This window comes from Streptomyces sp. NPDC050842 (assembly GCF_044456565.1).
Lineage (GTDB): Bacteria > Actinomycetota > Actinomycetes > Streptomycetales > Streptomycetaceae > Streptomyces.
Genome location: NZ_JBITGA010000001.1, coordinates 55,389 through 111,699, shown reverse-complemented (window position 1 = coordinate 111,699; position 56,311 = coordinate 55,389). Strand labels below are relative to the sequence as shown.

Below are 56,311 nucleotides of genomic sequence, written 5' to 3'. Positions count from 1 at the left end.
CCTCCGGCCGGCGCAGGGCCGCCGCGCGGAAGTGCCCGTCGAGGGCGCGCCGGTCGGCCGCCGGGAGCCCGGCGAGCGTGTGCCCCGTGCCCTCCAGCCACTTCACCGCCGTGTCGGGGTCCAGGACGTCGTCGTCACTGGTCTCGACGGCCGTCACCAGCTCGGCCAGGGCCTCCGCCAGTGTGCTCAGCAGCGCGTCGCTCATCGGGTCTTCCCCTCCCGGGTTCTCCACGGCATCCCGCGCATACCGCGCGGTATGATCTCTCCGCCATGGAGATCAATGCCACCTACACCAGTCTCGTCGCCCTCGGCGACAGCTTCACCGAGGGTATGTCGGACCTGAAGCCCGACGGCTCGTACCGGGGCTGGGCCGACGTCCTCGCGGGCCGGCTCGCCGCCCGCACGCCCGACTTCCGCTACGCGAACCTCGCCGTGCGCGGAAAGCTCATCGGCCAGATCGTCGACGAGCAAGTCGACCTGGCCGCAGGCATGAAGGCCGATGTGGTGACCCTCGTCGGCGGGCTCAACGACACCCTCCGACCCAAGGTCGACATGGTCCGGGTGCGGGACCTCCTCACCGAGGCAGTGGAACGCCTCACACCCGCCTGCCGGCAGCTGGTCCTGATGCGCAGCCCCGGCCGCGAAGGGCCGGTCATGGAGCGCTTCCGCCCCCGCATGGAGGAGCTCTTCGTCCACCTCGACGAGCTCGCCTCCCGGCACGGCGCCCTCGTCGTCGACCTGTACGGGGCGCCGGCGCTCGGCGATCCCCGGCTGTGGGACGTGGACCGGCTCCATCTGACCGCCGACGGGCACCGGCGGGTGGCCGAGGCGGTGTGGCAGACGCTGGGCCTCCCTCCCGAGGACGACTGGCGGACTCCGCTGCCCCCGGCCGGTCGCACCGGCTGGGCGAGCCGGCGGATCGCGGACGCCCGTTTCGCCAGGGAGCACCTGGGCCCGTGGATCGGACGGCGGCTCACGGGCCGCTCCTCCGGGGACGGGCGCACACCCAAGCGCCCGGAACTCCTGGCGTACGAGACGTCGTACGAGACGCCGCACGAGGCACCTCGCGAGGCCCCGGCCGGCCCGTGAGCCGGACCCGAGGGGCGGACACCCCCTTCGTGACCTGCGTCTCGTAGCAAGCTCCACATCCCTCCGTGGCGCTGGCCTGCACAAACCGCCAGTAGAATCTCTCCACGTGACTGCTGTGACTGCGAAGCCCCGTATCCCCAACGTTCTGGCCGGCCGCTACGCCTCCGCGGAGCTCGCCGTCCTCTGGTCCCCCGAGCAGAAGGTGAAGCTGGAGCGTCAGCTGTGGCTCGCCGTGCTGCGTGCGCAGAAGGACCTCGGGATCGAGGTTCCGGACGCCGCCCTCGCCGACTACGAGCGCGTTCTCGACCAGGTCGACCTCGGTTCCATCGCCGAGCGCGAGAAGGTCACCCGGCACGACGTGAAGGCCCGCATCGAGGAGTTCAACGCCCTCGCCGGCCACGAGCACGTCCACAAGGGCATGACCTCGCGCGACCTCACCGAGAACGTCGAGCAGCTCCAGATCCGCCTCTCCCTGGAGCTGATGCGGGACCGTACGGTCGCCGTCCTCGGCCGCCTCGGCAAGCTCTCCGCCGAGTACGCGGAGCTGGTCATGGCGGGCCGCTCGCACAACGTCGCCGCCCAGGCGACCACCCTCGGCAAGCGCTTCGCGACCGCCGCGGACGAGCTGCTCGTGGCGTACGCGCGCCTGGAGGAGCTCCTCGGCCGCTACCCGCTGCGCGGCATCAAGGGCCCGGTCGGCACCGCGCAGGACATGCTGGACCTGCTCGGCGGCGACGCGGGCAAGCTGGCGGACCTGGAGCAGCGGATCGCCGGGCACCTCGGCTTCGCCAACGCCTTCACCTCGGTCGGCCAGGTCTACCCGCGCTCGCTCGACTACGACGTGGTCACCTCGCTCGTGCAGCTGGCCGCCGCGCCGTCGTCGATCGCCAAGACGATCCGTCTGATGGCGGGCCACGAGCTGGTCACGGAGGGCTTCAAGCCCGGCCAGGTCGGCTCCTCGGCGATGCCGCACAAGATGAACACCCGCTCCTGCGAGCGTGTCAACGGCCTGATGGTCATCCTGCGCGGCTACGCGTCGATGACCGGCGAGCTCGCCGGTGACCAGTGGAACGAGGGCGACGTGTCCTGCTCCGTGGTCCGCCGTGTCGCCCTGCCGGACGCCTTCTTCGCGCTCGACGGCCTCCTGGAGACCTTCCTGACCGTGCTCGACGAGTTCGGCGCCTTCCCGGCCGTCGTCGCCCGCGAGCTCGACCGGTACCTGCCGTTCCTGGCGACCACCAAGGTCCTCATGGGCGCCGTGCGCGCCGGGGTCGGCCGCGAGGTCGCCCACGAGGCCATCAAGGAGAACGCCGTCGCCTCCGCCCTCGCCATGCGCGAGCAGGGCGCCGAGCGCAACGAGCTCCTCGACAAGCTGGCCGCCGACGACCGGATCCCGCTGGACCGGGCGCAGCTCGACGAGCTGATGGCGGACAAGCTGTCCTTCACGGGCGCCGCCGCCGACCAGGTCGCCTCCGTGGTCTCCCGTATCGAGGAGATCCTGAAGCAGCACCCGGAGGCCGCCGCCTACGCCCCCGGCGCGATCCTCTGACCGGGACCCCCCGGTTCACCAAGGCAGAGCTGGAGGCCGCTCGCGACCGCGTCGTTCCCGACGTGGTCGCGGGCGGCCTTTCCGTGCTCTTCTGCGGGATCAACCCGGGTCTCATGACGGCGGCGACAGGCCACCACTTCGCCCGGCCGGGCAATCGGTTCTGGCCGGTGCTCCACCTGTCCGGGTTCACCCCGCGGCAGTTGCGGCCGGACGAGCAGGACGAGCTCCTGTCGTACGGGCTCGGCATCACGAACGTGGCGGCGCGGGCCACCGCGCGGGCCGACGAGCTGAGCCGGGAGGAGTACCGCGAGGGCGGGCGGATCCTGGTCGAGAAGGTGGAGCGGCTGGCGCCGCGGTGGCTCGCGGTCGTCGGGGTCACCGCGTACCGGACGGCGTTCGGCGAGCCGAGGGCGGCGATCGGGCCGCAGGAACGCGTGATCGGTTCCACCCGGGTCTGGGCGCTGCCCAACCCGAGCGGCCTCAACGCCCACTGGACGGCGGCGACGATGGCCGAGGAGTACGCGAGGCTCCGGGAGGCCGTCCCCTACGACTGAGGTGGGCGCACCGCTGTCACCAGCGCGAGGAGCTGGAGCGGCAGTTCCTTGTCCCACTGGGAGATCCCCAGGGCGATCCACTGCCCGCCGTCCCACCACAGGCGCAGTTCCGCGGTGTGGTTCGCGAGGGTGGACCAGGGCTCCGGTAAGGACTCGCCGGCCAGGCTCCGCTCCAGGACCGGCCAGAGGTCCAGCTCCGTCGGCGGGCCCCAGCGGACGGTGAGCAGGGCGGCCAGCCCGTCCCGTTCCGCTTCGTACTGTTCCTCGGCGAGCTCCCGGCGGGTGCCGTCGTCGTCCCGGAAGTCCTCGCTCGTCGCGAGCTCCGCCAGGTGGAAGTCGGGACCGCCGTCGGGACCGCCGGTGAGGCGCGCGCGGAACTCGTCGATCGTCGCCAGGTGGCGTGCCATGGTCATGGGGCCAGTAAAGCGGCCGCCACTGACAGTTGGCGGCGCGTCAGGCGGGCCGGCGAGGGGCCCGGGTCCGCACGGGCCCGGGGGCGGCACTCGCCGCGCCCCGGCCCATTGAGTACCATCCGCCGAAGAGGTGCACGAGCTGGGAGGACACACTGTGGGGCGGCTGACCGGCGGGGATCCGTCTCTGCTGCGGCGGATCAACTCCGCGGTGGTACTTCATGCGCTGCGGGGCGCCGACGCGCCCACGCTCACGGACCTGACCCGGATCACGGGTCTGTCCCGGCCGACGGTCGAAGGTGTCGTCGAGGGACTCATGGAGGGCGGGCTCGTCGTCGAGTCGGCGCCCGAGGAGGGCGAGGCCCGGCGCCAGGGGCGTCCGGCGCGGAGGTTCCGCTTCCGTGCGGAGGCCGGTCATCTCCTCGGCATCGAGATCGGCCCGCACCGCGTGGCCGCCCTGCTCTCCGGTCTGGACGGCCGGATCATCGGCGCCGGGTCCCGCGAGGTGGCGGAGACGGCCCCCGAGGACGAGCGTCTGGACAAGGTGCGGGCGGTCGTCGCGGACGTGCTGCGCAGGGCCGGGGTCGCCCGGTCCAATCTGCGGGCCGTCGGCGTCGGGACGCCCGGCATCGTGGAGGCCGACGGCACGGTACGCCTCGGCACGGCGCTGCCCGGCTGGACGGGCCTCGCGCTCGGCGAGCGCCTGCGGCGCTCCTTCAAATGCCCGGTGATCGTCGAGAACGACGCGAACGCGGCGGCGGTCGCCGAGCACTGGAAGGGTGCCGCGACCGACTCCGACGACATCGTCTTCGTCCTGGCGGGGCTGAGCCCGGGCGCCGGTTCGCTGATCGGCGGCCGGCTCCACCGCGGTTACGGCGGGGCGGCCGGGGAGATCGGCGCCCTGCACCTGCTGGGCCGCGGGGTCACCCCCGAGCATCTCCTGTCGACCACCGACGAACCGCTGCACCCGCTGGACGAGCAGGCGGTCGCCGAGGTCTTCGCGCTGGCCCGGAAGGGCGACGCCCGGGCGGAGGCGGCGGTGGACCGGTTCATCCAGCGGCTCGTGCACGACGTGGCGGCGCTGGTGCTCGCGATCGACCCCGAGCTGGTGGTCGTCGGCGGCTGGGCCGCCGGGCTCGACGGTGTGCTCCCGCCGCTCCGCGAGGAGCTGGCGCGCTTCTGCCTGCGGCCGCCACGCGTGGTGCTCTCGCTCCTGGGCGAGGCCGCCGTGGGCACGGGCGCGCTGCGGCTCGCCCTCGACCATGTCGAGGAGCAGCTCTTCGCGGTCGACGGAACGGTGACGGCCCGCCGCTGAACCGCCGGAGTGGCGGTCCCTCGACGGGCCGGTGCGTGCGGTGTGGCGAGTGCCTAGGAGGCCATCACCAGGTCGACCGAGTCACCGAAGGTGAGGCGGCAGGTGTCGGCACGGTACGTGGCCACCGAGACGGCGGCGGTGCGCCCCTCGGAGAGGTAACGGGTCGTCACGACGAGGACGGGCGCGCCGGGCAGCCGGTCGAGCTCCTTGGCGTCGTCGGCGCGGGCCGAACCGAGCTCCACGGAGCGGTCCTGGCCGTCGAGGGCGAGGTGCTGGAGCTCGCGCAGCACCGTGCGGGCGCTGGCGGGTCCGGCGGGGGTGTCGATGGCGCTGAGCCCCGGCACCGATGCGGCGGGCACGTACAGCAGCTCGGCGGCGACCGACTGGCCCTGGGTGACGCGGATGCGGCGCACGATGTGCACCCGCTCGTCCGGGGCGGTCTCCAGGACGCGCGCGACGACGGCCGGGGCCACGTCGCTCACCGAGTCCTGGGGCTGCCAGGTCTCGTCGCCGACGCCGGGCCAGGCGTGCTGGGCGGTGGAGACGTCCACGCCGACGCGCGGCGGGGCGACCGTGGTGCCGACGCCGCGGCGGCGCTGGAGGCGGCCTTCCAGCTCCAGCTGCTCCAGGGCCTGGCGGAGCGTGGCACGGGCGACGCCGAAGCGCGCCGCGAGCTCCCGCTCGTTGGGCAGGATCTCTCCGACGGCGAAGTCCGAGTCGAGCGCTTCGCCGATCACTGTCTTGAGGTGCTGGTACTTCGGCTCCGGTACCGATTCCAGCTGCGTGGTCCCCACCCTGATCCTCCGCAAATTCGCCGTGTCCCGCGGCGTTTTTCCGCGCCCTTGTTTATTAAAGGTTCCTGCACTAACTCTGCGACCATAAGGCGAGCCACCCCCTTGGTCAAGACCAATCCTCCGTCAAACGACCCCGAATGTGACCCTCTGACCTAGATCGTTCACAGGACGTTCGCGCCCCCGTGTGCCCGACGCAGCAAACGGCCCCGCCTCCCGGGGCGGGAGACGGGGCCGGAGGCAGGGTCAGGGCGGGGTCGGAGGCTGGGTCGGGGCAGGACTTCAGAGGTCGGCGAGGCCCTGGAGCTTGTCGGGGTTGCGGATGATGTAGACGCACTGGACGCGCCCGTCGCGTACCTCGATCTGGAAGACCGAGTCCGGCCGGCCGTCCACGAAGGCGATCACGGCGGGGGCGCCGTTGAGCTCGGCGAAGCGGTAGTCGTACGTCGTGCCCGTCCCCGTCGCCACACCACGGAAGAAGCGGCCGATCTTGTCGGCGCCGTCGATGATCCGCAGCGGGGCCTTGGACTTGCCTCCGCTGTCGCCGACGAGGCGCGCGTCCGGCGCGAGCAGGGTGACGAGCTCGCCGAGGTCGCCGCCGGCCGCGGCGGTGAGGAAGCGCTCGGTGAGGTCACGGCGCTCGGCCGGGTCGACGTCGTACCGCGGCTTGCCCTCGTCGACGTGCCGCCTGGCCCGGCCGGCGAGCTGGCGCACGGCCGCCTCGGAGCGGTCGAGCGCGGTGGCGATCTCCCCGAAGGGGAAACCGAAGGCCTCGCGCAGCACGAAGACGGCCCGCTCCAGGGGGGAGAGGGATTCCAGGACGACGAGGACGGCCAGGGAGACGGAGTCGGCGAGCAGGGCGCGCTCGGCAGTGTCGGGGGCGGTCGCCCCGAAGTCGGTGACGACGGGTTCGGGCAGCCAGGGGCCGACGTAGGACTCGCGGCGCGCCTGGGCCTGTCGCAGCCGGTCGATGGCGAGTCTGGTGGTGATCCGTACGAGGAAGGCGCGCGGCTCGCGGACGGAGGCGCGGTCCTCGGCGGTCCAGCGGAGCCAGGCCTCCTGGACGACGTCCTCGGCGTCGGCGGCACGCCCGAGCATCCGGTAGGCGACACCGAGGAGCATCCGGCGGTGCTCCTCGAAGAGGTCGGTCAGGGTGTCGGTCGGCGTGGTCGGGATATCGGTGGGCACCCTGCCATCCCAGCCGACCGCTGCCGCGCTGTCCAGTTCCGACTCCCGGTCTTGAACTACTGGCTACCGAACGGTAATTCTTGCTGACGAGTCGTCTAAGGAACTTCAGGGGAGCCGGAATGCCCACACGGATCGCGTTCTCGATCGGGACCCCGTCGGGTCCCCGCACGACGTCCCTCGCGTACGAACGGAGGGGCTCGGGTGAACCCCTGCTGCTGCTCCACGGCATCGGGCACCACTGGCAGGCCTGGGAGCCGGTGCTCGACATCCTCGCCACCGAGCGCGAGGTGATCGCCGTCGACCTGCCCGGCTTCGGCGCCTCGGACGCCCTTCCGGAGGGCTGCCCCTACGGCCTCCCCACCGTCGTCCCGGTGCTCGGCGCCTTCTGCGAGGCCGTCGGCTTCGCCCGGCCGCACGTCGCGGGGAACTCCCTGGGCGGGCTGCTCGCGCTGGAGCTCGGCCGGGAGAAGCTGGTGCGCTCGGTGACCGCCCTCTCCCCCGCGGGCTTCTGGTCGGAGAGCGAGCGGCGGTACGCCTTCGGGACCCTGCGGGCCATGCGGGGCGCGGCCCTGTCGCTGCCCGTGCCGCTGATCGAGCGGCTCTCCCGTACCCCCGTCGGGCGGACCGTGCTCACCAGCACCATCTACGCGCGCCCCGGCCGGCGTTCAGCCGAGGCGGTCGTCGCCGAGACCCTCGCCCTGCGCACGGCCTCCGGCTTCCACCAGACCCTGGTCGCCGGCCGGAACGCGCCCACCCCCGGGGACGTGCCCGGCATCCCGGTCACCGTCGCCTGGGGCACCAAGGACCGGCTGCTCCTGCGCCGCCAGGGCGTCCGCGCCAAGCACGCCCTGCCCGGCGCCCGGCTCGTGCGGCTGCCCGGCTGCGGCCATGTGCCCATGCACGACGACCCGGCTCTCGTCGCCCGCGTGATCCTGGACGGCAGCCGCTGACCTCTTACGGCTGAACAGGCCGGTGCCCAGCGCGGCCCCGGCTCCCACGAGGAGGCCGCCGGCCGCCTGCGGGAGCCCGAAGGCGGCACCCGCGACGAGGGCGGCGCTCAGTGCGGCGGCGACCGGGATCGCCCCGGTGTAGAGGGTGGCCCGCTCCATGCCGATCCGCTGGACGCCCATATAGAAGAGGACGAATCCGACGACCGTGGCCAGGGCCGCCTGCCAGACCAGGGCGCCCGTCTCCACGGCCGTCGGAATCCGGACGAAGTCGGCCCCGTCGACGGCGAGGCCGACGAGCGTCGCCTCGACCGCGCCGATCCCGCACACGGCGGCGGTCAGCAGCTTCGGCCCGAGCAGGCGCAGCACCGGTACGGCGAGCACGGTGAACCCGACCTCGCCCACGAGCGCCGCCACCGACCAGCCGATCCCCGCCAGGTCCGTCCGCCCCCAGCCCTGCACGGTGAAGGCACCGGCGGCGACGAGCAGAGCCCCGTACAGGACGGCGGGGGCGGGCCTGCGGCCCTCGGTCAGCGGGACGAGGACGGCGACGACGACCGGGGCGCAGCCGACCAGGACACCGGGAACGGCCGGTTCCGCCGTCCGTTCGGCGGCGAGCACCGCGAGGTTGAAGCCGACCATGCCGACGGCCGCGACGGCGGCGAGCCGCATCCAGTGGCGGAGCGTCAGGGCCCGGAGCGGGGCGAGTCCGCCGCGGCCGAGCAGCGGGAGCAGGAGCAGACAGGCCGCGGCGTACCGCAGGGCCTGCCCGCCCGCGTACGGATAGGCACCGAGGAGGCTGTTGGCGGTGAAGGAGGCGCCCACGAGGGCGTAGGCGAGGGTCACGAGGAGGACGCCGCGCAGGGAGTTCGCGTTCATGGTCCCGACGCTAGGAAGCGGCGCGGTCCTGGTTAAGGTCCACTTTCCCGGCGCCATCGGGGACCACTTCCGTCCCTGGGCCGTTCCTGGGCCATTCCTGGGCCCATTCCTGGGCCGTTCCTGGGCCGGGCGGACGGCGTGTCACCCTTGGTCTCCGTGCGTCAGGAACTCGTCAAGGCGCGGAGGGCAGGGGCGGGAGGGGCCGTGACGGAGAGGGAGCCGATCGAGGGGTACATGGAGGGGTACGCCGAGATCCTGACCGGCGTGTGCGCGGAGGGCCGCAGACTCACCCGTGACGAGCGCGATGCCCTGCGTTCCCGGGGGGAGCGGGCCGCGGAGGTCGGCATCGGCCTGCGGGTCCTCGTCCGCGCCCATCTCTCGGCCGCGCAGCGGGTCCTCCCCGACGTGCCGCACTCCGCCGTCGGTCACCTCCTGAGCGCCATGGAGCAGGCCGTCGACGCCTTCGCCGAGGGACACGAGCGGGCGCAGCGGCTCGCGATCCGTCAGGAGGAGGCCGCGCGACGGGAGTTCGTCGACGACCTGCTGTACGGGCGCAGCGACCTGGGGAGGCTCGCCGAGCGTGCGGTGCGCTTCGGGCTGCTCCTGTCGCACGCCCATGCCGTGGCCGTGGCACGGGGCCCGGAGCCGTACGACGACGGCTGCGCGGTCACCCGGGCCGTCGAGTCGTCGCTCTTCGCCCGCTTCGGCGACCGGCGGATCCTGCTCACGACGAAGGACGGCCGGCTGATCTGCGTAGCGCCCGCCGACGAGCCCGAGGTGCTCACCCACTTCGCCAAGCAGGCGTACGCGGCGACCGGCGGCGGCCAGGTCGCGGTCGGCCGCGGGCACCCGGGCGCCGGCGGTGTCGTCCACTCGTACGAGGAAGCCCTCAACGCCCTCGACCTCGCCGCCCGCATGGACCTGGACGACCCGGTCCTGTACGCCGCGGACCTCCTCGTCTACCCGGTGCTCGCCCGCGACCGGCAGGCGATGGCCGATCTCGTCCACACCGTGCTGGGCCCGCTCCAGCAGGCGCGCGGGGGCCCGAAGCCCCTGCTCGACACCCTCACCGCGTACTTCGACACCGGTTGCGTCACCGCGCAGGCGGCCCGCCGCCTCAGCCTCAGCGTGCGGGCGATGACGTACCGCCTCGATCGCATCCACCGGCTGACGGGCTCGGATCCCGGCGATCCGGTCCAGCGCTACACACTCCAGACGGCCGTCGTCGGGGCGCGGCTCCTCGGCTGGCCCGACCAGCCGTTGTGAATCCGGAGCGCCCGCCTCGTCCCTGACGGCATCAAGAGCGCGTAAAGATTGCCGGGATACGGCAATGACCATCCGTGCTGTTCCGTGGAAGCATCCTCGTGGGGGCGGAACAGGGTCGCCCGGAACGGGGTGGCGCGCATGGGGTGGTTTCTGGGTCTCGGCAGTGCGGGTCTCGTCCTGCTGGCCCTCTCGCTCGTCTTCGACGGCATCCTCGAAGGGTTCTTCGAGTCGATCGGAGGCGGACTCAGCGGACTCGACGGGGTCCTGTCGCTGCCGGTGATCGCCGGTTTCGTGTCGGCCCTCGGGTTCAGCGGGGCCATCGCGACGGGCGCCGCGGGTGCCGGGGCCGTGGCCTCGACCCTCACGGGCATCGCCGTGGGCGCCGTCGTGGCCTGGCTCACCTGGCGGTTCAGCCGGGCGCTGCTCCGGGACGGCGCGGCGCCCGCGCCTCGGGGCGAGGACCTCACGGGTACGTCGGGTGCGGTGGTCACGGCCATTCCCGCCGACGGCTATGGCGAGGTGCTGCTGTATCTGGGCGGGCAGCCGGTGAAGTACGCGGCGAAGGCCGCGGAGCCGGTGGCGCGGGGCACCGAGGTGTGGGTGGAGTCCGTGCCGTCGCCGACGTCGGTGACCGTCCGCCCCGTCGAGCATTGACCCCGCCCTCTCCCACTCACTTCCATCCAAGGGGAATTCACCATGAGTCCTGTCCTGGCCGCCGTCGTGGGCATCGTCGTCCTCGTCGTGCTCCTCGGCCTGGCCGTCGTCACCCGCTACAAGGTCGCCGGGCCTAGCGAGGCGTTCATCATCACGGGCCGCCGCGGCAAGCAGGCGACCGATCCCGCGACCGGGCGGGTGTTCACCGACAACAGCGGCCAGAAGGTCGTGGTCGGCGGCGGAGTGTTCGTCGTGCCGTTCGTGCAGCAGAAGTTCACCCTCGACCTGTCGAGCCGGCACATCCCCGTCGCGGTACGCGGCGCGGTCACCCTGCGCGGGGTGAAGGCCAACCTGGAGGGCGTCGCGATCGTCAAGGTCGGCGGCACCGAGGACTCGATCCGGGCGGCCGCGCAGCGGTTCCTCATGCAGCAGGACGGCATCGTCGGCTTCACGCAGGAAGTGCTGTCCGGCGCGCTCCGGTCCATCGTCGGCCGCATGTCGGTCGAGGACATCATCCGGGACCGCGCCGCCTTCGCCGGGCAGGTCGCCGAGGAGGCCGAGGCGAGCCTGTCCGGGCAGGGCCTGGTCCTCGACGCCTTCCAGATCCAGGACATCACCACCGAGGGCTCCTACCTGGAGGACCTGGGGCGCCCCGAGGCCGCCCGCGCCAAGCAGGAGGCGGACATCGCCGAGGCCGTCGCCCGCCGCGCCGCCGAACAGGCCCGGCTGAAGGCGGAGGAGGAGATCGCGATCGCGCAGCGGACCCTCTACCTGAAGCAGGCCGAGATCAAGGCCCAGACCGACGAGGCCGCGGCCCAGGCCAACGCGGCGGGTCCGCTCGCCGACGCCGCACGCCAGCAGGACATCCTGGCCGAGCAGGAGAAGGTCGCCGCACGCCAGGCCGCGCTCACCGACCGTCAGCTCGACACCCAGGTCCGCAAGCCCGCCGACGCGGCCCGCTACCAGGCCGAGCAGGAGGCCGAGGCGCGCCGTATCGGCCTGGTCAAGCAGGCCGAGGCCGACGCCCAGCGGGCCAGGCTCACCGGTGAGGGCGAGAAGGCCCACCGCGCGGCCCTCGCCGACGCCGTGCGCATCGAGGGCGAGGCGGAGGCCGCGGCCATCGCGGCGAAGGGTGCCGCCGAGGCCGAGGCGATGGAGAAGAAGGCCGACGCCTTCGACCGGTACGGCGACGCCGCCGTCCTCCAGATGCTCGTCGAGGTCCTGCCGCAGGTCGTCGCCAAGGCGTCCGAGCCGCTCTCGGCCGTCGACAAGCTGACCGTCATCTCCACGGACGGGGCGAGCCAGTTGACCCGTACGGTCACCGACAACGTCGCCCAGGGCATGGAACTCCTCTCCTCCACGACGGGAGTCGACCTCGCCCAGCTCCTCCAGGGCTTCACCCAGCGGAAGCCCGTACCGGCGCGGACCGGACCGGCGCCCGCTGTGCCGTCCGACGACGGGTCGATCGAGATCACCGGCTAGGGCCGGACAGGGTCCTAGGGCCTGTCCGCGGCCTTCGGCAGGTGGCGGAGGGAGAGGACGCCGAGGGCGGCGTGGAGGACGGCCGCGACGGCGGCGGCGGTGTGCAGGCCGGTGACGAAGGCCGACTTCGCGTCCTCGGTCACGGCGGGTACGAGGCCGGGGATCCGGAGTGTCTCGTCGAGGGTGCCGGCGACATCGGGTCCCTGGAGCCGGAAGACGAGGGCGGCCAGCGAGCCGAGCAGCGCGATGCCGAGGGCGTTGCCGAGCTCGTTGCCGGTCTCGGCGATCGCCGCCGCGGCCCCGGCGCGTTCCGCGGGGACCGCGGCGACGGCCGTGTCGGCGACGACGCTGAAGGAGATCCCGTAACCGACACCGGCGACGACGGTGGAGGCGACGTACCAGCCGATGCCGCCGGAGACGCCGGTCGCCGACAGCAGGAACAGGCCCGCGGCGACGAGGAAGTGGCAGGTGACGAGCGCGGCCCGGGTGCCGGTGCGGGCGGCGATCGCCGGGGTGACGACGCAGGTCACGGTGAGGACGGCGGCGCCCGGGAGCGCGACGAGGGCCGCGTCGAGGACGGTCAGCCCCAGCACGGACTGGAGGTAGACGCCGCCGAGGTAGGCCGCCGCCGACCATGCGGCCAGCGGCAGAAAACCGGTCACGGCCGCGATCGCGAACACCCGGTCGCGGAAGAGACGGAAGTCGATCAGCGGGTGTTCGAGGCGCAGTTGCCGCCGGACGAACCACCCCAGGGTGACGACGCCGGCCGCCCCCGCGACCACCGGGGCCACCGCCGGCCCTTCCGCGGCGGCGGACTTGATCGCGTAGACGGTCAGCAGGATGCCCACGGCGGAGAGCGGAACACTCACGACGTCGACGCGGCCGCTCCCGGTGGCGCGTACCTCGCGGAGCAGGACCGGGGCCAGTGCCAGGAAGAGGAGGACGACGGGGAGATTGATCAGGAAGACCGACCCCCACCAGAAGCTGCTCAGCAGCCGTCCGCCGACGACCGGGCCGATCGCGAAACCGGCGGCGAAGGTGGCCGCGAAGACGCCGATCGCCTTCGCCCGCCGACGCGGATCGGTGAAGAGCTCACCGAGCACCGCGAGCGCCGACGGCAGCAGCGTGGCCCCGGCCACCCCCATCAACGCCCGGAAGGCGATCAGCAGTTCGGGACCGGGGGCGAAGGCCGCTCCCGCCGAGGCCGCGCCGAACACCGCCGCTCCGGTCATCAGCAGCCTCAGGCGCCCGTACCGGTCGCCGATGTTCCCGAACGCGATGAGCAGGGACCCGACGGCGAATCCGTAGACGTCCAGGATCCACAACGTCTGGCCGGCGGTCGGCGACAGCGCTTCGGCGACCGAGGGCATCGCGAGGAACAGGACCGAGCCGTCCATCGCGACGAGGAGGACCGGACCGAGGACGACGAGCAGACCGAGCCACGCGCGCGGACCGGGCGAAGGGGTAACGGGATTCATGCGTCCGACGGTGGGCCACCGTCCGCCCGCCAGCCATCCCCGCGTCGTGGGTACACCCGACAGGTACACCCACGCACGGACCAGGCCGCCTACGCTCGCGGTCATGGAACTGGAGAGCCTCGGCGCCTATCTCAAGACCCGCCGCGACCGGGTCACGCCCGCCGACGTCGGACTCCGCGCGTACGGCACCGCCCGCCGTGTCCCAGGTCTGCGCCGCGAGGAGCTCGCCCAGCTCGCCGGGGTGAGCGCCGGCTACTACACGCGGCTGGAGCAGGGGCAGCCCGGTACGGCGTCCCGGCAGGTCCTCGACGCGCTCGCGGGCGTGCTCCGGCTCGATGCGGCCGAGAGGACCCATCTGCACAACCTGGCCCGTCAGCCCACCACGCCCCACCTCGTCCGGCCCCGCCCGGAGAAGCCGCACCGACGGGTGCTGTCGCTCCTGGCGTCCCTGGGAGAGAGGACGCCGGCCGTGGTGCTCGGCCGGCGCGGGGACGTCCTGGCCTGGAACCGCACCGGGCATGCCCTCGTCGCGGAGCACGTCGACTTCGAGGCACCCCACGATCCCGCGCGGCGGCCGTCCCTACCGAGGATGTTCTTCCTCGACTCCCTCACCCGGGACCTGCACGGCAACTGGGACGAGCTGGCCCGGACCCACGTCGCCTACCTGCGGCTCACCGCGGGCCGATATCCCACGGACGCGCGCCTGGCCGAACTGATCGGCGAACTCGCCATGCGCAGCCAGGCCTTCACCCGGCTGTGGTCCAAGGGCGACGTCGCGGACTGCACCGTGGGCACGATGCGCCTGCGACACCCGACCGTCGGCGGGGTCGACATCGACTACCAGGTATGGCTCCAGCCCGAGAGCCCCGACCACCGCCTGGAGGTCTACACCCCCAACGACACCCCCTCGGCCGACGCACTGCGCCTGCTGGCCGACCAGGTCGCCGACCGGTAGGCGCCTGGCCCCTCGGAGGAGCGCCACATCCCCGGCACGGCATACTCGTCGGGAGCGGACCCCCAGGGACAGGATCGTGAGGCGGACGTGTCATCGCCCCGGACGAGACGAACGCGTGACGGTCACGGCATCGCGGCGGACGGGATTCCTCCGCATGTACGTCCGCCCGGGCCGCCCGTCGCGGAGGCGGGTCCAGTCGCGCAGCCGGCCTGGGAGTTGCTCCTGCCGACGGCCGGTGCCCCGGCGCGGCGGCGGGGGCGGGTCTTGCAGGAGGCGCTGCGGGACGCGGTGCGTTCCGGTCGGTTGACGCCGGGGACCCGGCTGCCGTCGAGCCGGGAGCTCGCGGCCGACCTCGGCGTCTCGCGGGGCCTGGTGACCGAGGCGTACGAACAGCTCACCGCCGAGGGGTACTTGCGCAGCGACCGGGGCGCGGGGACCTGGGTGGGCGGTGCGGCGCGCTCGGCCGTGCGCGGGGCGCTCGATCTCGCGCCCGGCGCGTCGGGGATCCAGGTGGACTTCCATCCGGGCACCCCCGACCTGTCGCTGTTCCCGAGGGCCGCGTGGGCGGCGGCCCAGCGGTCCGTCATGGCGCGGCTGCCGCACCCGGCTCTCGGCTACCCGGACCCGCGCGGACTGCCCGAGCTGCGCGAGGCGCTGGCGGGGATGCTGGCGCGGCGGCGGGGAGTGGTGGCCGATCCGGAGCGGCTCGTGGTCTGTTCGGGCGTGGCCCAGGCGTCGACGCTGATGGGCTTCGTGCTGCGGGCGCGGGGGGTGCGCACGGTGGGCATCGAGGATCCGGGCAGTCCGGAGCACGGGCGGCTGTTCGCCTCGACCGGCATGGACACGGTGTGGCTGCCGCTGGACGAGGAGGGGCTGCTGCCCGGGCCGCTCGCCGATTCCGGGGTGCGCGCGGTGGTCGTGACCCCCTCGCACCAGTTCCCGTCCGGGATCAGCTGGTCGGCGGAGCGGCGCGCCGCCCTCCTCGACTGGGCGCGGGCCGTCGACGGGTACGTCCTGGAGGACGACTACGACGGCGACTTCCGGTACGACCGGGCGCCGGTCGGCGCGCTCCAGGGGCTCGACCCGGAGCGCGTCGCGTACGCGGGCACGGTCAGCAAGTCGTTGGCGCCCGGGCTGCGGCTCGGCTGGATGCTCGTCCCCGGGGCGCTGCTCGGCGAGGTCGTCGAGCGCAAGCGGACGATGGACCTCGGCAATCCCGTACTCGATCAGGCGGTGCTCGCGGAGTTCGTGACGCGCGGCGCGTACGACCGGCAGCTGCGGCGGTGTCAGCGCGCCTACCGGGAGCGGCGGGACGCGCTGCTCGCCGCGCTCGACGAGCATCTGCCCGGCACCCGGGTGAGCGGTATCGCGGCCGGTCTGCACGTCATCGCGCGCGTGCCGGGGTGCTTCGGGCCTCCTGCGCGGTTCCTGGCACGGGCGGCGGAGGCGGGTGTGGCGCTGCGGCCGCTGGAGGAGTACGGCACGGCGCGGCCCTCCGACGGGGACGTACGGCTGGTCATCGGGTACGCGCATCTGTCGCCGTCCGTCATCACGCGGGGCGTCCGGCTGGTGGCCGAGGCCGTGGGCCGGGAGTGATCTGTTCACGCGGGGTTGGTGTGGGCGCCGCCCCCGGCCGTTAGGCAGGGGGCGGCGGCGCGCGACTCCCGTGCCCGGACACGCTTCTGGAGGTCTTCGATGTCCCACTCGGTGCCCGATTCCCCTCTCTCCCCCGCCCGGCGCGGTCTGCTGCGCGGGTCGCTGGCCGCCTCGGCGGCGCTCGCGCTCGGCGGCACCGGACTCGCGGCCCCGGCGTTCGCGCTCTCGGGGCGGCCGCGAGCCGCCTGGGGTGTGCAGACGGGCGACGTCACGGCCTCCTCCGGCCTGGTGTGGGTGCGATCGGACCGGCCCGCGCGCATGCTCGTCGAGACCTCGGCGAGCGAGTCGTTCCGGCGGGTACGCCGGCACCACGGGCCGCTGGTCGGCGCGGGCACGGACTTCACCGGCACGACCGCGCTGCGCGGGCTGCCGGCCGGCGAGCAGATCCACTACCGGGTGACGCTGGCGGACCCGGACGATCCGCGCCGGACGGGCGAGCCGGTCGTCGGCACCTTCCGCACCGCCCCGGAGCGTCGCCGCGACGGCGTCCGCTTCCTGTGGTCGGGCGACATCGCGGGCCAGGGCTGGGGCATCAATCCGGACATCGGGGGCTTCCGCGCGTACGAGGAGATGCGCCGCCTCGACCCGGACTTCTTCCTGTGCAGCGGCGACTCGATCTACGCCGACGGGGTCATCCAGCCGAGCGTGACGCTGCCGGACGGGCGGATCTGGCGGAACGTCACGACGCCGGAGAAGTCGAAGGTCGCGGAGACGCTCGACGAGTACCGGGGCAACTTCCGCTACAACCTGCTCGACCACAACGTCCGGGCGTTCAACGCGCAGGTGCCGTCGGTGGTGCAGTGGGACGACCACGAGGTGCGCAACAACTGGTACCCGGGGCAGATCCTGGACGACGCGCGCTACACCGAGAAGGACGTCGACGTCCTCGCCGCCCGTGCCCTGCACGCCTTCGGCGAGTACACGCCGGTGTCCACCCTCCACGCGCGCGGGCGGGAGAGTCGTATGCACCGCGTCGTGCGGTACGGGCCGCTGCTCGACGTGTTCGTGCTCGACATGAGGTCGTACCGGAACGCCAACTCCCCCGGCCGGCAGGCCGACGACACGACCGGCATCCTCGGCGCGGAGCAGCTGGCTTGGCTGAAGCGGGAGCTGGCGGCGTCCACGGCGGTGTGGAAGGTGCTCGCCGCGGACATGCCGCTGGGCCTGGTCGTGCCGGACGGGTCCGCGAACTTCGAGGCGATCGCGCAGGGCGACCCGGGCGTGCCGCTGGGCCGCGAGCTCCAGATCGCGGAGCTGCTGCGGTTCGTGAAGCACCGACGGATCACCGGCACGGTGTGGCTGACGGCGGACGTGCACTACACGTCGGCGCAGCACTACGCGCCGGAGCGGGCCGCCTTCCAGGACTTCGCGCCCTTCTGGGAGTTCGTGTCCGGTCCGCTGGCGGCGGGCGGCTTCCCGGCCAACGCGCTGGACGCGACGTTCGGTCCGGAGCGGGTCTTCGTCCGGGCGCCTGAGCGGGCGAACCTGTCGCCGATGGAGAGCCCGCAGTACTTCGGCGAGGTCGACATCGACGGCCACAGCGGCGAGCTGACGGTACGGCTGCGGGCCGAGGGCGGCTCGGTGCTGTTCAGCAAGGTGCTGCGGCCGGGGCTCGTCGGACAGTAAGTCCTGGTCAGAGGGGGTTCGGAGAGCGATAGGCAGGGCGGTAGGGCGAGGGCCCCGGTCATTGTCAGTGGGGGGCCCTACCGTTTTCTCCATGACGCGATCCGTACATGCGCTCGCCTACGCACGCCCTTCCGCACTGGAGTCCACGGGCTCCGGCCGGCTGCTCGGCCTGGAGACGGCCGGGGGGCTCACACCCCGGGGTGCCGAGGCCCATCCCCGCTTCTTCTCCGGCTTCCTGGCCGCTCCGCAGGTCGCCGCCCGCGGTCTGCTCGCGGTCGCCGACGTGGCGGCGGCCCGCTACCACCAGCGGACACGGCCGGCTTCGCTGGACCCGGTGGTGACGGGGAACGGGGACCGGCTGCGGTTCGAGTCCTTCTCCGGCTGCGGCGGGGTGTACGCGCGCCTGGACGTGCTCGACGAGGGGCTCGGCGGCGCGGAGACGGGCCACGGCACGACCAATGTGGACGTCAACAACCCGCTGCGCGAGGCGCTGTCGCGGATGACCGGGGACGATCCGCTGCATCTGCGGGTCGGCCCCGAGGAGATGGCGGTGACCACCCTCGCGGGGGCGGTCGTGGAGAAGAAGGTCCCGCTGCCGGACCGGTGGTTGCGGGGCTTCGCCGAGGCGCAGGTCGCCTCGGCCCGGTTCGACCTGCGGGCCGAACTCACGGGGACGGAGGCCGTCCGGTTCCTCCGGTCCCTGTCGCGCACCCAGGCCCGGGGGCGCGCCGCGCTGTGGATCGTCCCGGCGGGCCGGACGCTGCGTCCCACGACGCGGCCGGGTCCGGGTGCGGTGTGCCTGCCGGGCCCCGACCGGCTCGTCGCCCTGGAGCGGGTGCTGCGGCACGCGACGGGGCTGCGGGTGTACGGGCCGGTGCCGGACGGCGCGGCCACGGCGAGCGCCTGGGAGGTGACCCTGCCGGGCATGCGGCTCACGCTGACGCTCTCGCCCGACCCGGCGCGGGGCTTCTCCGGTGAGGGCGGGGTCCTGGAGGCGCTGGCGACGGAGGACGCCGCGCAGGACGCGGAGTTGGTCGCCGTGCTGCTGGCCTGGGAACCTCGGATCGACCTGGCGGACCTCGCGGCGCAGGCCGGTCTCACGGTCGACCGGGTGCGCGCGGCGCTGACCCGGCTGGGCACGGCGGGCCGCGTGGGGTACGACGTGGCGGAGGCGGCCTACTTCCACCGGGAGCTGCCGTACGACGCGGATCGCGCGGAGCGGCACAATCCTCGCCTGGTGAGCGCGCGCCGACTGGTCGCGGACGGCGCGGTGGAGCTCGAAGGAGCGCTGGCGACGGTGGCCTCGGGCGAGCGGCGCTACCGGGTCCGGGAGTCGGGCGGGGCGCTGAACTGTACGTGCCAGTGGTGGGCGGACCACCAGGGGCGGCGGGGTCCGTGCAAGCACGCGCTCGCGGTGCGGATGGTCCGGCGGGGCGCGTCGGCCGCCGAGCCGGTGCCGGGTGCGGAGCCGCAGATGGTGCCGGGTGCGGAGACGGAAGTGACGCCGGGGGCGGAGCCGGAGGCCGTGCGGTGACGGGGTGCGGGGCGGAGGAGCGGAAGATGGGGGCGGCGCAGTGACACGAGGGACGGAGAAGGCCGTGGGCACGACGAAGGCCGAGGGGGAAGGGCAGTCCGTGGGGGTCGAGAAGCTGGTCGAGGCGGTGCGCGGTGGGCGCGCCGACGAGGTGCCCTCCCTGTTGGAGGGGCTGGGGACGGCGGAGCGCGGTGCGGTCCTCGCGGAGCTGAAGTCGCTCCGTACCGAGGTGCGCGGCTGGGAGACGAAGCGCCCACGCGAGGCGGCCGACGTCCGGCGCGCGCTGTACGTCGCGGGGGCCGGCTGTCACCCGGGGGCGTCGGCGGCGGCGACCTGGCTCGGCAGCCGTGATCTGGCGCCCTGGCGCTCGGAGGGCAGTGGCCTGGTGCTCCAGGCGGTCGACGGCCGGTCTCCGGAGTGGCTGGCCGACGTGGCGGGCCGGCTCGCCGCACGGCCGGCCGTGGCGGAGCACAGTTACGAACTGATCCGGGGCCTCGTGGAGCGGGCCGGCTGCGCGGTGCCGGCAACCGACGGCTACGTCCTCGGCTGGGCGTGGCAGTTCCGCGCCGGCAGCCGCTGGCGGCGGTCGTTCGAGGGCCCCGAGCTCCTGGAGCGGCTGCGGGCGGATCCGCAGACACCGGTCCTGGCGCTCCACGCCCTCTCGATGGCGGAGAGCCCGGAGGGGTTGACCTGGACGGTCACCGAGGCTCCCCACGCGCACTGGCCCACGGCGGTCGCGGCGCTCGTCGGGGAAGGCGTGCTGGACCGGACCGAGGTCCTGGACGCCGCCCTGTCCCGGCTGTTGAGGGGCGGCCGACCGCGCGACCTGCGGTTCCCCATGGACGTGCTGCGGCTGGTCGAGCCGACGGAAGCGGAGTTCCGGGAGCGGGTCCCCGACCTCGTCGGGATGACGGCGGACACCCCGTCGCCGATCGCGGGGTACGCGCAGGAGGTACTGGCCGGGCTGGCGGTGGACGGGGGGCTGTCGACCGCCGCACTGGCCGAGATGACGAGCTCGGTGCTCTTCCGGACCGAGAAGAAGCTGGTGCGGGCCCAGTTGGCGCTGGTCGGCAAGGTGCTGGCGCGGGACCCCGGCGCGGCGGCCGAGCTGCTGCCCGCGGTCGCGGAGGTCTTCGGAAACGAGGACACCGACCTCCAGGGACGCGCGCTGAAGCTGGTGGGCCGCCACCTGTCCGCCGTGGACGACTCCGTACGACTGGAGCTCGCCGGTCAGGCCGGGCTGCTGAGCCCGGCGCACCGGCAGACGGCCGTGGAGCTGTTCGGGGATTCCCTGGAAGGCGACACCGGGCTCCCGTACGAGGAGATCCTGCCGCCCGTACCGGAGCCCCAGCCGGCCGGGCCCCCGGCGGCGACGATCGAGGAGCTCGTCGAGGGCATGCTGGCGAAGGGGGTCAACGACGATCCGGTGCGGTTCGAGCGGGCGCTCGACGGGCTGGTGCGGCACGCCCACCGGGACCGGGAAGCGCTGACGCGGGCGGTGCTGGAGGCCTTCACCACCAAGAGCTGGCAGGAGCCTCACCACTTCTCGAACGACTTCCGTCCGCTCCACGCCGTGCTCGCGGGATTCCTCGGGCTGCTCGAGCCGTCGTGGATCGAGGAACGGCGGGTGCGGGAACCGGGGAGCGCGGCCTGCCTCCACGAGACACTGACGGGCATCCGGGACGCGCGGCTGTGGGAGGCCTCCGCTCTGATCGGCACGGACGCGCTGCCCTTCCTCCTCGCTTCGCCGACCGTGAGCACCGGCGGTGTCGATCCCCTGGTGCTCGTCGAGCGGCTGCGCGCCTACCGGGACGCGGGCGTCGACCCCGCCCCCGTCGATCTGGCCCAGGCCCTGCTGCGGGTGCTGCGGACCGCCCCCGACGCCGGGCGGGCGGAGGTGGAGGCGTCGGCCCTCGGCACCGAGGCCGGTCAGCGCCTCGGCGCGTGGCTGCGGGCGGACGAGCCGTTGGCGGCGTCCGTACGGTTCCTCACACGGGAGGAGGACCGATCGCTGGAGAGACGGGGCGTCTTCCAGCGGGTGGTGGTCGAGCTCGCCGACCGGGCCATGGTGCGGGAGGAGTTCCCGCCCGCCTTCCGGTGGTTGGGCGGCACGCTGGAGACGGCGCCCCGCCGGTGCTACCACTGGGTCTCCGGCGGGGAGCACTGGGCCCCGATCCTGCCGGCCGACCGCGAGGTGCTCGCGGCCTGTTTCGTGCCGTCGCTCGCGCGCGGCGGCGGCTCGGGGGAGACGTCCGAACCGCTGACCGGGCTGGCCGAGGCGGAGGGCCGGGTGGGCCGGGCCGTCGCGGTCGCCCTCGCGCTCGCCCTGGGCGCCGGGGACGCCGACGACCGGCTGCGGGCCGTGGACGCGCTGCTCGTGCTCGGGTCCCGGGGCGATCTGGACGGCCGGAAGGTCGGCGAGGAACTGGCGTGGCTGGTCGCCGAGGGGTCGGTCAAGCCGAACCGGCTGGCGGACGCGGCCCGGACGGCGGCGGTCACGGGGGCGTACGGGACGGTCTGGGCGGTGCTCGAAGCGGCGCTCCCGGAGCTGCTGGGCGCCGGGAAGCCGGTGCGCGGCCTCGGCGAGGTGCTCGCGGTGGCGGCCGACTGCGTCGAGCGGTGCGGGGCGCGGGGTGAGCTTCCCGGGCTGGACGGCGTCGCTTCGGGCAAGGGCTCCTCGCAACTGGTCGTCCAGGCGAAGCGGCTGCGCGCCGCACTCGGCTAGGAGACCGATCAGGAGGCCGATCAGGAGGCCGATCAGGAGGCTGACCAAGGGGCCGATCAGACTGTGACCCAAACGGTCTGAATCGGCCTCTAAGGCACCAGATCGGCGCTTAACCCGTCAGTCACAAAACGTTCGTGATCACGCAACACCACTGGGTCACAGTGAAGCCATGACCGATGTGACGTCTTCGAAGAGCACCCGCCGCCCGCACCACTGGCGGCACGACCTGATCGAGCTCGCCGCCCTGTTCACCGCCGTGGTGGTGGCCGACACGATCGCCAAGACCATCGCCAAGGGGCCCGACGGCCACTACCTCCTGGTGTTCTCGGCGATCGCGCTGGCCGCCACCGCCGCCTTCCACACGTGGTGGGCGCGGCGGGGCAGTCATGCCAGCCATGCACCGCCCCCCGGGGCCACCAGCGGTGACTCCGGCGGGCGCTCCACCACGGCTCCGTCGGCCGACGCCCACGCCGGCGCGGAGGACGCCCCGCGGCCGCCCGTCGAGACGGTCCTGTGGCGCATGCGGACCACCGTCGAGGACACCCCGGGCAGCCTCGCCGCCCTGTGCACGGTCCTCGCCCGGCTGGGCGTCGACATCCTCACCCTCCAGACCCACCCGCTCGCCCGGGGCACGGTCGACGAGTTCCTGCTGCGCGCCCCCGCCGACCTCTCCGCCCAGGCCCTCGCCCGCGAGACCGCGGCGGCCGGCGGCACCGACACCTGGACCGAGCGGGCCGACGCCCACGATCTGGTCGACACCCCCACGCGGGTTCTCGGCCTCGCCACCCGTACGGCGCTCGACGCCGCCGAACTGCCGCTCGCGCTGCGCCAGCTCCTCGGCCGCTGCACGCTCCACTCCGTCCCCGCGCTCTCCCTCACCGGGCGTCCCCTCGGCGAACAGGCCCCGGTCGAAGGGGTCCTGGAGGAGACCGTGATGCGGCTGCGCGACCCGCACGGCGGCACGCTCATCGTCGAGCGGCCCTATCTGCCCTTCACCCCGACCGAGTTCGCCCGCGCCCGCGCGCTCGTCGAGCTCGACGCCCGGCTCGGCCCGCGCCTCCCGCGCAGCCAGGACGTGCTGACCCTGCCGGAGGGCAACGAGATCACCGTCCGCCGCGCGGACCAGCGCGACCTGCGCGCCGCGCGGGCGATGCACGACCGCTGCTCGGCACGCACCCTCGGCCTGCGCTACCACGGCCCGGTCGGCGACGCCGACCGCTACCTCGACCACCTGCTCAGCCCCCGCTTCGGGCGCACGCTCGCCGTGCAGACGGCCTCCGGCCGGCTCGTCGCCCTCGGCCACCTCCTGTGGGACGGCGACGAGACCGAGGTCGCCCTGATGGTCGAGGACGACTGGCAGCGGCGGGGCATCGGATCCGAGCTCCTCGGCCGGCTTGTGGCCATGGCCGAGGAGGCCGGCTGCGAGAGCGTGTACGCCGTGACCCAGGCGTCCAACACCGGGATGGTGGCCGCCATGCGGGCACTGCAGCTCCCCCTCGACTACCAGATCGAGGAGGGCACCCTCGTCATCACCGCGCGGCTGGCCACGGAACCGCGCCAGAGCCTTCGCTCGCCGTCGCCGTCACTGCCTCACGAGGAGGTCCGGCGGGCGGAGCGCTGAGTGCCTGCGTCAGGTCCCGCCACAGGTCCTCGACGTCCTCCAGGCCGACCGACATGCGCAGCAGCCGGTCGCTGACGCCCGCCGAGCGCCGGTCTCCCTCGGCCACGATCCGGTGGCTGATGGAGGCCGGGTGCTGGATGAGGGTGTCGACGCTGCCGAGGCTGACCGCCGGGGTGATCAGCCGGACTCCGGCGATCACGTCGTGCGGGTCCCCGTAGACCTCGAAGGCGATCATCGCGCCGCCGATCCGCGGATAGTGGACGCGGGCGATCCGGGGGTCGGTGGCCAGTCGCCGGACGAGCTCCGCGGCCGAGGAGGACGCCGCCCTGACCCGTACCGGGAGGGTGGAGAGACCGCGCAGCAGCAGGTAGCCGGCGAGCGGGTGGAGCACTCCGCCGGTGGCGAACCGGACCTGGCGGAGGGTACGGGCGAACTCCTCGTCGCAAGCGACGATCCCGCCCATGACGTCGCCGTGCCCGCCCAGGTACTTGGTCGCGCTGTGCAGCACGATCCGCGCGCCCTGCTCGACCGGGCGCTGGAGGACCGGCGTGGCGAAGGTGTTGTCGACGAGCAGCGGCACGGAGCCGCAGGAGTGGGCGATGGCGCGGATGTCGGCCTCGGCGAGGGTCGGGTTCGCCGGGGACTCGACCATGACGAGACCCGTGTCGGGGCGTATCGCGTCCGCGATGCCCGCCGGGTCGGTCCAGGTCACCTCGGTGCCGAGGAGCCCGGCCTCCAGGAGGTGGTCGCTGCAGCCGTACAGCGGACGGACCGCGACGACATGGCGCAGTCCCTGGCTCGCCCGGGCGAGGAGGACGGCGGTGAAGGCCGCCATGCCGCTGGCGAAGGCCACGGCGGACTCGGCGCCCTCCAGGCGGGCGAGGGCCTCCTCGAAACGGGCCACGGTGGGGTTGTCGAGCCGGGCGTAGACGGGCGGACCGTCGAGCCGGGCGCCCGTGGTGGCGAACTCGTCGATGCGGGCGGCCTCGGCCCGGGCGTCGTACGAGGGGTAGGTGGTCGACAGGTCGAGCGGCGGGGCGTGCACTCCGAGCGTGGCGAGGTCCTCGCGGCCGGCGTGCACGGCTTCGGTGGCGAGCGCCCTCGGGGTGGCCGAGGGGTCGCGGTCCATGGCGTCCATGGCGGCACTGTGAACGTTTACCGGAAGGTAGCGGGAACAGGCCGTGCTACGTTCGACCGATGGCCGAATCTGTCGTACTGGACGCGGTCGATCTGCACATTCTTCGCCTCCTGCAGAACGACGCCCGGACCACCTATCGCGAGCTCGCCGCCGAGGTCGGCGTGGCGCCCTCGACCTGCCTGGACCGAGTGGCCCGCCTGCGCCGCACGGGCGTGATCCTCGGTCACCAGCTACGACTGGATCCGGCCAAACTCGGCCGAGGGCTGGAAGCCCTTCTCCTCGTACAGGTCCGGCCCCATCGGCGGGAACTGATCGGTCCGTTCGTCGACCGGATCCGGGCCCTTCCCGAGTCCCGGGCGCTCTTCCATCTGACGGGCCCCGACGACTACCTGGTCCACGTGGCCGTGGCGGACCCCGCCGACCTGCAACGACTCGTGCTCGACGAGTTCACGTCACGCCGCGAGGTGGCCCGGGTCGAGACCCGGCTGATCTTCCAGCAGTGGGAGTGCGGCCCGCTCCTGCCGCCCTCCGCGGGCCCTTCCTTGTCGGCCGACTGAGATCGAACGAGGGTGACGGGGCCCGCGGGAGAGGCCAGGATGGCCCCCATGCCAGAGACTTCCAGCAGCCCGCTGCCCCGCCAGGTCGCCGACGCCCACGTCGACGCACTCATCGCCCTCGACCCGATCACCGGTACGTACCTGGGAGTCAAGGAGAGCGCCGGTCGTCTGCCCGACTTCTCGCCCGCCGGGCAGAAGACCGTGGCCGACCTCGCCCGGCGCACGCTCGCCGCCCTCGACGCGGCGGAGCGCGTCGCCGGCGCCGAGAGCGACGCGGAGCAGCGGTGCGCCCGGCTGCTGCGGGAACGCCTCATGGCCGAACTCGCCGTGTACGAGGCCGACGAGGGCCTCTGCACGGTCAGCAACATGCGGTCGCCCGCCCACAGCGTGCGGATCGTCTTCACCATGATGCCGACGGAGACCGCGGAGGACTGGACGGCGGTCGCCACCCGGCTGCGGGCCGTCCCCGCCGCTCTGGAGGGCTACCGCTCCGCGCTCGCGCTCGGCCTGGAGCGCAAGCTCTTCGCCGGGCCGCGCCCGACCGCCACGTTCGTCGGCCAGCTCACCGAGTGGGCGGGCGGGGAGAGCGGTGGGCGGGGCTGGTTCGAGGAGTTCGCCGCGGTCTGTCCCGACGCGCTGCCCGAGGAGCTCAGGACCGAGCTCGCGGTGGCGTCCCGGGGCGCGACCGAGGCGGTGGCGGCGCTGCGGGACTGGATGCGGGACGTGTACGCGCCGACCGTCGCGGACGCGCCGAACACGGTGGGCCGTGAGCGCTACCAGCGCTGGACCCGCTACTTCAACGGCACCGACCTGGACCTCGACCAGGCGTACGCGTACGGCTGGGCCGAGTACCACCGGCTGCTCGGCGAGATGCGGTCCGAGGCCGAGCGGATCCTGCCCGGCGCGGGCCCCTGGGAGGCCCTCGCCCACCTCGACGAGCACGGCACGCACGTCGAGGGCGTGGAGGAGGTACGGGTCTGGCTCCAGGGGCTGATGGACGAGGCCATCGAAGCGCTCGACGGCACCCACTTCGAACTGGCCGACCGCGTACGGCGGGTGGAGTCCCGGATCGCCCCGCCCGGCGGCGCCGCCGCGCCGTACTACACCGGACCGTCCGAGGACTTCTCGCGCCCCGGCCGCACCTGGCTGCCGGTGGACGGCACGACCCGCTTCCCCGTCTACGACATGGTGTCGACCTGGTACCACGAGGGCGTTCCTGGCCATCACCTCCAGATCGCGCAGTGGGTGCACGTCGCCGACCGGCTCTCCCGCTACCAGGCGACCATCGGCAAGGTGAGTGCCAACATGGAGGGCTGGGCCCTGTACGCGGAGCGGCTGATGGACGAGCTCGGCTTCCTGCCCGACGCGGAGCGGCGCCTCGGCTATCTCGACGGCCAGATGATGCGCGCGTGCCGGGTGATCGTCGACATCGGCATGCACCTCGGCCTGGAGATCCCGGCGGACTCGCCGTTCCGGCCGGGCGAGCGCTGGACCCCGGAGCTCGCGCAGGAGTTCTTCCAGCGGCACAGCAGCCGCCCGCCGGCCTTCGTGGAGAGCGAGATGACCCGCTACCTCTCGATGCCGGGCCAGGCGATCGGCTACAAGCTGGGCGAGCGTGCCTGGCTGCTCGGGCGGGCCAACGCGCGGGCCGCGCACGGCGAGGCGTTCGACGCGAAGGCCTGGCACATGGCGGCCCTCTCGCAGGGCCCGCTGGGCCTCGACGACCTGGTCGACGAGCTGTCGCGGCTCTGAGGGGCGTCGACACCAGGCCCGTACCACCGCGTGAGAATCCCCGGCCGCTCGGTTGATCGGCCGGGGATTCCCCTGCTATTCCTGCCGTATGACCACCGAGTACACCCCTGACGCCACCGACTGGCGCATTCTCGAAGCCCTCCAGTCCGAGGGCCGGGCCAGCTTCGCCGAACTGGCCCGCGCCGTGTCGATGTCGCCGTCCGCGGTGACGGAGCGGGTGCGGCGACTGGAGGACGCCGGGGTGATCGCCGGGTACACGGCGATCGTCGACCAGGACCGGCTCGGTCTGCCCATCCTCGCCTTCGTACGGCTGCGCTACCCGCACGGCAACTACAAGCCGTTCCACGACCTCCTGGCCGTCACGCCGGAGGTCCTGGAGGCCCACCACGTGACGGGCGACGACTGCTTCGTCCTCAAGGTCGCCGCCCGTTCCATGAAGCACCTGGAGGAGATCTCCGGGAAGATCGCCTCGCTCGGCTCGGTGACGACGAGCGTCGTCTACTCCTCGCCGCTGCCCCGGCGCTCCATCAGCCGCTGAGCGCGTCCCCGCCGGTGCGCAGCCGCACCGCCGAGCCGTGCCGGGCCTTGACGACCTCCAGTTGGGCCGGGATGCGGCGGCGCAGGTCGCCGACATGGCTGACGATGCCGACGCTGCGGTCGCGCTCGCGCAGCGAGTCGAGGACGTCGAGGACCTCGTCGAGCGTCTGCTCGTCGAGGCTGCCGAACCCCTCGTCGATGAAGAGGGTGTCGAGCCGGACGCCGCCCGCCTCGTCCGTGACGACGTCGGCGAGGCCGAGGGCGAGGGCCAGAGAGGCGAAGAAGGTCTCGCCGCCGGAGAGCGTGGCGGTGTCGCGCTCGTTGCCCGTCCACGCGTCGACGACGTGCAGCCCGAGGCCGGCCCGCTTGCCGCCGGAGCGGGCGTCGGAGTGGACGAGGGTGTAGCGGCCGGAGGACATGCGCTGGAGGCGGGCGGTCGCGGCGGCGGCGACCTGTTCGAGGCGGGCGGCCAGGACGTACGACTCCAGGCGCATGCGGCGCTCGTTCTCCGCGGACGTGCCGGCGGTGAGGGCGGCGAGCCGGGCCACCCGGTCGTACTCCTCGCGGAGCGGCCCGAGCCGGCGGACCTCGGTGCCGGCCTGCCGGGAGAGGCCGGTCAGGCCGGTCGCCCGCTCGCGGGCCGCCGCCAGGTCGGACGCGGACTGCCGGAGCGCGCGTTCGGCCGCCGTGTGGGCGGCAGCGGCGGCCGCCGGGTCGGCGGGCGGGAGTGCGGCCGCCGCGGCGGTGCCGGGTTCGGCGAGCCGGTCCGCGACGGCGGCCGCCTCGGCCTGCCAGGCGTCCACGCGCTGCTGGAGGCCGCGGCGTTCGGCCTCGCCGACGAGGGCGTCGCGGGCCTCGGCCGGGGTGGCGAAGCCCGCGCGGTAGGCGGCGTCGGCGAGCCGGTCGTCGGCCTCCTTGAGGCGCTGCGCGGCGAGTTCGGCGGTGCGTACGGTCGCGGCGGCCTCGACCAGGACGGCGATCTGCCGCTCCAGGCGGGTGGCGTGCTCGGCGACGCTGCCGAACGCACCGCGTCCGCGCACGAGTTCCTCGTCGAGTGTGGCCTGCTCCCCTTCCAGGGCCTCGCGGCGCGAGGTGCGCGCGGCGACCCGCCGCTCGGCCTCCCGCTGCGCGGAGACCCGCTCCTCGTACTCCCGCTCGGCCCGCGCGAGCGCCTCCCGGGCGCCGTGCGTCTGCCCGGCGAGCGCGTGCGCCGCACCGTGCAGGCGGGTCAACTCCTCGACTTCTCGGGCGAGTTCGCCGACCGTGGGATCCGCTGCGGTCACACCGGTCGTGGGGCCGGCGTCGTCCGCCGCCGGCAGGACCTCCGCGCGGGCCGCGGACCAGGCCTCCCGGGTGACGGCCAGCTCACGTTCGACGGCGGTACGGGCCTCGTCGGCGCGGGTGTAGGCCGCGTAGGCGGCGTCCTCCGTGGCGCGGTCGACGTGGTCGGCGGTGGTGCGGGCCGGGGCCGGGTGGGCCGTGGAGCCGCAGACCTGGCAGGCGTCGCCCTCGGTGAGGGTGGCTGCGAGCTCGGCGGCGATGCCCCGCAGCCGACGGGACTTGACGTCGAGCCAGGTCTCGTGGGCGGTGTTCCGGTGCTCACGGGCGTCCGTGAGCCGCGCCTCGGCGGCCGCCGTGTCCCGCTCCAGGGCGTCGCGGCGGCGGGCCGCGGCGAGGCGGCGGCGGGCGGGCTCCAGGCGCCCGGCGAGGTGCTCGGCGCGGGCGGCGGCGTCCGTGGCGGCCTCGACGCGCTCGGCGAGGGCGGTCCTGCGGGGTTCCCAGTCGGCGAGCCAGTCGGCCGCGTCCTGGAGGGCGTCCTCGTCGGCGCGGGCCTCGCGCGCCAGTGCGGCGCGCTCCTCGGCGAGCGCGGCGGCGCGGCGCTCGGCGCGGCGGGCCGCGTCGAGTCCGCCGAGCTCCCCGCGCAGCCGGTGTTCGAGGGCGGAGAGGTGCTCGGCCCCCTCGTCGGCGAGGGCGGGCGGCAGGAGGGCGCGGGAGCGTGCGCGGGCCGCGTGCGCAGTGGCGTGCTCGCGCTCGGCGTCCGTGCGCAGTCCCAGCGCGGGAGCGACGCGCTCGGCCTTCAGGGACCGGTCGAGGGCGGCCTGGTGGCGGTCGCGCTCGGGGGCGCGGGCGGTGAGCTGCTCGCGGCGCCGCAGCGCGTCGGCGTGCCGGGCCTGCCGGTCGGCGAGCTCCTTCTCGGCGTCGAGGACCTCGCGGGCGGCGGCCTGTCCGTGCTCGGCGGCGGCGAACCGCACGCCGGCGATGTCCAGGGCCTCCCGGGCCTCGGTGCGGGCGACGGCGGCCCAGGTCAGGACGGCGTCGGCGAGGCCCGGATCGCCGGGGCGCCCCTCGACGGGGGTGCGGGCGGCGTCGAGGCCCCCGGCGGCCTGCGTCATGCGGTGGGCGAGGGTGAGGAGCCGCTCGTCCCCGTCCCGTACCTGCTGCTCGGCGGCGCGCCGGAGGTCGGCGAGGCGCTCCTCGACGGCGGCGAAGCGGCGGGTGTCGAAGAGACGGCCGAGGAGCTTGCCGCGGGCCTCGGCGTCGGCGCGCAGGAACTTCGCGAAGTCGCCCTGCGGGAGGAGGACGACCTGGCAGAACTGCTCGCGGCTCATGCCGACGAGCTGGGTGATCTCCTCGCCGATCTCCTGGTGGGAGCGGCTGAGCCCGGCCCACTCGCCGGTGGCCGGGTCGTACTGGCGGAGCCAGGTCTGGGCCTTCTCGGTGGTGAAGCCGCCGCCGCGCTTCTTGGGCCGCTGCTGGGCGGGGCGGCGGGTGATCTCCAGGCGCCGCTCCCCCACGGTCAGTTCGAGGAGGACCTCGGTGTACGTGCCGACGGGCGCGTGGTCGCTGCGCAGGGAGGCGCCGGGGCTCTGGCGGACGCCGGGCACGCTGCCGTACAGGGCGAAGCAGACGGCGTCGAGGACGGAGGTCTTCCCGGCGCCGGTCGGGCCGTGGAGGAGGAAGAGACCGGCGGAGGAGAGGGTGTCGAAGTCGACCGTCTGCGTGGTGCCGAAGGGCCCGAACGCGGTGATCTCCAGGCGGTGCAGCCTCACCGGCCCACCTCGCGCTCGGCCGAGTCGACCCGTACGTCGTCGAACGCGCCGTACAGCACCGTCCGCTCCGGGCCGTCGAGCCCCGCGCCGCCGCGTACGTGGGCCACGAAGTCCTCCGCGATCTGCTGGTCGCTGCGGTCCCGGAGCCGCTGGGCGTAGGAGGCGTCGGGGCCGCCCTCGGTGCGCTCCGGGTCGAAGACGAGGTTCAGGGTGTGCGGGAAGCGCTCGACGAGCCGCGCCATGGGATCGGCGGGGCGTACGGGGTCGGTGAGGGTGGCCTCGACCCAGGACTGCTCGTGGGGCACGAGCGCGGGGTCGTCGAGGAGGTCGTCGAGCCGTCCCCGGATCCGGGCGAGGGGGCGGGGAACGGGGCAGTCGACGCGCTCGGCGGTGCGGACGGCGCCGTCCGCGCCCAGGTCGACGAGCCACATCGTCTTGCGGTGGTCGGCCTCGGAGAAGGAGTACGCGAGCGGGGAGCCGGAGTAGCGCACCCGCGGGGTGAGGGTCTGGCTGCCGTGGAGGTGGCCGAGGGCGACGTAGTCGACGCCGTCGAAGACGCCGGCGGGTACGGCGGCGACGCCGCCGACGGTGATGTCCCGCTCGCTGTCGCTGGCGGCGCCGCCCGCCACGAAGGCGTGGGCGAGGACGACGGAGCGGGTGCCGGCGGGGCGGGCCGCGAGGTCGGCGCGGACCCGGTCCATGGCGGCGGCGAGGACGGCCTCGTGTCCGCCCTTCGGGGCGCCGAGCTGTTCGCGCACGAGGGCCGGTTCGAGGTACGGCAGTCCGTAGAGGGCGACGTCGCCGTGGGCGTCGGTGAGGACGACGGGGGTTCCGATGCCGGCCGGGTCGGTGCGGAGGTGGATGCCCGCCCGCTCGATCAGCCCCGCGCCCACGCCGAGGCGGCGGGCCGAGTCGTGGTTGCCGGAGATCATGACGGTCGGCACGCCGGCCTCGGCGAGGCGGTGGAGGGCCGTGTCGAAGAGCTCGACGGCGGGCAGCGGCGGCACGGCCCGGTCGTAGACGTCCCCGGAGACGAGGACGGCGTCCACCCCGTGCGCGTGGACGGTCGCCACGAGGTGGTCGAGGAACGCGGCCTGGGCTTCGAGGAGCCCGACGCGGTGGAAGGAGCGGCCGAGGTGCCAGTCCGAGGTGTGCAGGAGCCTCACGATGCCGTCCCACCCCGCATGTGTGCCGCTCCTCGCCGCCGGTTCCCGTTCGTGTGCGCCCACCACGCTATCCCGGCCGGGGGTGTGGGTGGGGCCGTACGGGATTCCGGCCGGGGGGCGGCGACGGGGAACGGGGGCGAGCCGGGGGCGGGCGGAGCTCAGGCGTCGCCGTACGCCTCGCCGCCGAGTTCGAGGACGGCCGTGCCCGCCGTGCTGTCGGCGAGCCACGCACGGAAGGCGGGGACGTCGCCGTCCGGGAGGCCGATCTCGATCGTGACGGCCTCCGCGTACCGCACGTCCCGGACGGCGCGGCCGGTGGCCCGCAGGTCGTTCTCCAGTTTCCCGGCCCGCTGGTGGTCGACGGTGACGGTGGCGAGCCGGAAGCGCTGCCGGGTCACCGTGCCGAGCTCGTCGAGGGCCTCCCCGACCACCCCGCCGTACGCGCGGATGAGACCGCCCGCGCCGAGTTTCACGCCCCCGTAGTAGCGGGTGACGACGGCGGCGACGTAACGCATCTCACGGCGCAGGAGCATCTGGAGCATCGGGACGCCCGCCGTGCCGCCGGGCTCGCCGTCGTCGCTCGCCTTCTGCACGGAGGCGTCGGCGCCCAGGACGTACGCGAAGCAGTTGTGCGAGGCGGTGGGGTGCTCCTTGCGGATCCGCGCGACGAAGTCCTGCGCCTCCCGCTCGTCGGCGACGGGGGCGAGCGCGCAGAGGAAGCGCGAGCGGTTGATCTCGGTCTCGTGCACACCCTCGCGGGCCAACGTGCGGTACTGCTCCTGCATCCCGCCAGCCTACGTTCCGTCCGGCTCGTACTCCCCGGCGGCCGGTTCGGGGGCGTCCGCCAGGCCCGCGTACGGCAGCGCGCGGAGCGCGAGGGCCCAGCCGAGGCGGGCCTCGCCGGACTCGCTGGAGCGGCCGGTGAGCTCGGCGATGCGGCCGATGCGGTTGAGGACGGTGTTGCGGTGGCAGTAGAGCAGCTCGGCGGCCCGGGCGGCCGAACAACCGTGGTCCAGCCAGACCCGGAGGGTGGTCAGGAGCGCGGCGCGCTCGCCGCCGGTGGCGAGGACGGGGCCCAGGTGGACGGTGACGATCCGCTCGGCGATGTCGGCGCGCCCGCTGAGGAGCACCTGCGCGAGCCGGTCGTCGAAGGCGGCGACCTCCCCGCTGCCGGCCGGGAGGGTACGGAGGGTCTGCTCGGCGAGCCGGAGGGCGCGGCCGGCGTGGGAGAGCCGCTCGAACTCCGGGGAGATCCCGGCGGTGGCGCCGGTCAGCTCCCGCAGGACGTCGAGGAGGGCGCGCGCGGCCGGGTCGGCGGAGCCCCGGGGGCCGGCGCCCGGCCTGCCGGGGGGCGTGTCGCGGCGCGGCAGCCGGACGATCCCGGCGTACCGGCCGGAGCGGGGCCGCCAGAACGACCACATCCCCTGGGCCTCCAGGACGGGCGCGAGGTGCGGCGGGGCGGCCGGGTCCTGGGCGGCGACCACGACGACGTACCGGTCGCACGCGGGGATGCCGAGCGCGGCGGCCGCGGCCGAGGCGACGGCGGGGTCGTCGGCGCGGCCGTCGAGGAGCGCCTCGAAGAGGGCGACGCGCCGGGTGTCCTGGCGGCTCTGGAGCTCCAGCTGGGCGAGCCGGTACTCGTCGGCCATCGCGACGGAGTAGCGGTCGATCGTCTCCCAGACGCCGCCCGCCATGTCGAGCTCGACGTCCCGGCTGTCGGCCTCCCGGCCGGCCCGGGTCCTGAGGTGCTCCGCCATGACCTGCCAGAGGACCCGGCCGCCGCGCCGGTAGGCCTGGAGGACGGTGTCGAGGGGGACGCCCTGCTCGGCGCGGCGGCGGCCGGTCTGGCGGGCCGCCCGCTCGAAGTCGCCGCCGGTCGGGGCGAGGCCGCCGAAGTCCTCCAGGGCGCGCAGGAGGTTGTCGCGGCAGATCTCCCAGAGGTCGTCACGGGTGACGGGGGCGTCGGAGGCGTACGTACCGGAGTGGGCACGGATGTCGTCGACGGCCCGGTCGGTGAGCCGGTCCACGTCGGCGAGCATCGTCGTGGAGAGGGCGCGCCGGAGCGCGCCGGACCCGGCGGCGGACCCCAGGGGCGTATGGGCTCCGCCGGAGCGCGCGGAACCGGCGCGCGAGACGCCGGGCCGGGCGCCGGCGGGGCGGGCGCCGGCGGGGCGGGGCTCGCCGGCGCGCGGGGCGTCGGCACGGTCGTGACGGTCCGGGCGAAGGGCGTCCACGCGCGAGTCCGAGCGCGGGTCCGGACGGATGGCGTCCACGGGCGGGTCCACGCGCGCGTCCGGGCGCGCGTCCGGGCGCGTGGCCGTCGCGCGGGGTTCGCCGCCGGGGCGGGGGGCGGCCGGGCTGTGCGTCATGGCTCGCACCGTAGCCCCGGGATTTGGCGAATGCCACGGGTCGCGCACGGCAGCGGTGCCACTGCCCACCTCGGTACGGCACATGGTGGGCACCTGCACATGGCATCCGGGCGGTGCGGCGGCGGATTCTGTGCCGTGTCAGCCGATCGTCAACAGCGCTGTTAACCCGGCGTCTCTGGAGCCTTTCATGTCACTGAGCGTCGCCGGCGTCCTGGGCGAGTCCGCCCGCCACTTCCCCGACCGGATCGCGGTCGTCGAGGGCGCGGCCCGGCTCACCTACCGCGAGCTGTGGACGGAGTCGCTGCGCTGCGCCGCCGGGCTGCGGGAGGCGGGCCTGAAGCCGGGCGACCGGCTGGCTGTGCTGCTGCCGAACACGACCGAGTTCCTGCGCGTGTACTACGGCGCGCTGGCGGCCGGCGTGACCGTCGTGCCGGTGCACGCGCTGCTCGTCGCCGACGAGGTGCGGTACGTCCTGGAGCACAGCGGCGCGGTCGGCATCGTGAGCGGCGGGCCGCTGTGGGCGGTGGCCGACGAGGCCGCGCGGGCGGCCGGGGTGCGGGCGTTCCAGGGGGCGCCGTCGGCGGCGGAAGCCCTGCCGGCGGCGGAACCGGCCGATCCGTCGGACGTCGCCGTGATCCTCTACACGAGCGGGACGACGGGCCGCCCCAAGGGAGCCCTGCTGACCCACCTCAACATCGCCATGAACGCCTCGGTGGCCGCGCAGGACCTCCTCGGCCTCGGCGAGGGCGATGTCGTCCTCGGCTGTCTGCCGCTCTTCCACAGCTACGGCCAGACCTGCGCGATGAACGGGACGCTGCGCGGGGGCGCGACGCTCGTGCTCATGCCCCGGTTCAGCGGCCCGGCGGCCCTTGAGGTGCTGGCCGCCGAGGGCGTGACGGTCTTCATGGGGGTGCCGACGATGTACCACGCGCTGGTGGAGGCCGCGGCGGTCTCCGACCGGCGTCCGACGGCCCTGCGCTGCGCCGTCTCGGGCGGCGCGGCCCTCCCGGTCGCCGTCCTGGAGCGCTTCGAGGAGACCTTCCGCACGCAGGTCCTGGAGGGGTACGGCCTGACGGAGACCTCGCCGATCGCCACCTTCAACCAGCCGCACCTCGGCCGCAGGCCGGGGACGGTCGGACACCCTGTGTGGGGCGTGGAGGTGGGGGTCGCGGACGCGGCCGTGGAGCGGGAGATCCTGCTGCTCGCGGACGGCGAGGTCGGCGAGGTCGTGGTGCGCGGGCACAACGTCTTCGCGGGCTACCTCGACGACGCCGAGGCGACGGCGGCGGCGATCGTTGACGGCTGGTTCCGTACGGGCGACCTGGGCGTCCTGGACGAGGGCGGCTTCCTGCGGATCGTGGACCGGAAGAAGGACCTGGTCATCCGGGGCGGCTTCAACATCTACCCGCGCGAGGTCGAGGAGGTGCTCGTGCGCCATCCGTCGGTCTCGGAGGTCGCGGTGATCGGCGTCCCCGACGAGGCGAAGGGCGAGGAGGTGTGCGCGGTGGTGGTACGCCGGGACGGCGCCGCCCCGCTCTCCGAGGAGGAGCTCGTGGAGTGGTCGCGGGAGCGCCTCGGCCGCCACAAGTACCCCCGGATCGTGCGCTTCGTGGAGGCGCTGCCGCTCGGCCCGACCGGGAAGGTCCTCAAGCGCGCACTGGTGATGCAGCCTGAGGAGCCGGAGTACCCGTCCCGGTCGGCGCCGGGCATCCGGACGGCACGCCGACCCATCATCCGGACGGTGTGATCACCGTCGACCCGAGGGAAGGGCTGAATCGATGGCGGAGAACGCTTCGGACGTTTCGGAGCGGGTTCAGGACGGTCCTGATGCCCGTACACGGGGCGGGGCGCTGCGCGGCACCCTGAAGGACGGCGTGGCCGCCTTCCTCGGCATCCCCTACGCGCAGGCTCCCGTCGGGGCGCTGCGCTTCCGCGTGCCGGAACCGGCCGCGCCCTGGGAGGGGGTCAGGGAGGCCACGGCCTTCGGGCCGACGGCGCCGAAGCGCCCGTACGCCCCGCCGCTCGACGCGCTGCTCCCCGACCCCGACGTGGAGGGCGACGACTGCCTCAACCTCAACGTGTGGGCGCCGTGGGGTGCTTCGGGACCGGCCGGACCGGCGGTGGCGCAGGCCGGGCGGCCGGTCATGGTCTGGATCCACGGCGGGTCGCTGATCCACGGCTCCTCGGCGGTCCCCGTCTACGACGGCACCGCCTTCGCCCGCGACGGCGTGGTCCTCGTGTCGGTCAACTACCGGCTCGGTGTCGAGGGGTTCGGGGTCTTCCCCGACGCGCCCGCCAATCTCGGGCTGCGCGACCAGATCGCGGCGCTGACCTGGGTACGGGAGAACATCGCGGCCTTCGGCGGGGACCCGGAGCGGGTCACCGTCTTCGGCGAGTCGGCCGGCGCGATCTCGATCGCCGCCCTGCTGGCCTCGCCGCTCGCGAAGGGCCTGTTCCGGCGGGCCGTGGTGCAGAGCGGCGCGCCGATCGCCCAGCCGCTCGCCACCGCGCGCCGGACCACGGAGGCCGTGGCCGCGCGGCTCAAGGTGCCGGCGACGGCGGAGGCGTTCGCGCGCGTGGACCCGGAGCTGCTGCTCGCGGCGCAGACCGGGGTGACGGGCAAGGGCTCGCCGCTCACCGGCGGGCACTCCTTCCAGATCGCCGTGGACGGCGAGGTCCTGACGCGCGATCCGGCGGAGGCGCTCGCGGACGGCGCGTCGGCGGAGGTGGATCTGCTCATGGGCACGACCACCGAGGAGTACCGGCTGTGGTTCGTGCCGAGCGGTGTCACCGACCGGGTGGGGCCCTGGGTGCAGCGGCTCCTGCTCCGGAAGGCGAAGGTGCCTGCCCGTACGGCGAAGGTGTACCGCGCGGGGCGGCCGACGGAGAAGCCGGGCGAGGTCCTGGGCGCGCTCGCCACGGACAAGCTGCTGCGGATCCCGCTGAACAGCCTCGCGGACGCCCGGCTGCGCTCCGGAGCACCCGCCGGAACGTATCTGTACGAGTTCGGCTGGCGCTCCCCCGTCCTGGACCTCGGGGCCTGTCACGCGCTCGAACTCGGCTTCGTCTTCGACACGCTCGGCCTGCCCGAGACCCGCGCGCTGACCGGCCCTGAGGCTCCCCAGGAGCTGGCGACGGCGATGCACGCCGCCTGGGTGGCCTTCGCCGCGACGGGCGAGCCGGGCTGGCGCGCGTGGGACGCGGCGCGTCCGGTGATGACCTTCGGGCCGGGCCTTCCGTCCCTGGTCGAGGCGCCGCGCGAGGCCGAACGGCGCGCCTGGGGGTCCCCGGACGCGCTCTGAGGCACCGGCCGGGAATCAGGGCACGGTGTGGCTCGTTCACCTCGATGACGGGCCGCACCGAGGAGAGGCAGCAGCAGCGATGAGCGTCGACACCACGACCGACGAGCCGACCGACGAGCCGACCGAAGAGCCGACCGATGTGCCGGCTGCGGAGCCGACCGCGTACTCCGCTTCGGAGACGGTGCGGCGGATCCTGACGGCCACGGGCGACACCTGGGCGGTGGTGGGGCTCTCCAACAACCAGGCACGGGCGGCGTACGGCGTGGCGGGCGTGCTCCAGCGCTTCGGCAAGCGGATCGTCCCGGTCCACCCGAAGGCCGAGACGGTCCACGGCGAGAAGGGCTACGCCTCCCTCGACGCCATCCCGTTCCCCGTCGACGTCGTGGACGTGTTCGTGAACAGCGAGCTGGCGGGCGCGGTCGCCGACGAGGCGGTCGCGATCGGCGCCAAGGCGGTCTGGTTCCAGCTGGACGTGATCGACGAGGCCGCCTTCGCCCGCACCCGTGAGGCGGGCCTGGACATGATCATGGACCGCTGCCCCGCCATCGAGATCCCCCGCCTCGGCTGACGGGGACGGCGGGGCTCGGGGACCGCAGGGACGGCGCGGACACCTCTCAGGCGACGACCGGGACGCCGAGGCCCTCCAGGACCACGGCTCCGGGCAGTTGGGCGAAGGCCTTCCCCGGCACGATGAGCTTTCCGCGCCTGCTGCCGCTGCCGACGAGGACCCACTCGGTGTCCACGACGGCGGCGTCGACGAGGAGGGCCCAGTCGGCCGGGAGGCCGATCGGGGTGATGCCGCCGTACTCCATGCCGGTCTCGCCGGTCGCGGTGTCCATCGGGGCGAACGAGGCCTTGCGGGCGCCGAGGTGCTTGCGTACGACGCCGTTGACGTCGACCCGGGTCGCCGACTTCACGACGCAGGCGGCCAGGGTCGTCGTCTCGCCCCGCTTGCCCGCGACCACCACGCAGTTGGCGGATTCGTCGAGCAGCGCGGGCCCGTAGTGCTCCAGGAAGACGGCGGTGTCGGCGACGGCCGGATCGGTGTCCACGTACACGACGCGGTCGGCCGGTACGGGGCCCTGCCAGGCGCGGAGGGCGGCGGCGACGGGCCCGGTCAGCTCGTCGAGGCAGTCGGGGGCGGGACGGGCGTTGTCGAAGTCTCCGATGGGTGCGCGCATGCGTGTCACGCTAGCCAGCGGAGCCCGGATCGTGGATGCCCGTCTCAGCGTACGGGCGGGATGGACACGGCCATCGTCATCTCGACCGGCTCGTCGCCGTCGTTGCGGTAGGTGTGCGGCACGTTGGCCTCGAAGACCGCGGACGTACCGGCCGGCAGCGGGTGCTCCCCGTCGTCGACGACGAGGGTGAGGACTCCGGCGGTGACGTGCAGGAGCTCGGTGGTGCCGTCCGGGTGCGGGTCGGAGGCGCTCTCCTCGCCCGGCATGAGGGTCCAGGACCAGAGTTCCAGCGGTCCGCGCGCCTCCGTGCCCACCAGGAGGGTGTTGTGGCTGCCCGCGGCGGTGGACCACATCCGGACGGCCTGGCCGGGCGGGACCAGCCGGACCTGGGGGCCCTGCTCGTAGTCGAGGAGGGTCGTGATGGAGACGCCGAGGGCGTCCGCCAGCTTCACGGTGGTGCCGACGCTGGGGTTCGTCCTCGCCTGCTCGATCTGGATGATCATGCCCCGGCTGACCCCGGCCCGGGCGGCGAGCGCGTCCAGGGTGAACCCCCGCTCCTTGCGCCAGCGCTTCAGGTTCCGGGCGAGCGACTGCGTGAGCTGATCGAGGTCCGACACATTCCGTCCAATATTTTGGATGACAGAGTTCAATGCATTGAACTACGGTGAGCTGTACCCGACTGTTCACTGCACTGTACTGCGTGCCGCCGCACGCGACTGCGAGGATCCATGACCGCCCTGTTCGCCCTGGCCACCGCCCTGCTGTGGGGTCTCGCAGACTTCGGCGGTGGACTGCTCACCCGCCGGATACCCGCCCTCACGGTCGTCGTGGTCTCCCAGACCCTCGCGGTCGTCGTCCTCGGCACCCTCGTCCTCGCGACCGGAGCCTGGACCGAGGCGGGCCCCCAGCTCTGGTACGCGGTCGGGGCGGGCGTCGTCGGCCCCGCGGCCATGCTCGCCTTCTACAAGGCGCTGGCCCTCGGCCCCATGGGCGTGGTCTCGCCGCTCGGCTCGCTCGGCGTCGTCGTCCCCGTCTCGGTCGGCCTGTTCCTCGGCGACCGCCCCGGACTCCTCCAGCTCGCCGGCGTCGTCGTGGCGATCGCCGGCGTGATGCTCGCGGGCGGCCCGGAGCTGCGCGGCGCGCCCGTACGACGCCAGGCGGTTCTGCTCACCCTGTTCGCGGCCTTCGGCTTCGGCTCGGTGATGGCCCTGATCGCGGAGTCCTCCACCACCGTCACCGGCCTGTTCCTCGCCCTCCTCGTCCAGCGCGTCACCAACGTCCTGGTGGGCGGCGGCGCCCTGTACGTCTCCGTGCGCCGCGGCGGCCGGGCCCTCCCCGAGGGCGGTCCCTCCGTCATCCGCGCGGCCCTCCCGGCCCTGGCCTTCGTCGGCCTCGCGGACGTCGCGGCCAACGGGACGTACGCGATCGCCGCCCAGCAGGGGCCGGTCGTGGTCGCCGCGGTCCTCGCCAGCCTCTATCCGGTCGTCACGGCCCTGGCGGCGTTCGCGGTCCTCAAGGAACGCCTCCGCCCGGTCCAGGCGGCCGGCGCGGCCCTCGCCCTGGGCGGCACGGTCCTCCTGGCCGCTGCCTGACAGACCGAAAGGGCGCCCTAGGAGGAGGTCTCCGCCCGCCCGACCTCCACCTGATCGACCTTCACGTGATCAGCCGCCTCCGCCTGATCGACCGACTCCGCCTGCTCGACCTCCCAGGCCGCGAGCGCAGCGAGCTGTTCCGGCGTCACGTCCTCCGGGATCGGCTTGGGGGCCGGGGTGCGCAACGGGGGCTGCCAGCCCTGCTCCGCGTCCCACCTGCGGACGACCCTGGCCGGGGCGCCCGCCACCACCGAGTGGTCCGGTACCTCACCGCGTACGACCGCGCCGGCGGCGACGACCACGTTCCGGCCGATGCGCGCGCCGGGCAGGATCACCGCTCCGGTGCCGAGCCAGCAGCCGGGGCCGATGGTGACGGGCTCCGAGCGGGGCCACTGGCGGCCGATGGGCTCGTCCGGGTCGTCGTAGCTGTGGTTGGTCGAGGTGATGTAGACGTACGGGCCGCAGTAGGTGTCCGAGCCGATGGTCACCGTCGTGTCGGCGATGACGTGGCTGCCGCGGCCGAGGACCACCCCGTCCCCGAGGGTCAGGACCGTCTCCGCGCCGAGGTCGAGGCCCGGCAGCATCCCCGCCGTCAGCGTGACCTGTTCGGCGATGATGCAGCACTCGCCGATCTCGATCCACCGCTCGCCGAAGACCGTGCCCTGCGGGAAGGCGAGGCGGGTCCCGGCGCCCAGGCGGCGGAAGCGCAGCTTTCCCGGGTGTTCGGCGGTGACGGAACCGGCCTGCTGCGCCCAGCGCCAGCCGCTCTGTACGGCGCCGGCGACGACCCTGCGCCGCCAGGCGGCGAGGGAGGAGAACGTGTTTCTGTTCCTGGGCACCCGGCCACGGTAGTCGGCGCTGTCATGCCTGATCAGTGCGGTGCGCTGTGATGTCCGTCATGGGCACGGCATAGGGTGCGGCCGGGGGTCACCCCCGGGCGTGACACGACGGCAGACGATCAGGAGCGAACCATGGCAGAGGCGTTGATCAGGGGTGTGGGCGGTAAGGAGCCGCAGATCGACCCGACCGCGTTCACGGCCCCGACGTCCGTGGTGCTGGGCGAGGTGACCCTCGGTGCCCGCGCCAGCATCTGGTACCACACCGTGCTGCGGGCGGACGGCGGTCCCATCGCGGTCGGCGAGGACTCCAACATCCAGGACAACACCACGGTCCACGTCGACCCCGGCTTCCCCGTCTCGATCGGTGCCCGGGTGACCGTCGGCCACAACGCGGTCCTGCACGGCTGCGTGGTCGAGGACGACGTGCTCGTCGGCATGGGCGCGACGGTCCTCAACGGGGCGCGGATCGGCGCGGGGTCGCTGGTCGCCGCGCAGGCGCTGGTCCCGCAGGGCATGGAGGTCCCGCCGGGTTCGCTGGTCGCGGGCGTCCCGGCGAAGGTCCGCCGACCGCTCACGGAGGAGGAGAAGGCGGGCATCAAGCTGAACGCCGAGGTGTACCTGCTGCTCGCCAAGGGCCACGCGGAGGCCTTCGAGGACTGAGCCCGATGACGCAGAAGGGCGGCACCCCTCGCGGGTGCCGCCCTTCTGCGCGTCTGTCGTCAGTCCCCGACGGCGACCGGCTCCGGCTCCACGGCGTCCTGCCGCTCCGCCGCCGCCTTCTTGGCGCGGTTCTTGATGATCAGCATCGAGCCGACGCCGATCAGCACGGCGAGGACGAGGCCCAGCCAGGAGAAGCGCTTGAGCCAGGCCTCGGCGACGACGCCGACCGAGTAGATGACGGCCGTGGTGCCGCCGGCCCACAGGATGCCGCCGAAGACGTTGGCGATGAGGAACTTCCAGTACGGCATGTGCAGGACGCCCGCGAGGGGGCCGGCGAAGATGCGGAGCAGGGCGATGAAGCGGCCGAAGAAGACCGCCCACATGCCCCACTTCTGGAAGGAGCGCTCGGCGAGCGCGATGTTGGCCTCGCCGAAGTGTTTCGGGAACTTGTTCCCCAGCCAGGCGAGCAGGGGCCTGCCGCCCCTGCGGCCGATGGCGTAGCCGATCGAGTCGCCGATGATCGCGCCGGCGGTGGCGCAGGCACCGAGCACCCACGGGTTGATGTCGCCGTGCTGCGAGGCGAGCAGCGCCGAGCTCACGAGCACGATCTCGCCGGGCAGCGGGATGCCCAGGCTCTCAAGCCCGATCACCACGCCCACCAGCGCGTAGATCGCGACCGCCGGGATCGTCTCCAGCCATTCCTGCACGTGCAACGCGGTTCCTCCCGTATCGGCCGCCCGGCGTGCAACGCGTCGGGCACGCCGGGGCAGCCTACCCGGTCAGGAGGGGCGGACCTCGACCCCGACGGTGAGGCCCGGGTCGGCCGAGGAGGCACCGACGCGGACGGTCCGGCGGCCCGTGCCGAGGAGCCAGTCGTGCCGTCCGGTGTCCCAGGAGGACAGGGTGCGGGCCGTGACGTGGACGGTCACGCGGCGCCGTTCGCCGGCCGCGAGCTCCAGGCGGCGGTAGCCCGCGAGGGCGGAGCGCGGCTGGTCGATGCCGAGGGCGGTGAGGTCCGGGGAGGGGCCGACGTAGACCTGGGCGACCTCGACGCCGTCCCGCCGGCCGGTGTTGCGGACGGTGAAGGTGACGTCGAGCCCTCCGGCACCGGTCTCCGCCCCGGGGCCGACGGTCAGGTCCTCGTAGCGGAAGGTCGTGTACGAGAGCCCGTGCCCGAAGGGGAAGAGCGGGGTGACGCCCTGCGCCTCGTACCAGCGGTGGCCGATGTGGACGCCCTCGCTGTACTCCTCCACCCCGTCCACGCCCGGGTAGCGGCGCGGGTTCCCGGCGGTGGGGTGACGGTCCTCGGCGGCCGGGAAGGTCTGGGTGAGGCGCCCGCCGGGGTCGGCGTCGCCGAAGAGGACGGCCGTGGTGGCGGCCGCGCCCTCCTGCCCGGGGTAGTACATCTGGAGGACGGCGGCGGTCCGCTCCAGCCACGGCATGGTGACGGCCGACGAGGTGTTGAGGACGACGGTGGTACGGGCGTTGGCCGCCGTCACCGCCTCGATGAGGGCCTCCTGCCGGCCGGGGAGGGCGAGGCTGACGCGGTCCCGGCCTTCGGTGGCGTCCTCGTAGGCGAAGAGCACGACGCTGTGCGCGGCGCGCGCGACCCGTACGGCCTCGGTCAGGTCGGCGGCCCGGGTCGCCCCGGTCACCGCGCGGAGCCGGAAGCGCTGTCCGGCGGGTCCGCCCTGGGCGGTGACGGTCAGTTCGTGCGGCCCGGCGGCGAGGCTCAGGGTGGTGCGCCGGACGTGGAGCCCGTCGGGCGCCCGGCCGAGGAGGCCGCCCACGAAGTACTCGGTGATGCCCTGCTTGACGGGGAAGAGCTCGGTGCCGTCGAGGGTGACGGTGGGCCGGGGGCCGCTGTAGTGGACGAGGAAGGTCCACACGTCGGGGTCGGTGGCGGTGAGCGTGACCGTACGGGTCCAGGTGGCGCCGGCGGCGACGTCGACGCCTTCCAGGTCGACGGCGGGTGACAGCGGCGGCAGGGGCCGTCCGAAGAGGTCCTCGCCGAGGGCGTACGCGACGGAACTCTCCTCCCCTGCCCTGGCGCGGATCGTGTCCAGGGGTTTCGCCGCCGCGTCGGGCACGACGTGGGCGCTGCCGCCGCCGCTGACGAAGGGCACGGTGGCGGTGGGGCCGATGACGGCGAGGGAGCGGGCGGCCCGGGCGGTGAGCGGCAGGGCGCCGCGCTCGTTGCGCAGGAGGGTCGCGCCCGCGGTGGCGACGCGCAAGGCGAGCCGGGCCCCGGAGGCGGCGTCCCTGGCCGGGCGCGACGGTGTGTCGTCGAGGAGCCCGAAGCGCTCGCGTACGGAGAGGATGCGGCGTACGGAGCGGTCGACCGCGGCCTCTTCGATCCGGCCGGCGCGGACGGCGTCGCGGAGCGCGGCGCCGAAGCGGGAGCCGGCGGGCATCTCCATGTCGAGGCCGGCGGCGAGCGCGGGGCCGGTCGTGTGGACGGCGTTCCAGTCGCTCATGACCCAGCCGTCGAAGCCCCAGCGGTCCCGCAGGATGGCGGTGAGCAGGGTCGCGTTCTCGGCGGCGTGGACACCGTCGACCTTGTTGTACGCGGCCATCACGGCACCCGCCCCGGCGGCCACGGCGGCCTCGAAGGCGCGCAGCTCGGTCTCGTGCTGCGTCTGTTCGCCGGCGCGGACGTCGACCTTGGTGCGGTCGCGTTCCTGGTTGTTGAGGGCGAAGTGCTTGACGGTGGCGACGAGGCCCTCGGCCTGGATCCCGCGGATCTCCTCGGCGACGAGGTCGGCGGTGAGGAGCGGGTCCTCGGAGAAGGTCTCGAAGTTCCGTCCGGCGTACGGGGTGCGGATCAGGTTGGCCATGGGAGAGAGCAGCACGTCCTGGCCGAGGGCGCGGCCCTCGCGGCCGATGACCCGGCCGTAGGCGCGGGCGAGGCCGGGGTCGAAGGCGGCGGCGAGCAGGACGGGCGCGGGCAGCGCGGTCGCGGTGCGCCGGACGCGGATCCCGGCGGGCCCGTCGGCGAGCCGGAGCGGCGGGATGCCGAGCCGGGGGACGCCGGGGACATGGCCGGCCTGGCCGAGGCTCTCGGGGTCGGTGGCGCCGTGGAGGAGGGAGACCTTCTCGTCGAGGGTGAGCCGGGCGAGGAGGTCGTCGACCCGGCCGGAGGGCGGGGCGAGGGGCGTCGTCCGCCGGGTCCGCGTACCGGCCGCCACGGGCGAGGAGGCGACCGCGAGGGCGGCGCCGCCGGTGAACGCGAGCAGCAGCGCCCGCCGGGACAACCGCGGCCCGCGCCGCCGGGACGCGGCGGGGACGGCGGGCGCTGGTCCCGCCGCTACGGCGGGTTCGGGTGACGGTTCGTCGGACACGCGGCGGCTCCTCGGCACGGGGTACGGGCCCGGCCCGGATGCGTCCGCGCCCTGACCGCACTATGCGTGACGAGATGTCCGTTTCCGAGGCGGCAGCCCGGAACACGGCCGCCCCCGCACCCGATGGGGGGTGCGGGGGCGGTGCGTGGCGTCCCTGGTCAGGCGTTCGGGCGCAGGGTCCAGACGACGGTCATCTCGCCGGTCACGGCGCCGTCCTCGCGGGTGATGTCGATCCGGACCGGGAACTCCGGCCGCTGTCCGGCGTCGAGTTCGGCGACGACGTCCGCCGCGGGGCGGCCCAGGGTCGCGGTGGCCGTGACGACGCCCATGGCCAGCTTCTTGTAGCCGATCTCGGCGCTGACGGCGAGCGGGACGGCGCGGTTCAGCTGGTCGCCGAAGGCGGCGAGCACGATCGCGCCGCTGGCGGACTCGGCCAGGGTGAACATCGCTCCGGCGTGCGGGCCGCCGACGTGGTTGTGGTAGGCGGGCTGGTCCGGCAGGCGCACGACGGCGCGCTCGGCGGTGGTCTCCAGGAACTCCAGCTTGAGGGTTCCGGCCATGGGGACCGTGGCGGCGAGCATCTCGCCGACGGTCATCTGGTCTGCGCTCATGGCCGTGATGTTACCCACCGGTAGCAGCCTTGGCCATCCCTCTCGTGGTCCTGCCGCCGCCACACCTCTATCGTTACTGGCCATGTGGCCAGGACAGCAGCCGCCCGGGGGCGAGCAGAACCCGCAGGACCAGAGTCAGAACCCCTACCAGCAGTCGGGGTACCAGCAGCCGAACCCGTATCAGCAGCCGCCGGCCCAGCCCGGTTATCCGCAGCAGCCGGCGACGCAGCCCGGCTATCCGCAACAGCCCGCGCAGCCGGGCCATCCGCAGCAGGGGTACGGGCAGCAGGGCTATCCCCAGCAGCCCGGATACGGGCAGCCGAACCCGTACCAGCAGCCGACCGTTCCGCAGTACGCGGTACCGGGGCAGGGTCCGGGCCGGCCCGGGATGCCCGGTGGCCCCGGCGGCGGCAAGAAGAAGACGACCCTCATCGCGATCGTCGCCGCGACCGCCGTGGTCGTCGCGGCCGGCGTCACCGGATTCCTGGTGCTCGGCAAGGACGACGACACGCAGCCGACCGCCGGCGGCGACAAGCCGTCCGTGGCGGCGCCGACGTCGCCGTCCGGCACGCCGTCGGAGGCCGCCGAGCCCTCCTCGCCGCCGCTCGACAACCCGCGTGACGGCGCCGCCCAGCAGCCGACGATCCCCGGCTGGAAGGTCGTCCACAACCCCAAGTACGGCACCCTGTTCGACGTACCGCCCGAGTGGGAGGTGCTGAAGCCGGGGATGATCACGTACTTCGACGACGAGAAGAAGAACGACGGCACCCCGCTCGTCACGATGTCCAGCCCCGCCCGCTTCAAGGGCAACTGGTGCGCCTACGACACCGACAAGAACGGCACTCAGGAGACCTGGGGCCTGAGCACGGCGGGCACCAAGGGCGGCCAGGGCGCCAAGAACACGGCGGACGCCGCGCGCGGCGAGGCCGGGACGTGGGTGTGGGGCGGCTACGCGCAGCACATGGACAAGAAGACGATCAAGATCACCAAGGCCGTGCCGTACACCACGGCGTCCGGGCTCACCGGCAGCATGGCGACCGCCACGGCACCGGGCGTCAAGAAGCGCAACAAGTGCGAGACGGACGGCAAGTCGATCGCCTTCACCTTCAAGAACGCCAAGGGCGACTTCTCGACCTGGGTGCTCTACGGGGCCGACGGCGTCAAGGACGAGCTGCCGGACGCCACCATCAAGAAGATCCTCTCCACGGTCAGGCTCACCACCCCGTCCTGACGACGGCTTTCGCCGTCCGGATATCGGTTTGGCAGGAGGGGGAGGCGACAGGGATAGTCCCGGAGTGACGAATCCCGCCGCCTCCCCCGGCCGTACCCCCTTCGCCTCCCGCCGCCCCGAATGGGCGGGCCGCAACTACGTCCTGCTCACCGCCGCCACGGTCGTGACCAACCTCGGCGCGCACGGCGCGCTGATCGCCACCACGTGGGCGGTCTTCGAGAGCGGGGGCGGCGCGGGCGACGTGGGACTCGTCGCGATGGCCCGTTTCCTGCCGCTGGTCCTCTTCCTGCTCATCGGCGGCGCGGTGGCCGACCGGATACCCCGCCACCGCGTGATGGTCGCGGCCAACGCCCTCAACTGCGTCTCGCAGGCCGTCTTCGCCGTCCTCGTGCTCTCGGGCGGGGCGCAGATCTGGCAGATGATGCTGCTCACCGCGCTCTGCGGCACGGGGCAGGCCTTCTTCAACCCGGCGGCCGAGGGCATGCTGCTGACCAGCGTCACCGGGGAGCAGGCCGGCAAGGCTTTCGCCGTCTACCGGATGGCCATGCACGGCGCCGGAATCGGCGGCGCCGCACTGGGCGGCGCGCTCGTCGCCTTCGTCGGGCCCGGCTGGGTCCTCGCCATCGACGCGCTCGCCTTCGCCGTCGCGGGCGGGCTGCGCGCCTTCCTCGACGTGAGCGGCACCCCCGAACGGGCGCCGAGCGGCGGGCTCTTCGCCGATCTGCGCGAGGGCTGGCAGGAGTTCGTCGGGCGGCCGTGGCTGTGGTCGATCGTCGCCCAGTTCTCGGTGGTCGTGGGCCTGATCGGCGCGGTCGAGGCGGTGTTCGGACCGCTCGTCGCCCGGGACGAGCTGGGCGGCGCCCGTCCGTGGGGCATCGCGCTCGCCGCGTACGGCGTGGGGACCCTCGCGGGCGCCGTCCTGATGACCCGGTGGAAGCCGCGCCGGCTGCTGTTCGTCGGCACGCTCTGCGTCTTCCCGATCGCGCTGCCCTCCGCGGCGCTCGCCGTACCGCTGGACGCGGTGGGGCTCACCCTCGCCATGTTCATCAGCGGCGCGGCGATCGAGGTCTTCGGCGTCTCGTGGATGACGGCCCTGCACCAGGAGATCCCGGAGGAGAAGCTCTCCCGGGTCTCCGCCTACGACTGGTTCGGCTCCACCGCCCTCCTGCCGCTCTCCACGGCGCTGGCGGGCCCGGCCGAGAGCGCGTTCGGCCGGAGCGAGGCCCTGTGGGGCGCGGCGGCGCTGATGGTGCTCGTCACGGCACTGGTCCTGCTGGTGCCGGACGTACGGAACCTGACCCGCCGTTCGCACGGGAAGGAGATCGCGGGCGCGAGCCCGGACACCACGACGTCGGCGGAGACGGCTGTCGTCTCAGCCGATGCCGAAGGCGCCCTCCGGCGGAACGGGTGACGGTACGGCACCGGAGTCCAGGACCGGTTCCGCGTTCCCGGTGAACCGGTCGAGTGTCGCCCCGTGTTCCACGCGCGCGGGGAAGGCGTCCGCGGCGGCCCGCCGGGCGAGGTGGGCGATGTCGATCTCCCGGCCGGAGGCGACCAGGACCGCGTTCCCGAAGCGGCGACCGCGCAGCACGGCCGGTTCGGCGACCAGGGCCAGCTCGGGGAAGACAGCGGCGAAGGTCGCGAGCTGGGAGCGGAGGAAGGCGAAGGGCGCCCCGTCGGCCAGGTTGGCGGCGTAGAGCCCGCCGGGCCGCAGGACGCGCCGGACCTCCCGGGCGTACTCGACGGAGGTGAGGTGCGCGGGCACCCGCGAGCCGCCGAAGACGTCGCCGACGATCAGATCGGCCGAGGCGTCCGGCGCCGCCTCCAGCCACAGCCGCGCGTCGGCGCCGTGCACGGTGACTCCCGAGCCCTCGGGCAGCGGCAGGTGCTCGGCGACGAGGGCGAGCAGCTCCCGGTCCGCCTCCACGACGTCCTGGCGCGAGCCGGGCCGGGTGACGGTGACGTACCGGGGAAGCGAGAGCGCCCCGCCGCCCAGATGGAGGACGTCCAGCGGTTCGCCCTCGTCCGCGGCGCCGTCGACGACATGGGCCAGCCGGCGCGCGTACTCGAACTCCAGATACGCCGGATCGTCCAGGTCGACGTACGACTGGGGTGCGCCGTCGACCGTCAGGAGCCACGCCTGCTCCCGGTCGACGTCGGGCATGAGGCGCGCGGTGCCCTGGTCGACCTCGCGGATGACGGGGATGTGCTCGTTCACGCTCTCATTGTGCCGGTGCTCCCCGTCAGGAACGTCAGCCGAGGTTCTTGAGGGCCTCGCGGACGGAGAGCGGGGAGAGCAGGGAGCGGTTCCCGGCCACGAAGGCGCGCACCTCGCCGGGGGCGGTCTTGGCGTACTCGCGCAGGCTCCAGCCGATCGCCTTGCGGACGAAGAAGTCGGGGTGGGCGGCGCGGCGCAGGCAGTAGGCGAAGAGCCGGTCGGCGTCGGTCGCGTCCTTGAAGCGGAGCTGGTGGAGGAGCGCGGTGCGGGCCACCCACAGGTCCTCGTCCTCGATCCACGCGTCCATGCGGGCCGCGAGGGCCGGGTCGGCCGCGACGAGGCCGCCGACGACGTGGGCCGCGAGGTGGTCGACGGTGTCCCACCAGGAGACGGTGGTGACGAGCCGGCGGGCGACGGGCAGGAAGCCGGAGGAGCAGCGCTTCACATGGCGGCGGAGGTAGTCGACGGCGAAGTAGTGGTACTCGCGCTCGGGCAGGGCGAAGCAGCGCAGGGCGATCGCGGTGCAGTCGTCCTCATCGGGACGTGGGGTGCCGTCGAGGACGGTGCGGGACAGGGCACGGCGCTCGGGGGTCCGTACGCCGAGGAAGGGGGCGACGCCCTTCATGTACGCGACCATCTCCTGCGCCCGGAAGGGGTTGCCCGCGGCGGGGTAGACGGTGGTGAGCCGGTCCAGGACGGTGTCGGCGAGGGCGCTGCCGGGGGCGTGGCTCATGGGGCCCTCCCTGTCACCTGTCACGGCGCGCTCCGGGCTCCGGCCCGGACGGACATGACGCACATTACGGCGATCATACGGACCCGTCCGCTACTCTCCCCGAATGCTCGCTCCCGCGCCCCGGCCGCCGGGCTCCCTCGCCGTCCGCTGCTCCCAGGCCCTGCTCTCGCCGCGTTCGCGACTCTCGATGCTCGCCCTGCTGCTGCTCTGCGCGGCGGGGCTGGTGCTGCTGTACGAGCCCCAGCGGCTGCTGTCCTCGGGCTGGCCGCAGCAGACGACCGGCGCGGGCGCGGTCCTGCTCTTCGGCCTCGCGTACGGCGTGTGCACGGCGGCCTTCGTGCCGCGGCCGGTGCTGAACCTGGCGGCGGGGGCGCTGTTCGGTTCCGTGGCCGGTCTGACGGCGGCGGTGGCGGGGACGGTGCTCGGCGCCGGGATCGCCTTCACGCTCGGCCGGTTCCTGGGGCAGGACGCGCTGCGGCCGTTCGTACGGGGCCGGTGGCTGACGGCGGCGGACGGGCAACTGAGCCGGCACGGCTTCCGCTCGATGCTGGCGATCCGGCTCTTCCCCGGGGTCCCGTTCGCGGCGGCCAACTACTGCGCGGCGGTCTCCCGGATGCGGTACGTGCCGTTCCTCCTGGCGACGGCGATCGGCACCGTGCCGAACACGGCGGCTTACGTGATCGCGGGTGCCCAGGCCGGTTCGCCGGGGTCGCCGGCCTTCCTCTTCTCCGCGGGGTTCATCGTCCTGTCGGGTCTCGGGGCGGCGGTGGTGGCCTGGCGCAAGCGCCACGGCCTGCGGGCTCCGGCCCCCGCCCCGGCCCCGGCCCCGGCCCCGGCCCCGGCCACTGTCCTGGACGCGGCCACGGCTCCCGCCCGGGAGCGGGAGCCGGTCGGTACGACTCCGTAGCGCGGTACGGCTCCCGTCGCCCGGAACGGCTCCGCAGCCCGGTACTTCAGAGCGCCTCGACGATCATCGCGTTCGCGAGGCCGCCCGCCTCGCACATCGCCTGGAGGCCGTAACGGGCGCCCCGGGCCCGCAGGGCGTGGACGAGGGTCGTCGCGATGCGCGTGCCGCTCGCGCCGAGCGGGTGCCCGAGCGCGATGGCCCCGCCGTGGACGTTGATCCTGGCCGGGTCGGCGCCGGTCTCCTGCTGCCAGGCGAGCACGACGCTCGCGAAGGCCTCGTTGATCTCGAAGAGGTCGATGTCGGCGAGGGAGAGGCCCGCGCGGCGCAGGACCTTCTCCGTGGCCGGGATGACGCCGGTGAGCATCAGGAGCGGGTCCGAGCCGGTCACGGCGAAGCTGTGCAGCCGGGCGAGGGGCCGCAGGCCGAGGCTCCGGGCCGTGTCGGCGGCCATGACGAGCACGGCGGACGCTCCGTCGTTGACCGGGCTGCTGTTGCCGGCGGTGACGGACCAGTCGATCTGCGGGAAGCGGGCGGCGAAGCCGGGGTCCTCGAAGGCGGGCCGGAGTCCGGCGAGGATCTCGGGGGTGGTCGTCGGGCGCACCGACTCGTCGCGGCGGACGCCCTCGTACGGGACGACCTCGGCGTCGAAGAGTCCGGCCGCCCATGCACGCGCCGCCTTGGTGTGCGATCCGGCGGCGAACTCGTCCATCGCCTCGCGGCCGATCGACCACTTCGCGGCGATGAGCTCGGCGCTGACGCCCTGCGGGACGAGCCCCTCGGGGTAGCGCTCGGCGACGCCGGGCCCGAAGGGATCGGCGCCGGGCGGCACGTTGGACCACATCGGGACCCGGCTCATGGACTCGACCCCGCAGGCGACGGCGATGTCGTACGCCCCCGAGAGGACGCCCTGCGCGGCGAAGTGGACGGCCTGCTGAGAGGAGCCGCACTGCCGGTCGACGGTGGTGGCGGGCACGGACTCGGGGAATTCGGCGCCGAGCCAGGCGTAGCGGGTGGTGTTCATGGCCTGCTCGCCGACCTGGTCGACCGTGCCGCCGATCACGTCGTCGACGAGGGCGGGGTCGATGCCGCCGCGTTCGATCAGGGCGCGCAGGGTGTGGGAGAGGAGAGCGACGGGGTGGACGTGGGACAGGGCTCCCCCGGCCTTGCCCTTTCCCATCGGCGTACGGACGGCTTCGACGATGACGGCGTCACGCATGACCAACTCCTGAGTTGGAAAAGTGGACCAACACTCGTCGGTAACATATCCCAGTGGGTTGGATTTTCAAACCCTCCCTGTCTCCCTGCCCTACCCTGATCCCATGAAGGCCGCCCCTCGCCCCTGCTCGATCGCCGACACCCTCGCGCTCGTCGGCGAGAAGTACGCGCTGCTCGTCCTGCGCGAGGTCTCCCTCGGCGTGCACCGCTTCGACCGGATCGCGCGCAACACCGGGGCCCCGCGCGACATCCTCACCGCCCGCCTCAAGCGGCTCGTCGAGGCCGGGATCCTGGAGCGGGTGCCGTACAGCGAGCGTCCGCAGCGCTTCGAATACCGGGCGACGGCCGCCGGCGAGGAGCTCCAGCCCGTCCTCGTGACCCTGATGGCGTGGGGCGACCGCCACCTCAACGAGCACGACCGTCCCGTCGTCCTGGAACACGACTGCGGCGAGGTCCTCAGCCCCCGGCTCGTCTGCGCCCACTGCGGCGGCGAGGCCGACCGGCGGAGCCTCCGCGCGCACGTCCGGTCGCCGGGATGGACGGCCGCGGGGCCTCGCGAGGCCTGATCACGGGAGCATCACGGACCTGATCCCGGGCTCGTCACTTCGGGACGGTACGCTGCGCTCGACCTTCTGACCGCACACGTACATAACGGGACGGCCCTAGCCCCATGAGTTGGTTCGAATCGTTCATCCTCGGACTCGTACAGGGGCTGACGGAGTTCCTTCCCATCTCCTCCAGCGCGCACCTGCGGCTGACCGCGGCCTTCGCGGGCTGGCACGACCCGGGTGCGGCCTTCACCGCGATCACCCAGATCGGCACGGAGACGGCCGTCCTGATCTACTTCCGCAAGGACATCGCGCGGATCGTCTCGGCCTGGTTCCGGTCGCTCACCGACAAATCGATGCGCTCCGACCACGACGCCCAGATGGGCTGGCTGGTCATCGTCGGCTCGATCCCGATCGGCGTCCTCGGCATCACGCTCAAGGACCAGATCGAAGGCCCCTTCCGTGACCTGCGGCTGATCGCGACCACCCTGATCGTCATGGGCATCGTCCTCGGCATCGCGGACCGGCTTGCCGCGCGGGACGAGGCCGGCGGCCGCCACCGGGTCGTCCGGGACCGCAAGACGCTCAAGGACCTCGGCGTGAAGGACGGCCTGATCTTCGGCGTCTGCCAGGCGATGGCGCTCATCCCGGGCGTCTCCCGCTCGGGCGCGACGATCTCCGGCGGTCTGCTGATGGGCTACACCCGCGAGTCCGCGGCCCGCTACTCGTTCCTCCTCGCGATCCCGGCGGTCCTCGCCTCGGGCGCGTACGAGCTGAAGGACGCGGGCGAGGGGCACGTCTCCTGGGGACCGACGATCTTCGCCACGATCATCGCGTTCTTCGTCGGCTACGCGGTGATCGCCTGGTTCATGCGCTTCATTACCACCAAGAGCTTCATGCCCTTCGTGATCTACCGCATCCTGCTCGGCATCCTGCTGTTCATCCTGGTCGGCACGGACGTCCTGAGCCCGCACGCGGGCGAGTCCGCGGGCTGACCTCAGCGCCGGTAGGGCACCCTGGCGATCTCCTTGATGCCGCCCAGGGTGCCCCACTCGTTCTTGCCGAGCCGGGTCAGCGGACGCATCAGCGCCATCTCGGGATGGCCGTCGACCATGACCGACTCGTCGACCGCCGCGTGCACCACCCGGCCGAAGACGACCGTCGAGTCGCCGATCCGCACCGTGCTGTGCAGCTCGCACTCGAGCGCCACGGACGACCGGGCCACGCGCGGCGGCTTCACCCGCAGGCTCTGCTCCCGCTCGACGCCGCAGGCGTCGAACTCGCTCACCCCGTGCGGGAAGTCGGTCGCCGTGGCGTTGATCTGCTCGAAGAGCCCCTCGGGGGCGAGGTTGACCACGAACTGCCCGGTCTCCTCCACGTTCCGCAGCGAGTCCTTGCGTCCCACCGACGTGAACTGCACGACCGGCGGCGTGACCGAGGCGATGGTGAAGAAGGAGTGCGGGGCGAGGTTGTCCGTCCCGTCCGCCGAGGACGTGGAGACCCAGGCGATCGGCCGGGGCACGACGGTGGCGGTGAGCAACCGGTAGAAGGCAGTCCGGTCGGTCAGTTCGGGATCTATGTTCACGCGCATGCCCGCCAGTATGACCGCGCCCCGGAAGTCGCTGCCCGCACGCCCCTTGGCGCCGGGACCCCGCTGCCCGAGACTGAACCGATGACGCAGCGCGTGGACCTCGCGACCGTGATGGACCGGCTCGCCATCGACGACCTCATCACCGGCTACGCGGCGGCCGTGGACGACGCCGACTGGACCGGCTACCGGGCCCTGTTCACCCGGGACGGCCGGGCCGACTACCGCGGCTCGGGCGGCATCGAGGGGCCGGCGGCCGAGGTCGCCGACTGGCTCGCCGAGACCATGACCGTCTTCCCCGTACGCCAGCACCTCATCGTGAACCGGCGGGTCCTCTTCCGTGAGGCGGGCGGCTACCAGGAGTCCGGGGACGGCGCGGACGTCCGCGCCGACTACGTGAACCCGATGCGCTTCGCCACCGGCGAGGACTTCATCTGCGGCGGCCGCTACGCCTTCGCGGCGCTGCGCACGGCCGACGGCTGGCGGCTCTCCTCGGTCGTCGTCGAGGAGCGGTGGCGCCGCCACTGACCCGGCGGTCCGCGCGGGGTGACACTGAAGGCTAGGGCGGGAGGCCGCCATGCGCATGCCGTTCGTGAACCGGAACCGGAAGCGAGGCCGCGACCGGGACCGGGCCGAGCACCTGGACCGGGTCGGGGATCTGGAACGAGACCGGGACCGGAACCGGGCCGAGGACCTGGAACGAGACCGGAACCGGGCCGCAGAGGATTCCGACCGGGAGCGGGACCTCGACCGCGAGCCCACGCCGGGCCCGGGCCGCGTCCCGGCTCGGCGGCGCGGCCTCGTCCGTTCCCTGGTCGCCGTCGGCTGCGGCGCGCTCCCCGCCCTCGCGTTCCCCGCACCCGGGCTCTGGTGGTGGGCCTACCTGGCGCTCGTCCCGTGGCTGCTCCTCATCCGTACGGCCCCGGGGGCGCGCCGCGCGGCGCTGGACGGCTGGCTGGGCGGGGCCGGCTTCATCCTCGCCGTCCATCACTGGCTGCTGCCCAGCCTGCACGTCTTCCTCCTGCCGCTCGCCGCGCTGCTCGGCCTGCTGTGGCTGCCGTGGGGGTGGCTCGTACGCTCCCTGCTCGGTGGCGCGCCGTCACCTCTGCGGGGCGCCGCCGCCCTGCTCGCGGTGCCCTCCGGCTGGCTGCTGATCGAACTGGTCCGCTCCTGGGAGGGCCTCGGCGGGCCCTGGGGGCTCCTCGGCGCGAGCCAGTGGGAGGTGCCGGCGGCGCTGCGGCTCGCCTCGGTCGGCGGGGTGTGGCTGGTGAGCCTGCTCGTGGTGGCGGCGAACACGGCCGTGGCCCTGCTCGTCGCGGTGCCGGGGCTGCGTGCGGTCGGGGTCGCGGGGCTCGCCGCCTGCGCGCTCGTGGCGGGCTCGGCGGCCTGGGGCGTCGGGGCGCCGCGCGAGCGCGGGACGGTGCGTGTGGCCCTCGTACAGCCGGGTGTCCTCGACGGTGCGGACGGGGCCGAGCGGCGGTTCGACCGCGCCGAGGAGCTGACCCGCTCGCTCGCGGGGCAGCGTCTCGACCTGGTGGTCTGGGGCGAGAGCGGTGTCGGCGCCGATCCGGCCGGGCGGCCGGATCTCGCGGCCCGGCTCACCGCCCTGGCGCAGGCCGTCGACGCGCCGCTCCTGGTGAACGTGGACGCGCGCGCCGCCGATCGCCCGGGCATCTTCAAGAGCGCCGTCCTGGTGGGTCCGGCGGGGCTCACGGGCGAGCGTTACGACAAGATGCGGCTCGTGCCGTTCGGCGAGTACGTCCCGGCGCGCGGCGTCCTGGGGTGGGTGACCTCGATGGGTGAGGCGGCCCAGGAGGACCGGCGGCGGGGCAGCGCGCCCGTGGTGATGACGCTGCCCGCCGGCGCGGAGGGCGCGGGGCTGCGGATCGGGCCGCTGATCTGCTTCGAGTCGGCGTTCCCCGACATGAGCCGGCGGCTCGTCCGGGACGGTGCCGGGCTGCTGGTCGTCCAGTCGGCGACCAGTACCTTCCAGCAGAGCTGGGCGCCCGCCCAGCACGCGTCCCTGGCGGCGCTGCGGGCCGCGGAGACGGGCCGGC

49 protein-coding genes and 1 pseudogene (2 of these 50 only partly in view) are annotated in these 56,311 nt (G+C 73.9%); 29 read left to right on the top strand and 21 right to left on the bottom strand.

What is annotated here, in order from left to right; translation table 11 throughout:
• A protein-coding gene (locus ACIBG6_RS00540; protein ID WP_399220247.1) for a maleylpyruvate isomerase family mycothiol-dependent enzyme crosses the window boundary here: on the bottom strand, positions 1-205 show its 5' portion. It extends 827 nt beyond the left edge of the window; the window shows 205 of its 1,032 coding nt (coding positions 1-205); its start codon is at positions 203-205; the stop codon falls past the left edge of the window.
• A 65-nt stretch (positions 206-270) separates the two neighbouring features.
• Here ACIBG6_RS00540 and ACIBG6_RS00535 point away from each other — a divergent pair, with 65 nt between their 5' ends.
• From ACIBG6_RS00535 to mug, 3 genes are all read left to right on the top strand, one after another.
• Entirely contained in the window at positions 271-1,089 is an 819-nt protein-coding gene (locus ACIBG6_RS00535) for an SGNH/GDSL hydrolase family protein (protein WP_399220246.1), read from the top strand.
• A gap of 106 nt (positions 1,090-1,195) precedes the next feature.
• A complete protein-coding gene (gene purB / locus ACIBG6_RS00530) occupies positions 1,196-2,638 on the top strand; it encodes an adenylosuccinate lyase (protein ID WP_056642208.1) in 1,443 nt (480 codons plus the stop codon).
• A 62-nt stretch (positions 2,639-2,700) separates the two neighbouring features.
• The gene (gene mug, locus ACIBG6_RS00525; RefSeq protein ID WP_399220244.1) at positions 2,701-3,192 is read left to right on the top strand and encodes a G/U mismatch-specific DNA glycosylase; all 492 of its coding nucleotides are present in this window, start codon (positions 2,701-2,703) and stop codon (positions 3,190-3,192) included.
• Here the strand turns inward: mug and ACIBG6_RS00520 are convergent.
• Positions 3,183-3,605 (bottom strand): hypothetical protein, encoded by a 423-nt coding sequence (locus ACIBG6_RS00520; RefSeq protein ID WP_399220243.1) that lies wholly within the window; start codon positions 3,603-3,605, stop codon positions 3,183-3,185. The genes mug and ACIBG6_RS00520 overlap by 10 nt on opposite strands.
• Before the next feature lie 154 nt (positions 3,606-3,759).
• Here ACIBG6_RS00520 and ACIBG6_RS00515 point away from each other — a divergent pair, with 154 nt between their 5' ends.
• A complete protein-coding gene (locus ACIBG6_RS00515) occupies positions 3,760-4,917 on the top strand; it encodes an ROK family transcriptional regulator (RefSeq protein WP_055644759.1) in 1,158 nt (385 codons plus the stop codon).
• A gap of 53 nt (positions 4,918-4,970) precedes the next feature.
• Here ACIBG6_RS00515 and ACIBG6_RS00510 read toward each other — a convergent pair whose 3' ends face one another.
• On the bottom strand, positions 4,971-5,711 hold the full coding sequence (locus ACIBG6_RS00510; protein ID WP_399220242.1) for a GntR family transcriptional regulator: 741 nt from the start codon (positions 5,709-5,711) through the stop codon (positions 4,971-4,973).
• Positions 5,712-5,990: 279 nt separating this feature from the next.
• Entirely contained in the window at positions 5,991-6,896 is a 906-nt protein-coding gene (gene sigJ / locus ACIBG6_RS00505; RefSeq protein ID WP_399220241.1) for an RNA polymerase sigma factor SigJ, read from the bottom strand.
• Positions 6,897-7,015: 119 nt separating this feature from the next.
• On the opposite strand from sigJ, the gene ACIBG6_RS00500 reads away from it, so the two are divergent.
• Positions 7,016-7,846, top strand: a complete 831-nt coding sequence (locus tag ACIBG6_RS00500; protein ID WP_399220240.1) for an alpha/beta fold hydrolase — start codon at positions 7,016-7,018, stop codon at positions 7,844-7,846.
• A gap of 39 nt (positions 7,847-7,885) precedes the next feature.
• On the opposite strand, the pseudogene ACIBG6_RS00495 reads toward ACIBG6_RS00500, so the two are convergent.
• Positions 7,886-8,722, bottom strand: a pseudogene (locus ACIBG6_RS00495) (EamA family transporter); the annotation flags it as partial.
• A 234-nt stretch (positions 8,723-8,956) separates the two neighbouring features.
• Between ACIBG6_RS00495 and ACIBG6_RS00490 the strand changes: the two are divergent.
• From ACIBG6_RS00490 to ACIBG6_RS00480, 3 genes are all read left to right on the top strand, one after another.
• Positions 8,957-9,988 (top strand): PucR family transcriptional regulator, encoded by a 1,032-nt coding sequence (locus ACIBG6_RS00490; RefSeq protein WP_399221140.1) that lies wholly within the window; start codon positions 8,957-8,959, stop codon positions 9,986-9,988.
• Between the two features lie 138 nt (positions 9,989-10,126).
• Entirely contained in the window at positions 10,127-10,642 is a 516-nt protein-coding gene (locus ACIBG6_RS00485; RefSeq protein ID WP_399220239.1) for a hypothetical protein, read from the top strand.
• 42 nt (positions 10,643-10,684) lie between these two features.
• Complete coding sequence (locus tag ACIBG6_RS00480; protein WP_399220238.1) at positions 10,685-12,124, top strand: flotillin family protein; 1,440 nt, start codon at positions 10,685-10,687, stop codon at positions 12,122-12,124.
• A 14-nt stretch (positions 12,125-12,138) separates the two neighbouring features.
• Here the strand turns inward: ACIBG6_RS00480 and ACIBG6_RS00475 are convergent, their stop codons facing one another.
• Complete coding sequence (locus ACIBG6_RS00475) at positions 12,139-13,602, bottom strand: MFS transporter (RefSeq protein ID WP_399220237.1); 1,464 nt, start codon at positions 13,600-13,602, stop codon at positions 12,139-12,141.
• 103 nt (positions 13,603-13,705) lie between these two features.
• On the opposite strand from ACIBG6_RS00475, the gene ACIBG6_RS00470 reads away from it, so the two are divergent.
• The 6 genes from ACIBG6_RS00470 to ACIBG6_RS00445 all read left to right on the top strand — a co-directional run bounded on the left by ACIBG6_RS00470 (position 13,706) and on the right by ACIBG6_RS00445 (position 23,719).
• Positions 13,706-14,557 carry a helix-turn-helix transcriptional regulator gene (locus ACIBG6_RS00470; RefSeq protein WP_399220236.1) on the top strand — a complete coding sequence of 284 codons (852 nt, stop codon included), beginning with the start codon at positions 13,706-13,708 and terminating at the stop codon, positions 14,555-14,557.
• A gap of 144 nt (positions 14,558-14,701) precedes the next feature.
• A complete protein-coding gene (locus tag ACIBG6_RS00465) occupies positions 14,702-16,153 on the top strand; it encodes a PLP-dependent aminotransferase family protein (protein ID WP_399221139.1) in 1,452 nt (483 codons plus the stop codon).
• 99 nt (positions 16,154-16,252) lie between these two features.
• On the top strand, positions 16,253-17,839 hold the full coding sequence (locus tag ACIBG6_RS00460) for an alkaline phosphatase D family protein (RefSeq protein WP_399220235.1): 1,587 nt from the start codon (positions 16,253-16,255) through the stop codon (positions 17,837-17,839).
• 91 nt (positions 17,840-17,930) lie between these two features.
• Positions 17,931-19,373, top strand: a complete 1,443-nt coding sequence (locus tag ACIBG6_RS00455) for an SWIM zinc finger family protein (RefSeq protein WP_399220234.1) — start codon at positions 17,931-17,933, stop codon at positions 19,371-19,373.
• Positions 19,374-19,437: 64 nt separating this feature from the next.
• Positions 19,438-22,098 (top strand): DUF6493 family protein, encoded by a 2,661-nt coding sequence (locus ACIBG6_RS00450; RefSeq protein ID WP_399220232.1) that lies wholly within the window; start codon positions 19,438-19,440, stop codon positions 22,096-22,098.
• A 169-nt stretch (positions 22,099-22,267) separates the two neighbouring features.
• Positions 22,268-23,719 (top strand): GNAT family N-acetyltransferase, encoded by a 1,452-nt coding sequence (locus ACIBG6_RS00445; protein WP_399220231.1) that lies wholly within the window; start codon positions 22,268-22,270, stop codon positions 23,717-23,719.
• On the opposite strand, the gene ACIBG6_RS00440 is transcribed toward ACIBG6_RS00445, so the two are convergent.
• Positions 23,628-24,857 carry a trans-sulfuration enzyme family protein gene (locus ACIBG6_RS00440; protein WP_399220230.1) on the bottom strand — a complete coding sequence of 410 codons (1,230 nt, stop codon included), beginning with the start codon at positions 24,855-24,857 and terminating at the stop codon, positions 23,628-23,630. The genes ACIBG6_RS00445 and ACIBG6_RS00440 overlap by 92 nt on opposite strands.
• 59 nt (positions 24,858-24,916) lie before the next feature.
• On the opposite strand from ACIBG6_RS00440, the gene ACIBG6_RS00435 reads away from it, so the two are divergent.
• The 3 genes from ACIBG6_RS00435 to ACIBG6_RS00425 all read left to right on the top strand — a co-directional run bounded on the left by ACIBG6_RS00435 (position 24,917) and on the right by ACIBG6_RS00425 (position 27,704).
• On the top strand, positions 24,917-25,414 hold the full coding sequence (locus tag ACIBG6_RS00435) for an Lrp/AsnC family transcriptional regulator (RefSeq protein WP_189513211.1): 498 nt from the start codon (positions 24,917-24,919) through the stop codon (positions 25,412-25,414).
• Positions 25,415-25,462: 48 nt separating this feature from the next.
• Complete coding sequence (locus ACIBG6_RS00430; RefSeq protein ID WP_399220229.1) at positions 25,463-27,166, top strand: DUF885 domain-containing protein; 1,704 nt, start codon at positions 25,463-25,465, stop codon at positions 27,164-27,166.
• 88 nt (positions 27,167-27,254) lie between these two features.
• Entirely contained in the window at positions 27,255-27,704 is a 450-nt protein-coding gene (locus ACIBG6_RS00425; protein ID WP_399220228.1) for an Lrp/AsnC family transcriptional regulator, read from the top strand.
• On the opposite strand, the gene ACIBG6_RS00420 is transcribed toward ACIBG6_RS00425, so the two are convergent.
• From ACIBG6_RS00420 to ACIBG6_RS00405, 4 genes are all read right to left on the bottom strand, one after another.
• On the bottom strand, positions 27,694-30,753 hold the full coding sequence (locus tag ACIBG6_RS00420) for an AAA family ATPase (RefSeq protein WP_399220227.1): 3,060 nt from the start codon (positions 30,751-30,753) through the stop codon (positions 27,694-27,696). The genes ACIBG6_RS00425 and ACIBG6_RS00420 overlap by 11 nt on opposite strands.
• Complete coding sequence (locus ACIBG6_RS00415; RefSeq protein ID WP_399220226.1) at positions 30,750-31,919, bottom strand: exonuclease SbcCD subunit D; 1,170 nt, start codon at positions 31,917-31,919, stop codon at positions 30,750-30,752. The genes ACIBG6_RS00420 and ACIBG6_RS00415 overlap by 4 nt, the downstream gene beginning before the upstream one ends.
• A 158-nt stretch (positions 31,920-32,077) precedes the next feature.
• Positions 32,078-32,704 (bottom strand): YigZ family protein, encoded by a 627-nt coding sequence (locus ACIBG6_RS00410; protein WP_399220225.1) that lies wholly within the window; start codon positions 32,702-32,704, stop codon positions 32,078-32,080.
• A 9-nt stretch (positions 32,705-32,713) separates the two neighbouring features.
• The gene (locus tag ACIBG6_RS00405) at positions 32,714-34,288 is read right to left on the bottom strand and encodes a PucR family transcriptional regulator (protein WP_399220224.1); all 1,575 of its coding nucleotides are present in this window, start codon (positions 34,286-34,288) and stop codon (positions 32,714-32,716) included.
• Between the two features lie 187 nt (positions 34,289-34,475).
• On the opposite strand from ACIBG6_RS00405, the gene ACIBG6_RS00400 reads away from it, so the two are divergent.
• From ACIBG6_RS00400 to ACIBG6_RS00390, 3 genes are all read left to right on the top strand, one after another.
• Positions 34,476-36,035, top strand: a complete 1,560-nt coding sequence (locus ACIBG6_RS00400; RefSeq protein ID WP_399220223.1) for a long-chain fatty acid--CoA ligase — start codon at positions 34,476-34,478, stop codon at positions 36,033-36,035.
• 31 nt (positions 36,036-36,066) lie between these two features.
• Positions 36,067-37,590, top strand: a complete 1,524-nt coding sequence (locus ACIBG6_RS00395; protein WP_399220221.1) for a carboxylesterase/lipase family protein — start codon at positions 36,067-36,069, stop codon at positions 37,588-37,590.
• Positions 37,591-37,669: 79 nt separating this feature from the next.
• Complete coding sequence (locus ACIBG6_RS00390; RefSeq protein WP_399220220.1) at positions 37,670-38,158, top strand: CoA-binding protein; 489 nt, start codon at positions 37,670-37,672, stop codon at positions 38,156-38,158.
• A 46-nt stretch (positions 38,159-38,204) separates the two neighbouring features.
• On the opposite strand, the gene ACIBG6_RS00385 is transcribed toward ACIBG6_RS00390, so the two are convergent.
• Both ACIBG6_RS00385 and ACIBG6_RS00380 read right to left on the bottom strand, forming a co-directional pair.
• Positions 38,205-38,771 carry a YbaK/EbsC family protein gene (locus ACIBG6_RS00385; RefSeq protein ID WP_399220219.1) on the bottom strand — a complete coding sequence of 189 codons (567 nt, stop codon included), beginning with the start codon at positions 38,769-38,771 and terminating at the stop codon, positions 38,205-38,207.
• Positions 38,772-38,815: 44 nt separating this feature from the next.
• Entirely contained in the window at positions 38,816-39,388 is a 573-nt protein-coding gene (locus ACIBG6_RS00380; RefSeq protein WP_399220218.1) for a helix-turn-helix domain-containing protein, read from the bottom strand.
• 111 nt (positions 39,389-39,499) lie between these two features.
• Between ACIBG6_RS00380 and ACIBG6_RS00375 the strand changes: the two genes are divergently transcribed.
• A complete protein-coding gene (locus ACIBG6_RS00375) occupies positions 39,500-40,363 on the top strand; it encodes an EamA family transporter (protein WP_399220216.1) in 864 nt (287 codons plus the stop codon).
• Between the two features lie 17 nt (positions 40,364-40,380).
• On the opposite strand, the gene ACIBG6_RS00370 is transcribed toward ACIBG6_RS00375, so the two are convergent.
• Positions 40,381-41,202 (bottom strand): acyltransferase, encoded by an 822-nt coding sequence (locus ACIBG6_RS00370; RefSeq protein WP_399220215.1) that lies wholly within the window; start codon positions 41,200-41,202, stop codon positions 40,381-40,383.
• A 132-nt stretch (positions 41,203-41,334) separates the two neighbouring features.
• On the opposite strand from ACIBG6_RS00370, the gene ACIBG6_RS00365 reads away from it, so the two are divergent.
• Positions 41,335-41,862: a gamma carbonic anhydrase family protein gene (locus tag ACIBG6_RS00365; RefSeq protein ID WP_399220214.1), complete on the top strand. Its 528-nt coding sequence runs from the start codon at positions 41,335-41,337 to the stop codon at positions 41,860-41,862.
• 59 nt (positions 41,863-41,921) lie between these two features.
• Here the strand turns inward: ACIBG6_RS00365 and ACIBG6_RS00360 are convergent, their stop codons facing one another.
• The 3 genes from ACIBG6_RS00360 to ACIBG6_RS00350 form a co-directional block, all read right to left on the bottom strand.
• The gene (locus tag ACIBG6_RS00360) at positions 41,922-42,575 is read right to left on the bottom strand and encodes a DedA family protein (RefSeq protein ID WP_399220213.1); all 654 of its coding nucleotides are present in this window, start codon (positions 42,573-42,575) and stop codon (positions 41,922-41,924) included.
• A gap of 66 nt (positions 42,576-42,641) precedes the next feature.
• Positions 42,642-45,203 (bottom strand): beta-glucosidase, encoded by a 2,562-nt coding sequence (locus ACIBG6_RS00355; protein ID WP_399220211.1) that lies wholly within the window; start codon positions 45,201-45,203, stop codon positions 42,642-42,644.
• Between the two features lie 158 nt (positions 45,204-45,361).
• Complete coding sequence (locus ACIBG6_RS00350) at positions 45,362-45,814, bottom strand: DUF4442 domain-containing protein (protein WP_399220210.1); 453 nt, start codon at positions 45,812-45,814, stop codon at positions 45,362-45,364.
• An 82-nt stretch (positions 45,815-45,896) separates the two neighbouring features.
• On the opposite strand from ACIBG6_RS00350, the gene ACIBG6_RS00345 reads away from it, so the two are divergent.
• On the top strand, positions 45,897-47,045 hold the full coding sequence (locus ACIBG6_RS00345; protein WP_399220209.1) for a hypothetical protein: 1,149 nt from the start codon (positions 45,897-45,899) through the stop codon (positions 47,043-47,045).
• A 64-nt stretch (positions 47,046-47,109) separates the two neighbouring features.
• On the top strand, positions 47,110-48,456 hold the full coding sequence (locus ACIBG6_RS00340) for an MFS transporter (protein ID WP_399220208.1): 1,347 nt from the start codon (positions 47,110-47,112) through the stop codon (positions 48,454-48,456).
• Here the strand turns inward: ACIBG6_RS00340 and ACIBG6_RS00335 are convergent.
• The gene (locus ACIBG6_RS00335; RefSeq protein ID WP_329624654.1) at positions 48,418-49,263 is read right to left on the bottom strand and encodes a fused MFS/spermidine synthase; all 846 of its coding nucleotides are present in this window, start codon (positions 49,261-49,263) and stop codon (positions 48,418-48,420) included. The two genes, ACIBG6_RS00340 and ACIBG6_RS00335, sit on opposite strands and share 39 nt — an antisense overlap.
• 34 nt (positions 49,264-49,297) lie before the next feature.
• Positions 49,298-49,996 carry a DNA alkylation repair protein gene (locus ACIBG6_RS00330; RefSeq protein ID WP_399220207.1) on the bottom strand — a complete coding sequence of 233 codons (699 nt, stop codon included), beginning with the start codon at positions 49,994-49,996 and terminating at the stop codon, positions 49,298-49,300.
• Between the two features lie 103 nt (positions 49,997-50,099).
• On the opposite strand from ACIBG6_RS00330, the gene ACIBG6_RS00325 reads away from it, so the two are divergent.
• The gene (locus ACIBG6_RS00325; RefSeq protein WP_399220206.1) at positions 50,100-50,903 is read left to right on the top strand and encodes a TVP38/TMEM64 family protein; all 804 of its coding nucleotides are present in this window, start codon (positions 50,100-50,102) and stop codon (positions 50,901-50,903) included.
• A gap of 46 nt (positions 50,904-50,949) precedes the next feature.
• Here ACIBG6_RS00325 and ACIBG6_RS00320 read toward each other — a convergent pair whose 3' ends face one another.
• Entirely contained in the window at positions 50,950-52,119 is a 1,170-nt protein-coding gene (locus tag ACIBG6_RS00320) for a thiolase family protein (protein ID WP_399220205.1), read from the bottom strand.
• 103 nt (positions 52,120-52,222) lie between these two features.
• On the opposite strand from ACIBG6_RS00320, the gene ACIBG6_RS00315 reads away from it, so the two are divergent.
• Both ACIBG6_RS00315 and ACIBG6_RS00310 read left to right on the top strand, forming a co-directional pair.
• The gene (locus tag ACIBG6_RS00315; protein WP_399220204.1) at positions 52,223-52,684 is read left to right on the top strand and encodes a winged helix-turn-helix transcriptional regulator; all 462 of its coding nucleotides are present in this window, start codon (positions 52,223-52,225) and stop codon (positions 52,682-52,684) included.
• 104 nt (positions 52,685-52,788) lie between these two features.
• Complete coding sequence (locus ACIBG6_RS00310; RefSeq protein WP_399220203.1) at positions 52,789-53,661, top strand: undecaprenyl-diphosphate phosphatase; 873 nt, start codon at positions 52,789-52,791, stop codon at positions 53,659-53,661.
• A gap of 2 nt (positions 53,662-53,663) precedes the next feature.
• Here the strand turns inward: ACIBG6_RS00310 and ACIBG6_RS00305 are convergent, their stop codons facing one another.
• Positions 53,664-54,257 (bottom strand): flavin reductase family protein, encoded by a 594-nt coding sequence (locus ACIBG6_RS00305; RefSeq protein WP_399220202.1) that lies wholly within the window; start codon positions 54,255-54,257, stop codon positions 53,664-53,666.
• An 81-nt stretch (positions 54,258-54,338) separates the two neighbouring features.
• Between ACIBG6_RS00305 and ACIBG6_RS00300 the strand changes: the two genes are divergently transcribed.
• Both ACIBG6_RS00300 and lnt read left to right on the top strand, forming a co-directional pair.
• Positions 54,339-54,782: a nuclear transport factor 2 family protein gene (locus ACIBG6_RS00300; RefSeq protein ID WP_399220201.1), complete on the top strand. Its 444-nt coding sequence runs from the start codon at positions 54,339-54,341 to the stop codon at positions 54,780-54,782.
• A gap of 49 nt (positions 54,783-54,831) precedes the next feature.
• Positions 54,832-56,311, top strand: partial view of an apolipoprotein N-acyltransferase gene (gene lnt / locus ACIBG6_RS00295; RefSeq protein WP_399220200.1) — the 5' portion only. Its footprint extends 293 nt past the window's final position; only the first 1,480 of its 1,773 coding nucleotides appear in the window; its start codon is at positions 54,832-54,834; the stop codon falls past the right edge of the window.

Coding starts and splice junctions, on each gene's coding strand:
- ACIBG6_RS00535 (WP_399220246.1), top strand. CDS start 271: ATGGAGATCAATGCCACCTACACCAGTCTCGTCGCCCTCGGCGACAGC.
- ACIBG6_RS00520 (WP_399220243.1), bottom strand. CDS start 3,605: ATGACCATGGCACGCCACCTGGCGACGATCGACGAGTTCCGCGCGCGC.
- ACIBG6_RS00500 (WP_399220240.1), top strand. CDS start 7,016: ATGCCCACACGGATCGCGTTCTCGATCGGGACCCCGTCGGGTCCCCGC.
- ACIBG6_RS00490 (WP_399221140.1), top strand. CDS start 8,957: ATGGAGGGGTACGCCGAGATCCTGACCGGCGTGTGCGCGGAGGGCCGC.
- ACIBG6_RS00485 (WP_399220239.1), top strand. CDS start 10,127: ATGGGGTGGTTTCTGGGTCTCGGCAGTGCGGGTCTCGTCCTGCTGGCC.
- ACIBG6_RS00480 (WP_399220238.1), top strand. CDS start 10,685: ATGAGTCCTGTCCTGGCCGCCGTCGTGGGCATCGTCGTCCTCGTCGTG.
- ACIBG6_RS00475 (WP_399220237.1), bottom strand. CDS start 13,602: ATGAATCCCGTTACCCCTTCGCCCGGTCCGCGCGCGTGGCTCGGTCTG.
- ACIBG6_RS00470 (WP_399220236.1), top strand. CDS start 13,706: ATGGAACTGGAGAGCCTCGGCGCCTATCTCAAGACCCGCCGCGACCGG.
- ACIBG6_RS00460 (WP_399220235.1), top strand. CDS start 16,253: ATGTCCCACTCGGTGCCCGATTCCCCTCTCTCCCCCGCCCGGCGCGGT.
- ACIBG6_RS00455 (WP_399220234.1), top strand. CDS start 17,931: ATGACGCGATCCGTACATGCGCTCGCCTACGCACGCCCTTCCGCACTG.
- ACIBG6_RS00445 (WP_399220231.1), top strand. CDS start 22,268: ATGACCGATGTGACGTCTTCGAAGAGCACCCGCCGCCCGCACCACTGG.
- ACIBG6_RS00440 (WP_399220230.1), bottom strand. CDS start 24,857: ATGGACGCCATGGACCGCGACCCCTCGGCCACCCCGAGGGCGCTCGCC.
- ACIBG6_RS00435 (WP_189513211.1), top strand. CDS start 24,917: ATGGCCGAATCTGTCGTACTGGACGCGGTCGATCTGCACATTCTTCGC.
- ACIBG6_RS00430 (WP_399220229.1), top strand. CDS start 25,463: ATGCCAGAGACTTCCAGCAGCCCGCTGCCCCGCCAGGTCGCCGACGCC.
- ACIBG6_RS00425 (WP_399220228.1), top strand. CDS start 27,255: ATGACCACCGAGTACACCCCTGACGCCACCGACTGGCGCATTCTCGAA.
- ACIBG6_RS00410 (WP_399220225.1), bottom strand. CDS start 32,704: ATGCAGGAGCAGTACCGCACGTTGGCCCGCGAGGGTGTGCACGAGACC.
- ACIBG6_RS00405 (WP_399220224.1), bottom strand. CDS start 34,288: ATGACGCACAGCCCGGCCGCCCCCCGCCCCGGCGGCGAACCCCGCGCG.
- ACIBG6_RS00400 (WP_399220223.1), top strand. CDS start 34,476: ATGTCACTGAGCGTCGCCGGCGTCCTGGGCGAGTCCGCCCGCCACTTC.
- ACIBG6_RS00395 (WP_399220221.1), top strand. CDS start 36,067: ATGGCGGAGAACGCTTCGGACGTTTCGGAGCGGGTTCAGGACGGTCCT.
- ACIBG6_RS00390 (WP_399220220.1), top strand. CDS start 37,670: ATGAGCGTCGACACCACGACCGACGAGCCGACCGACGAGCCGACCGAA.
- ACIBG6_RS00385 (WP_399220219.1), bottom strand. CDS start 38,771: ATGCGCGCACCCATCGGAGACTTCGACAACGCCCGTCCCGCCCCCGAC.
- ACIBG6_RS00375 (WP_399220216.1), top strand. CDS start 39,500: ATGACCGCCCTGTTCGCCCTGGCCACCGCCCTGCTGTGGGGTCTCGCA.
- ACIBG6_RS00365 (WP_399220214.1), top strand. CDS start 41,335: ATGGCAGAGGCGTTGATCAGGGGTGTGGGCGGTAAGGAGCCGCAGATC.
- ACIBG6_RS00350 (WP_399220210.1), bottom strand. CDS start 45,814: ATGAGCGCAGACCAGATGACCGTCGGCGAGATGCTCGCCGCCACGGTC.
- ACIBG6_RS00345 (WP_399220209.1), top strand. CDS start 45,897: ATGTGGCCAGGACAGCAGCCGCCCGGGGGCGAGCAGAACCCGCAGGAC.
- ACIBG6_RS00330 (WP_399220207.1), bottom strand. CDS start 49,996: ATGAGCCACGCCCCCGGCAGCGCCCTCGCCGACACCGTCCTGGACCGG.
- ACIBG6_RS00325 (WP_399220206.1), top strand. CDS start 50,100: ATGCTCGCTCCCGCGCCCCGGCCGCCGGGCTCCCTCGCCGTCCGCTGC.
- ACIBG6_RS00320 (WP_399220205.1), bottom strand. CDS start 52,119: ATGCGTGACGCCGTCATCGTCGAAGCCGTCCGTACGCCGATGGGAAAG.
- ACIBG6_RS00315 (WP_399220204.1), top strand. CDS start 52,223: ATGAAGGCCGCCCCTCGCCCCTGCTCGATCGCCGACACCCTCGCGCTC.
- ACIBG6_RS00310 (WP_399220203.1), top strand. CDS start 52,789: ATGAGTTGGTTCGAATCGTTCATCCTCGGACTCGTACAGGGGCTGACG.
- ACIBG6_RS00305 (WP_399220202.1), bottom strand. CDS start 54,257: ATGCGCGTGAACATAGATCCCGAACTGACCGACCGGACTGCCTTCTAC.
- ACIBG6_RS00300 (WP_399220201.1), top strand. CDS start 54,339: ATGACGCAGCGCGTGGACCTCGCGACCGTGATGGACCGGCTCGCCATC.